This window comes from Rhodobacter calidifons, assembly GCF_011174775.1.
Lineage (GTDB): Bacteria > Pseudomonadota > Alphaproteobacteria > Rhodobacterales > Rhodobacteraceae > Tabrizicola > Tabrizicola calidifons.
On record NZ_JAANHS010000006.1, the window covers coordinates 1 to 56,000 of the forward strand.

The 56,000-nt window shown below is 66.4% G+C and carries 52 protein-coding genes and 1 tRNA gene (1 of these 53 running past the window's edge); 20 read left to right on the forward strand and 33 right to left on the reverse strand.

Translation table 11 applies throughout. The features are described from left to right. Positions 1-2 precede the first annotated feature (2 nt). From G8O29_RS09255 to G8O29_RS09290, 8 genes are all read right to left on the reverse strand, one after another. Positions 3-77 (reverse strand) — tRNA-Glu (locus G8O29_RS09255). 70 nt (positions 78-147) lie between these two features. Next, positions 148-1,887, reverse strand: a complete 1,740-nt coding sequence (gene recJ / locus G8O29_RS09260) for a single-stranded-DNA-specific exonuclease RecJ (protein ID WP_166402961.1) — start codon at positions 1,885-1,887, stop codon at positions 148-150. Positions 1,888-2,094: 207 nt separating this feature from the next. Beyond that, entirely contained in the window at positions 2,095-3,060 is a 966-nt protein-coding gene (glpX, locus tag G8O29_RS09265) for a class II fructose-bisphosphatase (RefSeq protein WP_166402962.1), read from the reverse strand. A 73-nt stretch (positions 3,061-3,133) separates the two neighbouring features. Then, complete coding sequence (locus G8O29_RS09270; protein WP_166402963.1) at positions 3,134-4,423, reverse strand: homoserine dehydrogenase; 1,290 nt, start codon at positions 4,421-4,423, stop codon at positions 3,134-3,136. A 64-nt stretch (positions 4,424-4,487) separates the two neighbouring features. Beyond that, entirely contained in the window at positions 4,488-4,739 is a 252-nt protein-coding gene (locus tag G8O29_RS09275) for a hypothetical protein (RefSeq protein ID WP_166402964.1), read from the reverse strand. Positions 4,740-4,820: 81 nt separating this feature from the next. Beyond that, positions 4,821-5,429 (reverse strand): TadE/TadG family type IV pilus assembly protein, encoded by a 609-nt coding sequence (locus tag G8O29_RS09280; RefSeq protein ID WP_166402965.1) that lies wholly within the window; start codon positions 5,427-5,429, stop codon positions 4,821-4,823. Between the two features lie 9 nt (positions 5,430-5,438). Then, positions 5,439-5,981: a TadE/TadG family type IV pilus assembly protein gene (locus G8O29_RS09285; protein WP_166402966.1), complete on the reverse strand. Its 543-nt coding sequence runs from the start codon at positions 5,979-5,981 to the stop codon at positions 5,439-5,441. Next, positions 5,978-7,993, reverse strand: coding sequence for a TadE/TadG family type IV pilus assembly protein (locus tag G8O29_RS09290; RefSeq protein WP_166402967.1), 2,016 nt, complete (start codon positions 7,991-7,993; stop codon positions 5,978-5,980). The genes G8O29_RS09285 and G8O29_RS09290 overlap by 4 nt, the downstream gene beginning before the upstream one ends. Before the next feature lie 361 nt (positions 7,994-8,354). On the opposite strand from G8O29_RS09290, the gene G8O29_RS09295 reads away from it, so the two are divergent. The 6 genes from G8O29_RS09295 (at position 8,355) to G8O29_RS09320 (ending at position 16,313) form a co-directional block, all read left to right on the forward strand. Next, on the forward strand, positions 8,355-9,788 hold the full coding sequence (locus G8O29_RS09295; protein ID WP_166402968.1) for a Glu/Leu/Phe/Val family dehydrogenase: 1,434 nt from the start codon (positions 8,355-8,357) through the stop codon (positions 9,786-9,788). Positions 9,789-9,901: 113 nt separating this feature from the next. After that, entirely contained in the window at positions 9,902-11,152 is a 1,251-nt protein-coding gene (locus G8O29_RS09300) for a sarcosine oxidase subunit beta family protein (protein ID WP_166402969.1), read from the forward strand. Positions 11,153-11,324: 172 nt separating this feature from the next. Next, a complete protein-coding gene (locus G8O29_RS09305; protein WP_166402970.1) occupies positions 11,325-11,588 on the forward strand; it encodes a sarcosine oxidase subunit delta in 264 nt (87 codons plus the stop codon). Then, complete coding sequence (locus G8O29_RS09310) at positions 11,585-14,494, forward strand: sarcosine oxidase subunit alpha family protein (RefSeq protein ID WP_166402971.1); 2,910 nt, start codon at positions 11,585-11,587, stop codon at positions 14,492-14,494. The genes G8O29_RS09305 and G8O29_RS09310 overlap by 4 nt, the downstream gene beginning before the upstream one ends. Then, positions 14,487-15,032: a sarcosine oxidase subunit gamma gene (locus tag G8O29_RS09315; protein ID WP_166402972.1), complete on the forward strand. Its 546-nt coding sequence runs from the start codon at positions 14,487-14,489 to the stop codon at positions 15,030-15,032. The genes G8O29_RS09310 and G8O29_RS09315 overlap by 8 nt, the downstream gene beginning before the upstream one ends. A gap of 93 nt (positions 15,033-15,125) precedes the next feature. Then, positions 15,126-16,313 carry a DegT/DnrJ/EryC1/StrS family aminotransferase gene (locus tag G8O29_RS09320; RefSeq protein ID WP_166403175.1) on the forward strand — a complete coding sequence of 396 codons (1,188 nt, stop codon included), beginning with the start codon at positions 15,126-15,128 and terminating at the stop codon, positions 16,311-16,313. Between the two features lie 96 nt (positions 16,314-16,409). Here the strand turns inward: G8O29_RS09320 and G8O29_RS09325 are convergent, their stop codons facing one another. The 4 genes from G8O29_RS09325 to G8O29_RS09340 all read right to left on the reverse strand — a co-directional run bounded on the left by G8O29_RS09325 (position 16,410) and on the right by G8O29_RS09340 (position 20,568). Next, a complete protein-coding gene (locus G8O29_RS09325) occupies positions 16,410-17,354 on the reverse strand; it encodes a LysR family transcriptional regulator (protein WP_166402973.1) in 945 nt (314 codons plus the stop codon). Positions 17,355-17,357: 3 nt separating this feature from the next. Beyond that, positions 17,358-17,912: a polyhydroxyalkanoate synthesis repressor PhaR gene (gene phaR, locus G8O29_RS09330; protein ID WP_166402974.1), complete on the reverse strand. Its 555-nt coding sequence runs from the start codon at positions 17,910-17,912 to the stop codon at positions 17,358-17,360. Positions 17,913-18,161: 249 nt separating this feature from the next. Next, positions 18,162-18,611 carry a Phasin gene (locus tag G8O29_RS09335; protein ID WP_166402975.1) on the reverse strand — a complete coding sequence of 150 codons (450 nt, stop codon included), beginning with the start codon at positions 18,609-18,611 and terminating at the stop codon, positions 18,162-18,164. A 157-nt stretch (positions 18,612-18,768) separates the two neighbouring features. Then, positions 18,769-20,568 (reverse strand): PHA/PHB synthase family protein, encoded by a 1,800-nt coding sequence (locus G8O29_RS09340; RefSeq protein ID WP_166402976.1) that lies wholly within the window; start codon positions 20,566-20,568, stop codon positions 18,769-18,771. Positions 20,569-20,664: 96 nt separating this feature from the next. Between G8O29_RS09340 and phaZ the strand changes: the two genes are divergently transcribed. After that, positions 20,665-21,933 (forward strand): polyhydroxyalkanoate depolymerase, encoded by a 1,269-nt coding sequence (gene phaZ / locus G8O29_RS09345; RefSeq protein ID WP_166403176.1) that lies wholly within the window; start codon positions 20,665-20,667, stop codon positions 21,931-21,933. Between the two features lie 87 nt (positions 21,934-22,020). On the opposite strand, the gene G8O29_RS09350 is transcribed toward phaZ, so the two are convergent. After that, positions 22,021-22,770 (reverse strand): alpha/beta fold hydrolase, encoded by a 750-nt coding sequence (locus tag G8O29_RS09350; protein WP_166402977.1) that lies wholly within the window; start codon positions 22,768-22,770, stop codon positions 22,021-22,023. 125 nt (positions 22,771-22,895) lie between these two features. After that, complete coding sequence (locus G8O29_RS09355; RefSeq protein WP_166402978.1) at positions 22,896-23,693, reverse strand: alpha/beta hydrolase; 798 nt, start codon at positions 23,691-23,693, stop codon at positions 22,896-22,898. Positions 23,694-23,856: 163 nt separating this feature from the next. On the opposite strand from G8O29_RS09355, the gene thrS reads away from it, so the two are divergent. The 6 genes from thrS to G8O29_RS09385 all read left to right on the forward strand — a co-directional run bounded on the left by thrS (position 23,857) and on the right by G8O29_RS09385 (position 28,798). Then, the gene (gene thrS / locus G8O29_RS09360) at positions 23,857-25,803 is read left to right on the forward strand and encodes a threonine--tRNA ligase (protein WP_166402979.1); all 1,947 of its coding nucleotides are present in this window, start codon (positions 23,857-23,859) and stop codon (positions 25,801-25,803) included. A gap of 185 nt (positions 25,804-25,988) precedes the next feature. Continuing rightward, a complete protein-coding gene (locus G8O29_RS09365) occupies positions 25,989-26,294 on the forward strand; it encodes a BufA1 family periplasmic bufferin-type metallophore (RefSeq protein ID WP_166402980.1) in 306 nt (101 codons plus the stop codon). Between the two features lie 52 nt (positions 26,295-26,346). Continuing rightward, complete coding sequence (gene bufB / locus G8O29_RS09370) at positions 26,347-27,192, forward strand: MNIO family bufferin maturase (RefSeq protein ID WP_166402981.1); 846 nt, start codon at positions 26,347-26,349, stop codon at positions 27,190-27,192. Next, the gene (locus tag G8O29_RS09375) at positions 27,189-27,920 is read left to right on the forward strand and encodes an HvfC/BufC N-terminal domain-containing protein (protein ID WP_166402982.1); all 732 of its coding nucleotides are present in this window, start codon (positions 27,189-27,191) and stop codon (positions 27,918-27,920) included. The genes bufB and G8O29_RS09375 overlap by 4 nt, the downstream gene beginning before the upstream one ends. After that, positions 27,917-28,456, forward strand: a complete 540-nt coding sequence (locus tag G8O29_RS09380) for a DoxX family protein (protein ID WP_166402983.1) — start codon at positions 27,917-27,919, stop codon at positions 28,454-28,456. Before G8O29_RS09375 ends, G8O29_RS09380 begins: the two co-directional genes overlap by 4 nt. Before the next feature lie 135 nt (positions 28,457-28,591). Beyond that, positions 28,592-28,798: a cold-shock protein gene (locus G8O29_RS09385; RefSeq protein WP_149588158.1), complete on the forward strand. Its 207-nt coding sequence runs from the start codon at positions 28,592-28,594 to the stop codon at positions 28,796-28,798. Here the strand turns inward: G8O29_RS09385 and G8O29_RS09390 are convergent. The 4 genes from G8O29_RS09390 to thyX form a co-directional block, all read right to left on the reverse strand. After that, the gene (locus G8O29_RS09390; protein ID WP_166402984.1) at positions 28,795-29,121 is read right to left on the reverse strand and encodes an arsenate reductase family protein; all 327 of its coding nucleotides are present in this window, start codon (positions 29,119-29,121) and stop codon (positions 28,795-28,797) included. The two genes, G8O29_RS09385 and G8O29_RS09390, sit on opposite strands and share 4 nt — an antisense overlap. 116 nt (positions 29,122-29,237) lie before the next feature. Further along, positions 29,238-29,630, reverse strand: a complete 393-nt coding sequence (locus G8O29_RS09395) for a DUF2177 family protein (protein WP_166402985.1) — start codon at positions 29,628-29,630, stop codon at positions 29,238-29,240. A 119-nt stretch (positions 29,631-29,749) separates the two neighbouring features. Then, positions 29,750-31,528, reverse strand: a complete 1,779-nt coding sequence (locus tag G8O29_RS09400) for a DUF262 domain-containing protein (protein WP_166402986.1) — start codon at positions 31,526-31,528, stop codon at positions 29,750-29,752. 1 nt (position 31,529) lies between these two features. Beyond that, a complete protein-coding gene (thyX, locus tag G8O29_RS09405; RefSeq protein ID WP_166402987.1) occupies positions 31,530-32,435 on the reverse strand; it encodes an FAD-dependent thymidylate synthase in 906 nt (301 codons plus the stop codon). An 87-nt stretch (positions 32,436-32,522) separates the two neighbouring features. Between thyX and G8O29_RS09410 the strand changes: the two genes are divergently transcribed. Further along, a complete protein-coding gene (locus G8O29_RS09410) occupies positions 32,523-32,951 on the forward strand; it encodes a VOC family protein (protein ID WP_166402988.1) in 429 nt (142 codons plus the stop codon). A gap of 42 nt (positions 32,952-32,993) precedes the next feature. Here G8O29_RS09410 and G8O29_RS09415 read toward each other — a convergent pair whose 3' ends face one another. The 15 genes from G8O29_RS09415 to bchF all read right to left on the reverse strand — a co-directional run bounded on the left by G8O29_RS09415 (position 32,994) and on the right by bchF (position 49,126). After that, entirely contained in the window at positions 32,994-33,470 is a 477-nt protein-coding gene (locus G8O29_RS09415; RefSeq protein WP_166402989.1) for a c-type cytochrome, read from the reverse strand. 88 nt (positions 33,471-33,558) lie between these two features. Further along, positions 33,559-34,773 carry a 5-aminolevulinate synthase gene (gene hemA / locus G8O29_RS09420; RefSeq protein WP_166402990.1) on the reverse strand — a complete coding sequence of 405 codons (1,215 nt, stop codon included), beginning with the start codon at positions 34,771-34,773 and terminating at the stop codon, positions 33,559-33,561. A gap of 12 nt (positions 34,774-34,785) precedes the next feature. After that, a complete protein-coding gene (gene puhE, locus G8O29_RS09425; protein ID WP_166402991.1) occupies positions 34,786-35,580 on the reverse strand; it encodes a putative photosynthetic complex assembly protein PuhE in 795 nt (264 codons plus the stop codon). A 94-nt stretch (positions 35,581-35,674) separates the two neighbouring features. Continuing rightward, positions 35,675-36,769, reverse strand: coding sequence for a magnesium-protoporphyrin IX monomethyl ester (oxidative) cyclase (gene acsF, locus G8O29_RS09430; protein ID WP_166402992.1), 1,095 nt, complete (start codon positions 36,767-36,769; stop codon positions 35,675-35,677). Then, positions 36,766-37,062, reverse strand: coding sequence for an O2-dependent cyclase accessory protein (locus G8O29_RS09435; RefSeq protein WP_166402993.1), 297 nt, complete (start codon positions 37,060-37,062; stop codon positions 36,766-36,768). Before G8O29_RS09435 ends, acsF begins: the two co-directional genes overlap by 4 nt. A gap of 12 nt (positions 37,063-37,074) precedes the next feature. After that, entirely contained in the window at positions 37,075-37,539 is a 465-nt protein-coding gene (gene puhC, locus G8O29_RS09440; protein ID WP_166402994.1) for a photosynthetic complex assembly protein PuhC, read from the reverse strand. Positions 37,540-37,543: 4 nt separating this feature from the next. Next, positions 37,544-38,182, reverse strand: coding sequence for a photosynthetic complex putative assembly protein PuhB (gene puhB / locus G8O29_RS09445; RefSeq protein ID WP_166402995.1), 639 nt, complete (start codon positions 38,180-38,182; stop codon positions 37,544-37,546). Between the two features lie 63 nt (positions 38,183-38,245). After that, positions 38,246-39,010 (reverse strand): photosynthetic reaction center subunit H, encoded by a 765-nt coding sequence (gene puhA, locus G8O29_RS09450; RefSeq protein WP_166402996.1) that lies wholly within the window; start codon positions 39,008-39,010, stop codon positions 38,246-38,248. Positions 39,011-39,027: 17 nt separating this feature from the next. Next, positions 39,028-40,461, reverse strand: coding sequence for a PucC family protein (locus G8O29_RS09455; protein WP_166402997.1), 1,434 nt, complete (start codon positions 40,459-40,461; stop codon positions 39,028-39,030). Next, a complete protein-coding gene (gene bchM, locus G8O29_RS09460) occupies positions 40,458-41,141 on the reverse strand; it encodes a magnesium protoporphyrin IX methyltransferase (protein WP_166402998.1) in 684 nt (227 codons plus the stop codon). The genes G8O29_RS09455 and bchM overlap by 4 nt, the downstream gene beginning before the upstream one ends. Further along, positions 41,141-42,043 carry a ferredoxin:protochlorophyllide reductase (ATP-dependent) iron-sulfur ATP-binding protein gene (gene bchL / locus G8O29_RS09465; RefSeq protein ID WP_166402999.1) on the reverse strand — a complete coding sequence of 301 codons (903 nt, stop codon included), beginning with the start codon at positions 42,041-42,043 and terminating at the stop codon, positions 41,141-41,143. Before bchL ends, bchM begins: the two co-directional genes overlap by 1 nt. 193 nt (positions 42,044-42,236) lie before the next feature. After that, positions 42,237-45,821: a magnesium chelatase subunit H gene (locus G8O29_RS09470; RefSeq protein WP_166403000.1), complete on the reverse strand. Its 3,585-nt coding sequence runs from the start codon at positions 45,819-45,821 to the stop codon at positions 42,237-42,239. Next, positions 45,811-47,364 carry a ferredoxin:protochlorophyllide reductase (ATP-dependent) subunit B gene (gene bchB / locus G8O29_RS09475; protein WP_166403001.1) on the reverse strand — a complete coding sequence of 518 codons (1,554 nt, stop codon included), beginning with the start codon at positions 47,362-47,364 and terminating at the stop codon, positions 45,811-45,813. The genes G8O29_RS09470 and bchB overlap by 11 nt, the downstream gene beginning before the upstream one ends. Then, entirely contained in the window at positions 47,361-48,632 is a 1,272-nt protein-coding gene (locus G8O29_RS09480) for a ferredoxin:protochlorophyllide reductase (ATP-dependent) subunit N (protein ID WP_166403002.1), read from the reverse strand. Before G8O29_RS09480 ends, bchB begins: the two co-directional genes overlap by 4 nt. Beyond that, positions 48,629-49,126, reverse strand: a complete 498-nt coding sequence (gene bchF, locus G8O29_RS09485) for a 2-vinyl bacteriochlorophyllide hydratase (protein ID WP_166403003.1) — start codon at positions 49,124-49,126, stop codon at positions 48,629-48,631. Before bchF ends, G8O29_RS09480 begins: the two co-directional genes overlap by 4 nt. Positions 49,127-49,451: 325 nt before the next feature. Here bchF and G8O29_RS09490 point away from each other — a divergent pair, with 325 nt between their 5' ends. From G8O29_RS09490 to G8O29_RS09515, 6 genes are all read left to right on the forward strand, one after another. Beyond that, positions 49,452-50,294 (forward strand): cobalamin B12-binding domain-containing protein, encoded by an 843-nt coding sequence (locus G8O29_RS09490; protein WP_166403004.1) that lies wholly within the window; start codon positions 49,452-49,454, stop codon positions 50,292-50,294. Continuing rightward, positions 50,278-51,684 carry a transcriptional regulator PpsR gene (gene ppsR, locus G8O29_RS09495; RefSeq protein ID WP_242679032.1) on the forward strand — a complete coding sequence of 469 codons (1,407 nt, stop codon included), beginning with the start codon at positions 50,278-50,280 and terminating at the stop codon, positions 51,682-51,684. The genes G8O29_RS09490 and ppsR overlap by 17 nt, the downstream gene beginning before the upstream one ends. An 88-nt stretch (positions 51,685-51,772) precedes the next feature. Further along, complete coding sequence (bchE, locus tag G8O29_RS09500; RefSeq protein WP_166403006.1) at positions 51,773-53,443, forward strand: magnesium-protoporphyrin IX monomethyl ester anaerobic oxidative cyclase; 1,671 nt, start codon at positions 51,773-51,775, stop codon at positions 53,441-53,443. Next, positions 53,443-54,018 carry a bacteriochlorophyll 4-vinyl reductase gene (gene bchJ, locus G8O29_RS09505; protein WP_166403007.1) on the forward strand — a complete coding sequence of 192 codons (576 nt, stop codon included), beginning with the start codon at positions 53,443-53,445 and terminating at the stop codon, positions 54,016-54,018. The genes bchE and bchJ overlap by 1 nt, the downstream gene beginning before the upstream one ends. A gap of 116 nt (positions 54,019-54,134) precedes the next feature. Beyond that, positions 54,135-55,034, forward strand: a complete 900-nt coding sequence (gene chlG / locus G8O29_RS09510) for a chlorophyll synthase ChlG (RefSeq protein WP_166403008.1) — start codon at positions 54,135-54,137, stop codon at positions 55,032-55,034. Next, positions 55,031-56,000: the 5' portion of a BCD family MFS transporter gene (locus G8O29_RS09515; protein ID WP_166403009.1), read on the forward strand. Its footprint extends 314 nt past the window's final position; the window shows 970 of its 1,284 coding nt (coding positions 1-970); the start codon lies at positions 55,031-55,033; its stop codon lies off the right edge, out of view. Before chlG ends, G8O29_RS09515 begins: the two co-directional genes overlap by 4 nt.

The following is a 56,000-nucleotide window of genomic DNA, read 5'->3' on the forward strand; positions in this document are numbered from 1 at the left end:
AGTGGCAGCCCGTAGGGGAGTCGAACCCCTCTTCCCAGGTTGAAAACCTGGTGTCCTAACCGATAGACGAACGGGCCGCGCTGTCGGTGGGCGGTGTCTAATTCGGGCGCGGGGCTTCTGCAAGCGGAATCTTGCGGGGGTTCCGCCTCAGGCCGGCGCCGCGTCGTCGAGCCGCAGCTGGACGCGGGTGCGGCCGTTCCAGTGGTTCAGTTCCAGCTTGCCGGCCAGGTGAAAGCGCCGGTGGCCGGGGTTTTCCAGGGCCGGGCCGAGCGGGCCGTCGAAGGCGCCGAAGGCCATGGCGTCCAGCCCCGCGCCGCTGCCGTCGCTGACCGTCAGCTTCAGATGGCTGTCGCCGATCCGGCGGGCGCTGACCTGCACATCGGCAAAGGCAAAGCGCGGAGCCGGGGCTGCGGCGCCGAAGGGGCCGGCGTTCTCGATCTCTTCCACCAGCGCGACGGTGGCGGCGCCGGTCGTCAACAGACTGTCGATCCGCAGGTCGCGCGGGCCGCCGGCACCGGCGCCCTGCCGGGCCAGAAGGTCGGACAGCCGGGCCATGGCCGGCGCAAGCTGCGCCCGGGTCAGCGACAGGCCCGCGGCCATCTTGTGCCCGCCGCCCTTGACGATCATCCCTTCCGCCGCCAGCCGCTGGATCGCGGCCCCCAGATCGACGCCGGGGACCGAGCGGGCCGAGCCTTTCCCCTCGTCGCCCTCGAAGCCGATCACCACGGCGGGGCGGTTCGCGGCCTCTTTCAGCCGGGCGGCCACGATGCCGACGACACCGGGGTGCCAGCCCTCGGCCGCCGCCCAGACCAGGGGGGCGTCCAGGCCGCGCGCCTCGGCCTGGGCCATGGCCTCGGCGCGGACGGCCTCGGTGATCTCGCGCCGGTCGGTGTTCAGCTGGTCGAGACGGGCGGCAAGGGCGGAGGCCTCCATCTCGTTGTCGGTAGCCAGCAGCCGCGCGCCAAGGTCGGCCTGGCCGATACGCCCGCCCGCGTTGACCCGGGGGCCAAGCAGGAAGCCCAGGGCATAGGGGGTGGGGGGCTGGTCCATCCGCGCGACATCGGCCAGCGCCCGCAGTCCGGGGCGTTCGCGGCGGGCCATGATCTTCAGCCCCTGCCGGACGAAGGCGCGGTTGAGGCCGGTCAGCGGGGCCACGTCGGCGACGGTCGCCAGCGCCACGAGGTCGAGCAGGGCCATCAGATCGGGGGTCGGCCGGTCCTGCCGTTTCAGGCGCCGGTTCGCCTCGACGAGAAGGAGGAACACCACCCCGGCGGCGCAGAGATGAGAAAGCGCGCCGTCCTCGTCCTGGCGGTTGGGGTTCACGATGGCCAGGGCGGCGGGCAGGGTTTCCAGCGCGAGGTGATGGTCGAGGATCACCACATCCGCGCCCTTGGCCGCCGCGACGGGTTCGTGCGAGAGGGTGCCGCAATCGACGCAGAGGATCAGGTCGTGGGCAGCGGCAAGCCGGGCCATGGCGGGGACGTTGGGCCCGTAGCCTTCGTCGATGCGGTCGGGGATGTAGAGGGTGGCTTGTAGCCCGAAATGGCGGAGCCAGGTGAGGAGGAGGGCGGCAGAGGCGCCGCCGTCCACGTCGTAGTCGGCGAAGATGGCGATCCTTTCCCGGCGGGCCACGGCCCGGAGCAGGCGGTCGGCGGCCGTCGCCATGTCCTTCAGGGTCAGGGGGTCGGGCATCAGGTCGCGCAGCGCGGGGGCGAGGAAGGCCGCGGCATCCTCGGGCGCCACGCCGCGGGCGGCAAGGATGCGGCAGAGGGGAAGGGGCAGGCGGGTCTGCTGGGCCATCCCCTCGGCCAGCCGGTCCTGCACCGGGTCGGGGCCGATCCAGCGGCGGCCGGTGAGGGAGGTCTTGACGGAGAGGAAGGCGGTCATGCGGACAGGGGTGCCGCAAAGGGGGCGGGCTGGCAAGGGGGGAGCGGGGTGCCGCGCGCGGCGCGTGTTTCCGGGTGTTTGGAATCAAGGGGTTGGGCGTGGGCCTTCACTTGCCGTTAAGGATCTGGCCGCCCGCCCCCACCCCCATCCCCTTTGCACGGAGGGGGAGGGGAGGCGCAGGGTGAGCGGGTGCCCCGTCTGGCGCGGTCACTTCACCGGCGTCTTGTAGGTCATCCGGCGGATCGAGCCGGATTTGGAGCGCATCAGGATCGTCTCCAGCGTCACCCAGCCGGGATCGCGCTTGATGCCGGCGAGAAGCGAGCCGTTCGTCACCCCGGTCGCGGCAAAGATCACGTCGGCGCGCACCAGGTCGTCGCGGGTGTAGACGCGATCGAAGTTGGTGATCCCGGCCTTCCGCGCGCGGGCGCGTTCATCCTCGTTGCGGAACAGAAGCTTGCCGTAGAACTGGCCGCCCATGCATTTCAGCGCCGCGGCGGCGAGCACGCCTTCCGGTGCGCCGCCCGAGCCCATGTACATGTCGATGCCGGTGATGTCGGGCTCGGCGCAATGCATCACGCCCGCGACATCGCCGTCGGTGATGAGCCGGATCGCGGCGCCGGTGGAGCGGACCTCGGCGATCAGATCCTCGTGCCGGGGGCGGTCGAGGATGCAGACGGTGATGTCCTCGGTGGAACACCCCTTTGCGGCGGCCAGCGCCGAGACGCGCTCGGACGGGCTTTGCGCGAGCGTGACCGTGCCGGGCTTCAGGCCGGGGCCGATGGCGAGCTTGTCCATGTAGACATCGGGGGCGTGCAGGAGCGTGCCGCGCGGGGCCATGGCGATGACGGTCAGCGCGTTCGGCATGTCCTTGGCGGTCAGCGTGGTGCCTTCCAGCGGATCAAGCGCGATGTCCACCTCCGGCCCCTGGCCGGTGCCGACCTCTTCGCCGATATAGAGCATCGGGGCCTCGTCGCGTTCGCCTTCGCCGATGACAACGACGCCCTTGATGTCCAGCAGGTTCAGCTGGTCGCGCATCGCGTTGACGGCGGCCTGGTCGGCGGCCTTTTCGTCGCCGCGGCCGATGAAGCGGGCCGAGGCGAGGGCGGCGGCTTCCGACACGCGGCCGAGGCCGAGCGACAGGAGCCGATCCTGGAACTGCAATTTCTCGGACATCTGGTCCCCCGCGCGGTTTTTTCCCGTGTAGCCGGGGGCTTGCGGCGCGGCAAGCGTGGTGGCGCTAACGGTATCAGACTTCCTCGATGCGGATCGCGACGGGTTCGCCGACGAGGACCCCGGTCGCGGCAAAGCGGGTCATCGCGTGGGCCACATCGTCGGGGGCGGCCTTGTGGGTGACGATCAGGACGGGGGCATTTGCGCCCTGGTGGCCGTACTGGCGCATCTGGTCGATCGAGACGCCGGCATCGCCCAGGCAGGTGGCGATCCTGGCCAGCGCGCCGGGCTTGTCGAGGAGCGTCATGCGCAGGTAATAGGGCGCAGGGGTCGCGGCGCGGGCGGGTTGGGCGGCGGCAAGCTGGCTGGCCGGGATGCCGAAGGTGGGCAGGCGGCAACCCCGGGCGATGTCGATGACGTCGGCCATGACGGCGCTGGCGGTGGGGCCCATGCCCGCACCGGGGCCGCGCAGGACGATCTGGCCGACCGAGTCGCCTTCGAGGACGACCATGTTGGTCCCGCCCTGCAACTGCCCGAGCGGACTGTCGGCCGGAACCAGGCAGGGGGTCATCCGCTGTTCGAGGCCCCGGCCGGTCATCTGCGCGACGCCCAGAAGCTTGATCCGATAGCCCATGTCCTGAGCCAGGCGGATGTCGTCGATCGAGACATTGCCGATGCCTTCCAGTTCCACGGCATCGAAGGCGACGCGGGTGCCGAAGGCGATGGAGGCCAGCAGCGAAAGCTTATGACCCGCGTCGATGCCGCCGACGTCGAGGTTGGGGTCGGCTTCAAGGTAGCCAAGTTGGCGGGCTTCCTCGAACACCGTCTCGTAGGGCAGGTTCTCGGCCTGCATCCGGGTGAGGATGTAGTTGCACGAGCCGTTCATCACGCCCATCACCCGCTTGATGCGGTTGCCGGCAAGACCTTCGGTCAGGGCCTTGATGACGGGGATGCCCCCGGCGACGGCGGCCTCGAAGCGCAGGGCGAGGTTCGCGGCCTCGGCCTGTTCGGCCAGCGCCTGGCCGTGATGGGCAAGCAGCGCCTTGTTGGCGGTGACGACGTGCTTGCCTGCGGCAAGCGCGGCCTCGGTCGCGGACTTCGCGGCGCCTTCATGGCCGCCCATCACCTCGACGAAGACGTCGATGTCAGGGCGGCGGGCAAGCGCCACGGGGTCGGTCTCCCAGGCATAACCGGACAGATCGGCATCGCGGTTCTTCGTGCGGTCGCGGGCCGAGACGGCGGCGATCGTCACCGGCCGACCGGCGCGGGCGGCGATGAGGTCGGCATGGGCCTGGACGATCTTCACCACGCCGATGCCGACGGTTCCAAGACCGGCAAGGCCAAGACGCAGGGGGGCGGCGGACATCGGGAAACCTTCGGCAGTTGGCGCTGTCGTCTGTTAGCCGGAAGCCGGGCGGGGCGCAACGCTGTCAGCTGGCGGGTGGGGCCGCCCGGATCGCCTGGGCGCGGGCCTTGAGCCGCGCGGCACGGGCCGCAAGCGCCGGGCCGGGATCGGCCGCGGGCGGCCCGGCCTGGTCAAGCAGCGCGTCGATCGGCATCAGCTGCGGCGGCGGCTCTGCGCTGGGGGCCAGCGCGTCAAGCTCGGGGAATGGGGCGCAGCCGACGAGGGTGCAGGCCGCGAAGGCGCCAAGCGCGGCAAGGCAAAGGACAGGCGAGCGCATGATGACCCCGGTGAAAGCCCCGGCAAGGTTAGCCGGGGATTCCTTCGGTGGAAAGCCGTAGTTGCGGACCCCGCTCCCGGGTCAGTTGCAGGTCGTGGTGCCCTGGAGACACAGCCGACGGTGGCGCGGCTTGGTCACGATGAACTGGCCGAACTCGGCGTCCTCGACCCCGACGAGGAGGCCGGCGAGCACGGTCTTCATCTGCGACTTGAATTCTACCGAGGTCTCGACAACGAAGACGCTTTCCAGATGGTTCAGGATCGGGATGCGGACGGCCTTCCACTGCTGGATGGCCGGCTCGGTCAGCGCCGGAACCCTGTTGCCGGGCGAGAAGGAGAACAGCAGCCGGTAGGTGCCGGCAGTCGCGGTGCAGCCCTGACCCGAGGGTGAGATGCATTCCAGGCTGGTGATGCGCATCTTGACCGGATGGCCGCCCGGGGTGAGGAAGTTCATCACGTTCTGAAGGCCGTTGGCGAAGGTCAGCGGGATGTCGTTGCGCTGACGCGACAGCAGATCGGCCACGCCATAGGCGGCCTTCTGGGTGACGTTGATGGTGCGGAACACGTCCCAGTAGATGAACATCGCCACCAGCGCCCAGATCATGAGCGGTATCATGATGAGACCTTCGGCGAGGATCAGACCATCCTCGTCGCGCAGAAAGGACCGGAAACGGCGCGTGATCTTGCACATGTCGGTCTCTCACCCGGGCTCGTTCACGAAGACGGAGGTCACGATCATTGCCACCGATCCGTCCGGTTGGGTCGGCATCTTCACGCTGATACCCGAGGTCGGGAACATCGGCCATTCCTTCAGGCAGATCCGGAGCAGCATGATGTCATTGTCGTTGCCATAGGCGAATTCGTTGGCCGGCGGTTCGCCGGTGTTCACCTGGCTGGCCTGATCGACGCAGGTGACCGGCGGTGCCGCCATCACGAAATTGCCGGTGTTGACCGGCTGCATCCAGATCCGCATCCGGTTCATGCAGTCGGCCTTCGAGCCGACCATCAGCCCGCTTTCGCAGATCCGCTGCTTCAGCAGCTGATGCGTCAGGTTGCGCGCATTGCCGAGCCGGACCTGACGGATCACCTCGTCCACGCCCCGCTCGAGCATGATGTAGCGGGCCATGTACATGCTGCTTTCGAACGACGCGGTGAAGATCAGGAACACGACCGGGAACACGAACAGGAACTCGATCGTCGCTGTTCCGGAGTCGTCGTTCAGGAAGCGACGAAAAGCTGTCATTGCGTCAGCCTCAGTTCCGAGATCAGCACCGCGATCTGTTCGAAGGCGGCGTTGAGGTCGGCAGGGTTCAGCACATGATAGAAGTAGCCCGTGCCCGGCGAAGAGCAGTTCTGGATCGGCCCGAGCGAGACATCATCGCCGAACACGATGCCGAACACCTCGATCCCGGCATTCTTTGCCGCGGTGCAGTTGATGTTCAGCAGGTTGTCCATGTTGGCCGCATTGACCAGGTAGTTGGCGACGAAGGTATTGTACACGGTGGTGTAGCTGGTCGCGCTGGAGACGTTCGAGCGCATGTAGAGCTGCTCGATCACCCAGTCCACGGTGGCATAGCGCCAGACTTCCGACCAGTCGAGGCGGCGCACGACGCCGCTGCCGGGCCATACCGGAACCCCGTTGGTCGGGGCGATCCAGGCGCGCGGATCGCAGCCGCCCGTCACCAGCGTGCCGGTGCCGTTGCCTTCGGTCTCGGATGCGTTGACCCGGCGACGCACCGAGGCGGCCTTCAGATGCGGCACGAAGAAGTTGCGCTTGACGACCTTGCCGTTCACGACAGTGTTTGCCAGCGACCAGCCCGAGCAGGAATTGGCCGGGGTCGCCGTGGGGGCGATGCCGGGACGGGTGCCGCCGTTGATGCCGACGCCGCTGTCGTTGAACTCGATCGCCATGTTCCCGTCAGTCCCGCGCCAGATCGGCGAGGCGCCTGTCTTGTAGTCGTCCTTGATGTGACGGCTGGCGACGTGGTTGCCGTCGGTCATCAGCACGATGATCTTGCGGGTGTCGTTGTCGTTGTTGTTTGCCGGCCGACCTGCCATCGCCGGCTCGTTGCCGCGCAGTGCGCTGTAGATCGGCCGCGCCGATTCGTCGATCAGGGCCGTCGCCCAGCGCATGCCCACCGCGATCGAGGTGTTGCCCTTCGGGTTCAGGGCGCTGATCTGCGCCTTGAGCGGGGCGGTGTTCGTCGTCGGCAGCACCACCAGGTTCGACAGCGCTTCGTTCGCTGGCGTTTTGGGGTTGTCGCCGTTGTTGCACATAAGCCCGCTGGAACTGTAGTTGATCGGCGTCGGGGCGGTCGGGTTGGTCGGACCGAGGTTGACCACGCCGCCATTGGCGCCGTTGGTGTTGTTGGCCCCCGGAAGGGTGATTGTGCCGACGCTGGGTGCGCTGGCCGCGGTGATGGCGACGGCGGCCATCGGGATCGGCGTTGTCCGCGACAGCGCGGTCTGGTTGTAGGTGGCGGGATTGATCTCGAAGCAGTTGTGATTGGGCACGCCCTGGTTGGCGACCCCGTCCCACGAGGACAGGTGCGACACCGTGAACTGGTTGCGCAGGTCCACGGGGATGTTCACGTTCGAGGCATAGGGCACCATCCCGATCGAGATCAGGTTGTTCGGATCCTTCGGGATCGTGTAGTTGCCTTGCGCGTCGCGGCTGAACTTCATGATGTCGACGAAGTTGGCTGCGGCCGTGCGCAGCGCCGCGATCTTCGTCGTGTTCCCCGAGGATTCCGCCATCGAGCCGGTGATGTCGAGCGCCAGGATGACCTCGATCTTCGACACGCCCTGCTGCGCGGCCGACCGGACCGGCATGTTGAAATAGGGGATGTCCAGCATGTGCATGAAATGGTTGTAGGACCGGACCGTCCCGGTGGCGCGCGCCTCGCGCGAACTGGCTGTCGCCACGCCGGTGAAGGTCGGCGTCCCGTAATCGACGGTGAACTCGTCGCCGAGGCCGGCGACATTGTACCAGCTCTGGCCGACGCTGACCGGGCTCTGGCCCGGCGGCAGCGAGATGTTCGCCGCCGCAAGCACGGCGCGGTCGAAGGTCTGCTGGTAGGTCACACGCCGCATCTCGGCGCGCATCACATCGACCGCGATGCCGCCGACCAGCAGCATCATCACGAAGATCATCAGCACGAAGATGGCGATCGCGCCGCGTTCGTCGGACCGGAACTCCGATGCCTTGCGACGGAAGTGTGTGAAAATCGGAAGCTTGGCAGCTGTGTCAAACATGTCGCGATCCATACCAACATCTGCCCGCCGGAACAGACGGGACCCCAGGCGTCGAGTTAGGCACAACTTCGGGCAGAAGTAAGGCAAATCCGGAGAGTCCGGGGTTTGTTCGCCAGATTCCGGAAACAATCCCGGCGCCTGGCCGCAGTTGGCGCGGCAGCGTGGAAATTTTGCCGGCCGTTTACCCTTTCGTAAGCGTTTGCAGACTGCCCGATTCGCGGGCAGCTCGGCCGGAACCCGCCGGGACCGGCCAGGGGCCGGCCATGGGCGGATCCTTGCCCAAGGGGTTTCCACCTCTGCCGTCAGGGCGTAGGTTCGCCGGGCCTGCGCCGTGCGCGCGGCCTGTCTGGGGAGGGGCAGAATGCAGCAGACAAAAGAGCCGAGTTTCCGCGAATCCGTGGATCTGATGTTCAACCGGGCGGCAAGGCTGATGGACCTGAGCCCGGGGCTGGAGCAGAAGATCCGGGTCTGCAACTCGACCTACACCGTCCGCTTCGGGGTGCGCCTGCGCGGCAAGATCGAGACCTTCACCGGCTATCGGTCCGTCCATTCCGAACACATGGAGCCGGTGAAGGGCGGCATCCGCTATGCGCTGTCGGTGCATCAGGACGAGGTCGAGGCGCTGGCCGCGCTGATGACCTACAAATGCGCGCTGGTGGAAACCCCGTTCGGCGGGTCCAAGGGCGGATTGTGCATCGATCCGCGCCAATGGGACGAACACGAACTGGAGCAGATCACCCGCCGCTTTGCCTATGAGCTGATCAAGCGCGACCTGATCCATCCCGCGCAGAACGTGCCCGCCCCCGACATGGGCACGGGCGAACGCGAGATGGCATGGATCGCGGACCAGTATGCGCGGATGAACACCACGGACATCAACGCCAAGGCCTGCGTGACGGGGAAACCTCCGCATGCCGGGGGGATACAGGGCCGGGTCGAGGCGACGGGGCGGGGGGTTCAGTATGCCCTGCGCGAGTTCTTCCGGCACAAGGAGGATATCGCCAAGGCCGGGCTGACCGGCGGCATCGAGGGCAAGCGGGTGATCGTGCAGGGCCTTGGCAACGTGGGCTATCATGCGGCCAAGTTCCTGTCCGAGGAGGACGGCGCCAGGGTCATCGCGGTGATCGAGCGCGACGGGGCGCTTCTGGACGACAAGGGCCTGAACATCGAGGACATCCGCCAGTGGATGAACCGCAATGGCGGGCTGCTGGCGGGCTATCCCAACGCGACCCATGTGCCCGACGGCGCCGCGGTGCTGGAGGAGCCTTGCGACATCCTGATCCCGGCGGCGATGGAGGGGGTCATCAACCTGTCGAACGCCGAACGGATCAAGGCGCCCCTCATCATCGAGGCGGCGAACGGCCCGATCACCTTTGGCGCGGACGAGATCCTGCGCCGCAAGGGCTGCGTCATCATCCCGGACATGTATGCCAATGCCGGGGGGGTGACGGTTTCCTACTTCGAATGGGTCAAGAACCTGTCCCATATCCGCTTCGGCCGGATGCAGCGCCGGGCCGAGGAGGCGCGGAGCCGTCTTCTGGTCGAGGAGCTGGAGCGGCTGAGCGCCGACAAGGGTCTGGGCTGGACGCTGGCGGCGGATTTCAAGGAGAAGTTCCTCACCGGATCGGACGAGCTGGCGCTGGTGCGGTCGGGGTTGGACGACACGATGCGCACGGCCTACCAGGCGATGCGCGAGGTCTGGCACAGCCGTCAGGATGTCGAGGACCTGCGGGTGGCGGCCTATATCGTGTCCATCGGACGGGTGGCGGCGACCTATCGGTCGAAGGGGTTGTGACCGGCCTGCGCCGCTTGCGACACCCATTGTCGCAGGCAGAGCAGGAATTGCGCGCCGTCTCTTGAATAACCTGACCTGTCCCGGTTTGATGCGCGGGACAGGAGGCTTAACCCATGCGCTATTCCGGCCTGAAGGTCATCACCGAGGGGCTGTTCGGCAACAGGGGCTGGACCCCCGCCTGGCGCGATCCGGCGCCGAAGGCGGAGTATGATGTCGTCATCATCGGGGGCGGCGGGCATGGGCTGGCGACGGCCTATTACCTGGCGAAGAACCACGGGATCACCAATGTCGCGGTGCTGGAGAAGGGCTATCTCGGGTCCGGCAACATCGGGCGGAACACGACCATCGTGCGGGCCAACTACTTCCTGCCGGGGAACTCCGAGTTCTACTCGCACAGTCTGAAGCTGTGGGAGGGGCTGGAGGCGGAGCTGAACTACAACGTGATGCATTCGCAGCGCGGGCTTATCAACCTGTTCCATTCGGACGGGCAGCGCGATGCCTTCGTGCGGCGCGGGAATGCGATGATCAATCAGGGGGATGACGCGATCCTGCTGGACCGGGAAGGCGTGCGTGAGCATCTGCCCTATCTCGACTTCGACAACACGCGGTTCCCGATCTATGGCGGGCTTCTGCATCCGCGCGGCGGGACGGCGCGGCATGACGCGGTGGCCTGGGGCTATGCGCGGGGGGCGGACCGGCGCGGAGTGGACCTGATCCAGAACTGCGAGGTGACGGGGATCGACATCGAGGGCGGGGTGGTCCGGGGCGTCCAGACGACTCGCGGCGCGATCCGGGCTCGACGCGTCGGGATCGTGGTGGCGGGGCGGTCGAGCCAGGTCGCGGCGATGGCGGGGATGCGCTTGCCGATCGAAAGCCATGTGTTGCAGGCATTCGTGACCGAGGGGCTGAAGCCGGTCATCAACCATGTGGTCAGTTTCGGCATGGGGCATTTCTACATCAGCCAGTCGGACAAGGGGGGGCTCGTGTTCGGGGGGGACCTGGATTTCTATGCCAGCTACGCCGCGCGGGGGAACCTGCCGATGGTGGAGCATGTGATGGAAGCGGGCATGACCCTGATGCCGATGATCGGGCGGGCGAAGGTGCTGCGGTCCTGGGGCGGGATCATGGACATGACGCCGGACGGGTCGCCCATCATCGACAGGACGCATGTCGAGGGGCTCTTCATTGACTGCGGGTGGAACTACGGCGGGTTCAAGGCGGTGCCGGCCTCGGGCTGGTGCATGGCGCATCTGATGGCGACCGGAGAGCCGCACGAGGTGGCACGGAAGTTCCGGCTGGACCGCTTTGCGACGGGGCATCTTCTGGACGAAGAAGGCACCGGGTCGCAGCACAATCTGCATTGAGGGGCGCGATGGGTGATCTGACGACAGCCCCCCACCCCCATCCCCTCCCCACGCGGGGGAGGGGAGGCGCCTGGCATCTGCGGCGTGCGCCAGTTGTGGCGCTGCGCCCGGGCGCGCTGTCGGATGCCTCCGGCGGGGATATTTTCGGACAGATGAAAGCGGGGGCCGGATCATGCGGCTGACATGTCCCTTGTGCGGTGAGCGGGACCGGCGGGAGTTCTACTATTACGGTGCGGAGGATTATCTGCACCGGCCCTCGGAGGGTGCTCCCTTGTCCGAGTGGGACAGCTATCTGCACCTGCGGGACAATGTGGCGGGGGTGGTGCGGGACCTCTGGTATCACGAGGCGGGCTGTGCGCAGTGGCTGGTGGTCACGCGGAACACGGTGACGCATGAGATTTCCGGCGTCGAGCTGGTGGCGGAGAGGGCGAAATGAGGGTTGACGGCAAGGGGCTGATCGACCGGACGAAGCCGGTCCGCTTCTGCTTCGATGGCAGGGATTATGCGGGCTACAAGGGGGACACGCTGGCCTCGGCCCTGCTGGCGAACGATGTGCGGCTGGTGGGGCGGTCGTTCAAGTATCACCGGCCTCGGGGCGTGCTGACGGCGGGGTCGGAGGAGCCGAATGCGCTGGTCGAGGTCGTGGGGCCGTCGAATCAGACGCCGAACGTGCGCGCGACGGTGCAGGAGGTGTTCGAAGGGCTGGTGGCACAGTCGCAGAACCGGCTGGGGTCGTTGCGCTTCGACCTTCTGGCGGTGAACGATTACCTTTCGCCTTTCCTGTCGGCCGGGTTCTATTACAAGACCTTCATGTGGCCGCGCGCCTTCTGGGAGGGGCTTTACGAGCCGCTGATCCGCCGGGCGGCGGGGCTGGGGAGCCTGTCGGGCCGCCATGACGAGGGGGTTTATGAGAAGGCCTTTGCCTTCTGCGACGTGCTGGTGATCGGCTCGGGGCCTGCGGGCCTGATGGCCGCGCTGACGGCGGGGCGGGCGGGCGCGGATGTGATCCTGTGCGAGGAGAGCCATGCCCTGGGCGGGCGGCTTCTGTCGGACGGCGGGACCATCGGCGGGCTGCCTGCGGGGGACTGGGTGGCGCAGGTGGTGGCGGAGCTGGAGGCGCTGCCGAACGTGCGGATCATGGTGCGGACGACGGTGACGGGCGCCTATGACCATGGCACCTATGGCGCGCTGGAGCGGGTGGGGCTGCACAAGCCCGCCCGCCCGAACCTGCCAAGGGAATGTTTCTGGCGGATCGTGGCGAAACATGCGGTGCTGGCCAGTGGCGCGCTGGAGCGGCCGGTGGCGTTTGAAAACAACGACCGGCCGGGGATCATGATGGCCTCGGCGGTGCGGACCTACCTCAACCGCTATGGCGTGGTGCCGGGCAGGCGCGTGACCCTGTTCGCCAACACCGATCAGGCGCGGGGCGTGGCGCGCGACCTGATGGCGGCGGGGGTGACGGTGGCGGCGATCGTCGATCCGCGGCCCGATGCCTCGTCGGTCGAGGATTGCCCGGTGCATGTGGGGGCAGAGGTTGTGGGCAGTCGGGGTCGGCTGGGGCTGTCTGGGATACAGGTGCGGAAGGGGTCGGAGATCATCGAGATCGAGACCGACTGTCTGGCGATGTCGGGCGGCTGGAACCCGACGCTGCATCTGACCTGCCACATGAACGGGCGGCCCCGGTGGAGCGAGGAGCTGGCGGCCTTCGTCCCGATGGAGGGCGCGGTGCCGGGTCTGGTTGCGGTGGGGGCGGCGAACGGGTCGTTCTCGACGCACGGCGCTTTGGTCACCGGCCATGCGGCGGCGTTGAAGGCGGTCGAGGCGCTGGGGCGGAAGGTTTCCGTCGCGGTGCCGGAGGCGGAGGACATGCCTTACCGGATCAAGGCCCTATGGGCGGTCGAGGGGACGGGGCGCGCCTGGCTGGATTTCGCCAATGACGTGACGACGAAGGACGTGAAGCTGGCCGCGCAGGAGGGCTTCCGGTCGGTCGAGCACATGAAGCGCTACACCACGCAAGGCATGGCGCCGGATCAGGGGAAGAACTCCAACGTCGCGGCGCTGGCGGTCTTGGCGGATGCGACGGGGCGCGGTATCCCGGAAACAGGGACCACGACCTTCCGGCCGCCTTATGTGCCTGTGTCGATTGCCGCGATGGGGGCGGGGGGCCGGGCCGAAGGGTTCGCGCCGCAAAGGTTCCTCACCAGCGATCAGGCCAGCCGCGACCGGGGCGCGCCGATGATCGAGGCGGGGCTGTGGTATCGGCCCAGCTACTTCCCGAAGCCCGGCGAGACGACCTGGCGCGAGGCTTGCGACCGGGAGGTCAGGATGGTGCGCGAGACGGTCGGGATCGCCGATGTCTCGACCCTGGGGAAGATCGACATTCAGGGCAGGGATGCGGGGCGGTTCCTGGACTTCGTCTATACCAACACCTTCAGCACTCTGCCGGTGGGGCGCGTGCGCTATGGGCTGATGCTGCGCGAGGATGGGCATGTGCTGGATGACGGCACCTCGGCGCGGCTGGGGGAAAACCATTACCTGATGACCACCACCACCGCCGCGGCGGGGCTGGTGATGCGGCATCTGGACTTCGTGCATCAGGCCTTCTGCGCCGACTGGCAGGTGCGGTTCATCAGCGTCACCGAAGCTTGGGCGCAGTTCGCGGTGGCGGGGCCGAAGGCGCGGGAACTGGTGCTGTCCTTTCTGGAAACCCCGGTCGAGCTGCCCTTCATGGGGGTGGCCCCTGTGCGGATCGGCGGCGTGGACGGGCGGCTGTTCCGCATCTCGTTCAGCGGCGAGGAGGGCTATGAGATCGCGGTGCCCACCCGCTATGGCGAGGCGCTGTTCCGCGATCTGGTCGCACGGGCCGAAACGATGGGCGGCGGGCCCTACGGCATGGAGGCGCTGAACGTCCTGCGGATCGAGAAGGGCTTCATCACCCATGCCGAGATTCATGGCCGGGTCACGGCGCATGACATCGGGATGGAGAAGATGGTCAGCGCGAAGAAGGACTGCATCGGCAAGGCGGCGGCGACGCGGCCGGGGATGTGGGGGCCGGAACGCGAACAGCTGGTGGGCCTGAAGACCCATGCGCCGATCAGCGCGGGGGCGCATCTGTTCGTGCCGGGGACCGAGGTGCACCGCGAGACGGACCAGGGCTATGTGACAAGCGTCTGCTGGTCGCCCACGGTCGGGGCCTGGCTGGGGCTGGCCTTCCTGAAGGACGGGCGCGCACGGCATGGCGAGAAGATCCGGCTGGTTGATCATCTGCGCGGGCTCGACGTGATCTGCGAGGTCTGCGATCCCGTGTTCCACGACCCGGAGGGAGAGAAGCTGCGTGCCTGACCTGATCGCCAAATCCGCCCTGGAGGGGCGCAGCCTTGCCCTTGGCGGCGTGACGCTTGCCGAGGTCGATCCCGGCCCGATCACCAGCATCGCGCTGTATCCCGGCGGAACGAAAACCGCGGCGAAGGGCTTGCGGACGCTGGGGCTGGCCATGCCCGGCCCGAACAGCTTTATCGAGAAGAAGGGGGCGCGGATCGTCTGGACCGGGCGAGAGCAGGCCTTCCTGATCGGTGTGGCACCGCCCGCGATCGAGGGGGCGGCGCTGACCGACCAGTCTGACGGCTGGGCGGTGCTGGCCCTGTCGGGTGTCGCGGCGGTCGAGGTGCTGGCGCGGCTGGTGCCGGTGGACCTGCGGCTGGCGGCCTGTCCGGTGGGCACGGCGCTGCGAACGCAGGTGAACCACATGAATGCCGTGATCCTGCGGACGGGCGACTACGGCTTTGAAATCCTGGTCTTCCGATCCATGGCCCGCACCGCCTGGCACGAGATCGAGAACGCTATGCATATGGTCCAGGCCCGCGCCGGAACGAAAATCTAGGCGGAAAGGCGCGAGGCGGGAATTTTGTCACTGGCGTGTCACGGGACGGGAGTTTACACCTTTCCTTAAGGCTAGATTAAGAAAAGGTGCATGATGGCCCCCGATGGTCAGACCCTGGCTCCGAACGTCTATGACGCCGAACCGATACCGGAGGCCGCGCGGGCCGAGATCGACCGGCTGCTGATTTCGGGCGATCTGTTCCGCTACACGGCGCCCTCGGATGCGCCGGTCGCGCTGCTGGAGGCCGAGTTCGCAGGCCTTCTGGGCGCGCGCTATGCGCTGGCGGTGTCCTCCTGCTCGGCGGCGCTGTTCCTGTCGCTGAAGGCGCTGGACCTGCCGAGGGGCGCCAGGGTGCTGATCCCGGCCTTCACCTTTGCCGCCGTGCCGTCCAGCGTGGTGCATGCGGACTGCGTGCCGGTGCTGGTCGAGGTGGGCGAGAACTACCGGGTGGACATGGCGGATTTCGCCGCCAAGCTGCCTCAGGCGCAGGCGGTGATGATTTCGCACATGCGGGGGCATACCAGCGACATGGATGCGATCATGGCGCTGTGCGACGCGGCAGGGGTGCCGGTGATCGAGGACGCGGCGCATTCTCTGGGCACGGTCTGGGGCGGGCGCAACATCGGGACGATCGGCAAGGTCGGCTGTTTCAGCTTTCAGTCCTACAAGCTGGTGAATGCGGGCGAAGGCGGGATCATGATCACCGACGATCCCGAGATTGCCGCACGTGCGATCATCATGTCGGGCGCCTACGAGACCAACTGGAAGAAGCATCCGGGCCTGACCAATTCCTGCGCGCACTGGCAGAACAAGCTGCCGCTTTACAATCTGCGCATGCAGAACCTGTCGGCCGCCGTGATCCGGCCGCAACTGCCGCTGGTGGCCGAGCGGGTGGCGAAGGGTCGGGCCGGGCACGACCGGGTGGCCGGTCAGCTGAACCTGTCGCCGCATCTGGCGGTGCCCGATGCCCTGGGCCCCGAAGAGCGGGCGCCGGATTCGATCCAGTTCAACCTGGTAGGCGGCTGGTCCGACCGTGAGGCGCAGGATTTCCAGACGGCGGCGAAGGCGCGGGGGGTCTCGGTCCAGGTCTTCGGGCTGAGCGAGGGCAATGCGCGGGCCTTCTGGAACTGGCAGTTTCTGGGCGAGGTGCCGGAGCTGCCGCAGACGCGCGCCATGCTGATGCGGGCCTGCGACGTGCGGCTGCCGGTGCGGCTGACGGAGGCCGAGCTTGACTTCATCGCGCGGGCGCTCGTCGAGGCCGCGGCAGAGATCAGGGGCTGATCGGCCGAGGGTGAGGGGCGTCCGGACACCGCGCGGCGCTCGTCGCTGTGGACAGGTCCGGCGATGAACGAAACGAAGTGCGTGAAGAGCGGTGCCTCAGAGCACGCGCAGCGCCGGCGCAAGCCAGGGGTTGGCGGCCAGCGCGGGGGCGACAACCTCCTCGGCGATGAGCTGTTTCAGGCGCTGGGCGATCTGGCCGGGAACCTCGTGCAGGATGCCGGCACGGGCCGAGAGCGACAGGGTGCGGGACAGCGCCGGCAGGCGCAGCGGGCGGACCTCGACCTGGGCACGGAAGGCGCGTGCCTGGTGAAGCGCGAGGGGCGTCAGGATGGTCCAGCCTTCGCCGCCGGCAACCATGGCCAGGATCGCGGCATAGCTGTCCAGTTCGAAGCGGTGCGCCGGTTTCACCCCGTGACGGGCCAGATGGGCGGCGATCTGGCGGCCCATCAGGTGCCGCGCGGTGTAGAGGATCAGCGGCAGGTCCTCGATCGATGCGCCGGGCGGGGCGACGGCCACGAAGGGTTCGGAAAGGATGCTGTGCACCTCGCGCCAGTCCTCGGGGGCCTGGTCGGCGCTGTCGGCGGCGATGACGATATCCAGCGCCCGGGCCTCCAGCTGGTCCACCAGCCGGTGACTGGCGCCGGTTTCCAGCAGGAACCGGCAGCCCTTCAGGTCGCGCGCCAGCGTGGACAGGAGCCGGGGCGTGACGTCGCTGTCGAAGTCCTCGATCACGCCCAGGCGCAGGGTGGTCATGCCGGACAGATCGGCCATCGCCAGTTCGGCGCGCGCCTCGGAGGCGGCGTTCAGGATCACATGCGCGTGGCGGCGGAACATCGCGCCGGCCGGCGTCACCTGCACGGGTCGGCTGGCACGGTCGAGCAGCGAAGCCCCAAGCGAGGTCTCAAGCGCGGTCAGTTGCTGGCTGACCGCAGAGGGCGAGACGCCAAGGCGCCGCGCGGCGGCCGAGATCGAGCCTTCCTCGGCCGCGGCCACAAAGACCTCGATCCCCCAGAGACTGACGCGGCCTTCCGTCTCGGCCATGGGTCAGAGCTTGGACAGTTTCTTCTGCAACTCGGCCAGTTGCCGCTTGATCTCGGTGATGTCGTCCGAGGCGTCCGGGGCCTCTTCCTCCCTGGCGGGACCGGAGCCGCCCCAGCCGGGCATCCCGCCCATCATGGTCTTCAGGAAGGCTTCCTGCTGCTTGCGCAGCGCGTCGTAGCCCGGCATCGCGGCCATCGGGTTCGGGAAGGCCGACAGGTTTTCCATCATCTTGGCCTGGCTGTCGCGCAGCATCTCGAAGGAGGAGGCCAGGAACTGCGGCATCACCGCCTGCATGCCGGTGGCGTAGCTGCGGACGAGGTCGGTCAGAACATTCACGGGCAGGACGCTTTCGCCCTTGGATTCATGTTCGGCAACGATCTGAAGCAGGTATTGCCGGGTCAGATCGTCACCGGTCTTCAGGTCGATGATCTGCACTTCGCGCCCCTGGCGGATGAAGCCCGCGATGTCTTCCAGCGTGACGTAGTCCGAGGTTTCGGTGTTGTAGAGCCGGCGGCTGGCATAACGCTTGATCAGGAGCGGCTTGTCGGTATCGGCCATGGTTCCCTCCCCCGGGGATTTTGCGCTTGCAGAGAAGCTTAAGGCCGGGTGCAGCGAAAAGCAAAGCTTTCACGGCGATCCCGTCCGGTCATGCTGCAACTGCGCGGTCGGGGCGGCCGCGTCGGGCAGCCACGTCGGGCGGGCGGCCGTGCAGGAAGGGAACGGGAGGAATGAGAACGGCCCGGAGTTGCCTCCGGGCCTTTGCCGCGTCCTGGGGACCGCAGAACTCGTTACCTGGACCCTGGCGAATTACTTCGCGGCCGCGGCGGCCTTCTTGGCGACCGAGGTCACTTCCGCGGTGGCCTTCTTGACGGCGGCGGTTGCGTCTTCCGACATGTCCTTGCCCGCAGCCAGCATCAGCTCGACGGTTTCCATCTGCATCTTCTTCGCGACTTCGGCGAAGGCGGCCATGCTCTCGGCAGCCATTTCGGCAGCGGCCGAAGCGAAGTCGGTGATCGACTTGGTGTAGTCGGCCGGTTCAGCCTTGGCCTTGGCGATCTCGCCAACCTTGGCCAGCGCGTCCTTGGCCCACTTGGCCGAGATCTCGGTCGACTTTTCGGCGGCTTCGATCGCCACTTTCGAGAACTTCTCGGCGAAGGCGGCCTGGGTCTTGAACGCGTTCTGGAACGCCGAGGCGTCAACCGGGAACGCAGCCATCATGTCCTGCATGACTTTGGTGAAATCCGGGGTCTTGGTCATTGTCATATCTCCGATCTGAGGGGCGGTTCTCTCGGGGATGCTACCCCGTCTTCATGACAGAGATATAGATGCTGCGGCGCAGCATTTCAAGTCTTTTTCTGCAATGCAGCAAAACCGGAGGGCGAGTCGGGTAACCCTGCGGAAAGCGGGTGAAATGTCAGAGCTCCGGTTGGGCCACCACATATGTCCCCGGTGCGGGAGCCAGCGAATCAGCCGGTTTCCGCGCGGGAATCATCGGGCCGGACTGCCGGGCCAGCCAATCGGCCCAGCGGGGCCACCAGCTGCCCTTGTGGAAGGTCGCGGATTTCAGCCATGCCTCGGGGTCGCCCGCGACGGGGGCGTCGTTGGTGTAATGGCCGTATTTGTCCTTGGCGGGCGGGTTGATGATCCCGGCGATGTGGCCGGATTCGGACAGGATGAAGGTCTTGTCCTTCGACCCCATCTGCCTGATGCCGTTGAACGAGGCTTTCCACGGCGCGATGTGGTCGGTCTCGCAGGCGATGGCGCAGAGGGGGAGTTGCACGTCGGCCAGGCTGACGGGGCGACCGAAGACCTGGAACTCTCCCCTGGCGAAACCGTCGTTCTGGCAGAGGCCGCGCAGGTATTCGATGGCCATCTTCGCGGGCAGGTTGGTCCCGTCGCCGTTCCAGTAGAGCAGGTCGAAGGCGGGCGGCGCCTCGCCCAGCATGTAGGACTTGATGGCGGGGGTGTAGATCAGGTCGTTCGAGCGCAGGAAGCTGAAGGTGCGCGACATGAAGAATTTGGACAGGATGCCGTCGCGCGCGGTCTGGCGTTCGATGCCATCGACGAAATCGTCGTTGAGGAAGACGCCGACCTCACCCGGGTCGGAGAAATCGGTCAGGGTGGTGAAGAAGGTGGCGGTTCTGACCGATGTGTCCCCGGCCTTTTGCAGATGCGCAAGGGTCAGGCCAAGCGTGGTGCCGGCGATGCAGTAGCCGACGGCGTTGATCTGTTTCTCGCCGGTGATGCGGCGGACCTCGGCCATGGCGCGCAGGAAGCCGTCGCGGATGTAGTCGTCCATGCCGGTCCCGGCGTAAGAGGCATCAGGGTTGACCCAGGAGACGACGAAGAGGGTGAAGCCCTGGTCCACGATCCACTTGATGAGCGAATTCGCGGGTTTGAGGTCCATGACGTAGAACTTGTTGATCCAGGGCGGGAAGATCAGGAGGGGCGTCTTGTGGACCGTCTCGGTCGTGGGCGCATACTGGATCAGCTCCAGCAACCGGTTGCGGTAGACCACCTCGCCCGGCGTGGTGGCGAGGTTCTGGCCGACATGGAAGGCCTCGCGGTCGGCCAGCGTGACCAGAAGATCGCCCTGGTTCGATTCGATGTCACGAACGAGGTTCTCCAGCCCCTGCACCAGCGATTCGCCGTCCGTCTCGACCGCCTTTTCCAGCGCCTCGGGGTTGGTGCCCAGGAAGTTCGTCGGGCTGAACATGTCAACGATCTGTTTCGTGAAATACTCCACCCGCTTGCGGTCGGCGGGGTCCAGCGTCTCCATGTCGCCGACGGCCGTGCTGATCGCCTCGGCGTTCAGCTGGTACTGCTGCTTGAGGTAGTTGAAGAAGGGATGCGTCTCCCAAAGGGGGTTGCTGAACCGGCGATCCCTGGGGTTCGGATCGGGGGGGGCCTTGAATTCGCCGCGGGCCAGGGTCTGTTGCGCCTCGACATAATGTTTTAGCGTCTTGCCCCAGTAGTTCACCTGATGCTCGACCACCTTGGCGGGGTTCGAGACCATCTCGGCGAACCAGGCGGCCGCGGCCTTCATGTAGACGTCGGGCGCGGGGCCGTGCAGCGCGGGATCGACCATGCGGCGGTGCGTCAACGCGGCGGTGAGGCGCTTTGACAACTCCTCAACCTTTGCGAGGTTAGCCTGCAACCGTTCGGCCTTTTCCAATGCGGCTTTGGTCTCGGGGGTGTTGTCTTCTGTTGTCATGTGAACCATTCCCCCCTATCGTCGCCGCTGTGCAGCATACCGGTGCGTCCCGCGCCCCGCCATGCAATATCCGCCCGTCGGGGGCAAGGAGACATGATGAAGTATATGTACACCTACGACCTGATGGAAAGCGCCCGCAACACGAATGAGTGGCTGGGCGCCTCTGCCCGGGCCTTTGCCAGTTACCCGGTCTTCGCCCTGTCGCTGAACCCGGTGCTGCCGCTGATGGCGGCCTGGGGCGAGGTGACGGAACGGACCTTCAGCCGCATGGTCGCCAAGCCCGACTGGGGCATCCGGTCGATCGTGGGGCCGGATGGGCAGGACCATCTGGTGGACGTGGTGAAGGTGGTGGAAAAGCCCTTCGGCGATCTGGTCCATTTCCACGTCCGCCGCCGCTCGCCCATGGCGCGCAAGGTCCTGCTGGTCGCGCCGATGTCGGGGCATTATGCGACCCTGCTGCGATCCACCGTATCCAGTCTTCTGCCCGATGCCGACGTTTATGTGACGGACTGGCACAATGCGCGCGACATTCCGGTCAGCGCGGGCAAGTTCGATGTCGAGGATTACACGCTGTACCTGGCCGAGTTCATGAAGGTGCTGGGCCCCGACACCCATGTCATCGCCGTCTGCCAGCCCGCGCCGCTGACGTTGGCCGCCACGGCCTATCTGGCGGCCGAGGACCCCGCTGCACAGCCGAAGTCGCTGGTGCTGATCGGCGGGCCGGTCGATCCCGATGCCGCCGCGACGGAAGTGACGGATTTCGGCCGCCGGGTGACGATGGGGCAGCTGGAACACATCGCGATCCAGCGCGTGGGCTTCAAATACAAGGGCGCGGGGCGGCTGGTCTATCCTGGGCTGTTGCAACTGCAAAGCTTCATGGCGATGAATGCCGAACGCCATGGCAAGGCCTTTGCCGAGCAGATCTTCCGCGTCGCACGGGGCGAGGCCTCGGACCACGATGCGCATAACCGGTTCTATGACGAATATCTGGCGGTGATGGACATGACGGCCGAGTTCTACCTGTCCACGGTGGAACGCATCTTCAAGAACCGCGAGATTGCGCGGAACGAATTCGTGGTGGCAGGTCGCAAGGTGGATCTGGGCGCGATCACCAGGGTCTCGGTGATGACGGTCGAGGGGGCCAATGACGACATCTCGGCTCCCGGCCAATGCGTGGCCGCGCTGAAGCTGCTGACCGGACTGTCCGAGGATCGGAAGGGCCATCATCTGGAACCGGGCGCGGGGCACTACGGCATCTTCGCCGGGAAGAGCTGGCGGTTGAACATCCGGCCCCTGGTGCTGAACTTCATCGACCGCGCGGCGGGCAAGCCCAAGGCGAAGATCGCGCTGGCCTCGGCGCAATAGCGCGCAGGGCGCGCGGCGCGTCGCGCCCTGCGTGCAGGCCTCGCCGGGGCGATCCGGCCGACCTGCGCGTGACATGCCGAAGCGGGATCACTTCAGCATCAGCGTTGGCAAGCGGCCAGACAGGAAGGTGTGAAGCAGCTTCGTCACCGCCTCGGGCTGTTCCAGCTGGGGCAGGTGGCCGGCCTCGGCGACGATTTCCAGACAGCCCTGCGGCATCATCGCCGCGAGAAACTCGGCCCGGCGGCGGGGGACCAGCGTGTCGCTTTCCCCGGCAATGATCATGGTCGGCACATGGACCTTGCGCAGCGTCTTCTGCTGGTCGGGGCGGCGTTGCAGCACGCGCAGGTGGCGCTGGAACTGGATCAGCCCAAGGCTGTCGGCCATGTCCGCGACCAGGGCCATGATCTCATCCCGCCAGGGAGCGTCGTGCAGGGCGGTTGCGGGCAGCATCCGGGCCATGCAGGCCTGAAGGTGCCCGGTCTTGGCGGCGACCAGCAGCGCCTCGCGTTCAGCCGCGACCTGTGGCGTGTCGGGCAGCGGGTCGGTCGAGATCAGCGCCACCCGGGTCACGGCCGCGGGACGTTTGCGCAGGATCTCGATGGCGATGTTGCCGCCCAGGCCATGGGCGACCAGCGCAAAGCTGGGCGGCAGCTGCGGCACGATCCGGGCGGCGATCTTCTCGACGGTGTCGCCTATGCCGGGCGACAGGATGACCACCGGACGATCCGCCCCCAGCCGCACGAGCTGCGGCATGAAGCTGCGCGCATCCGCCATGAACCCCGGGATCAGGACCAGCGGTTCGGGCGGCGTCGGATCTCGAAGGACAAGCGAGCTCACGCCACGGGCCTTCCGGGCAGGATTTCTGCAAGCAGCAGTTCTGACCTTGTCGCACGGTATCCGACAAGTGCATGGAATCAAGGCAGTAATTCGTCAGCCTGAATCGGATCGGCGGAAAACCCGCATCAGCGGATGTTCGAAACCTGCAAGCCGGGGCTGTCCTCGTACGACAGCGCCTCGCGGGCGCGGGTCACGTCCTCGATCGCTTCGGTGATCATCGCAAGGCAGGGAGGTGTGGAAAAGCGATGATCGGCATCCTTCACCAGCGTCAGCCGCAGATCGGGGCTGATGATCTGGTGGAAGAGCGAGATCGCCACGGTCGGTGGCACGTCGGTATCTGCGCTGCCTTGCAGAAGGCGGACCGGGAAAGGAAGGTGCAAGGGGCCGTTCATCACCAGATTCTGCCGCCCGTCCTCGATCAGGCGCAGCGTGATCGGGTAGGGGTCGTCGGAATAGGCGGAGGGGCGCAGGAACAGACCCTCTTCCAGAAGCGCGGTGCGTTCGGCGAGGGAGAATTCGGCCTCCCACATCCGCTCGGTGAAGTCGGGAGCGGCGGCGATGCCGACGAAGCCCGCGACCCGGTTCGGCATGTCGCGCGCCAGAAGCAGCGCAATCCAGCCGCCCATCGACGAGCCGACCAGGATCTGCGGGCCTTCGGTCAGCACCTCGATCACGGCGGCGGCGTCTTCGCGCCAGTCGCTGATCGCGCCATCGACGAAGGCCCCGTGCGATGCCCCGTGGCCGGAGTAGTCGAAGCGCAGGAAGGCGCGGCCGGCCGCCTCGGCCCAGGATTGCAGGGCCTGGGCCTTGGACCCGGTCATGTCCGACCGGAAGCCGCCCAGAAAGACCACGCCCGGACCTTTGCCGGGGGTCTGGTGATAGGCGATGTGGCGGCCTTGCGGGGTGGTGAGGAAGGTTGTCATGCCGTGAAGATAGCAATCGTCCGGCCGTTTCGTCAGGGTCGTCGCAACCCGCGGGCGAAGAACCGCGCATGGCTTGACTTCGGGTCCTGCCGGGCGCATCAAGCGCGCCGACAAAACCCGCAACCGGGCGTTTCGTAGGCGCCAAACCGACGAGGAGACGGCCATGAGCCAGATTTCCCTGACATTTCCCGATGGCAACCGGCGTGTCTATGATGCGGGGGTTACGCCTGCGCAAGTCGCCGCGTCGATCGCGCCGTCGCTGGCCAAGGCCGCGATCTCCGCGCAGGTCAACGGCAAGCACTGGGATCTGGCCTGGCCGATCCATGAGGACGCGACGATCAGCCTGAACACGATGAAGGACGAGGCCCCGGCGCTGGAGCTGATCCGGCACGACCTGGCCCATATCATGGCCCGCGCGGTGCAGGAGCTCTGGCCCGAGGTGAAGGTGACGATCGGCCCGGTGAGGGATCAGGGCTGGTTCTACGACTTCGACCGGGAAGAGCCCTTCACGCCCGAGGATCTGGGCGCCATCGAGGCGCGGATGAAGCAGATCATCAATGCGCGCGATCCGGTGCGGACCGAGGTCTGGGACCGCGCCCGCGCGGTGGAATACTACCGGGGCCGCGGCGAGCCCTTCAAGCTGGAGCTTCTGGACCGCATCCCGGAAGGCGAGGACATCCGCATGTACTGGCACGGGGACTGGCAGGACCTCTGCCGGGGCCCGCATCTGCAACACACGGGGCAGGTTCCGGCGGATGCCTTCAAGCTGACGCATGTGGCGGGGGCCTACTGGCTGGGCGATGCCTCGCGGCCCATGTTGCAGCGCATCTATGGCGTGGCGTTCAGGAACCGCGACGACCTCAAGGCGCATCTCACGATGCTGGAAGAGGCCGCCAAGCGCGACCACCGCAAGCTGGGCCGCGAGATGGGTCTGTTCCATCTGCAAGAGGAAGCGCCGGGCATGGTCTTCTGGCATCCGAACGGCTGGACGGTCTACCGCCAGCTTGAGGATTACATGCGCGGCCGTCTGCGCCAGGCGGGCTATCAGGAGATCCGCACGCCGCAGGTGGTGGGCCGCATCCTGTGGGAGAAGTCCGGCCATTGGGAGGCCTACCGCGAGAACATGTTCATCGTCGAGGTGGACGAGGAAGGCGCGAAGGAAAAGCGCATCAACGCGCTGAAGCCGATGAACTGCCCCTGCCATGTGCAGGTGTTCAACCAGGGCCTGAAGTCCTACCGCGACCTGCCCTTGCGGCTGGCCGAGTTCGGGTCCTGCCATCGGTACGAGTCGAGCGGCTCGATGCACGGGCTGATGCGGGTGCGCGGCTTCACGCAGGACGACGCGCATATCTTCTGCACGGAAGACCAGATCGAACAGGAATGCGCGGGGTTCATCTCGCTCTTGTCCAGCGTCTATCGCGACCTCGGGTTCGAGAAGTTCGACATCAAGCTGTCCACGCGCCCCGAGGTGCGGGTCGGCAGCGACGAGATCTGGGACAAGGCCGAAAGCGCCTTGCAGAAGGCCATCGAGGGGCTGGGCCTGCCTTACGAGATCAACCCCGGCGACGGGGCCTTCTACGGGCCGAAGCTGGATTTCAAGCTGACCGATGCCATCGGGCGCGAATGGCAGTGCGGCACCTTCCAGGCCGACTTCAACCTGCCGGTGCGGCTGGATGCGGAATATGTCGGCGAAGACGGGATGAAGCACCGCCCGGTCATGCTGCACCGCGCCGTGCTGGGGTCGTTCGAGCGCTTCATCGGCATCCTGCTGGAGAACTACGCCGGGAAACTGCCGTTCTGGCTGGCGCCGCGGCAGGTCGTGGTGGCCTCGATCGTCTCGGACGCCGACCCCTTCGTGCATGAGGTCGTGGCCGCGCTGCGCAAGGCCGGGGTCCGGGCCGAGGCGGATGTGCGCAACGAGAAGATCAACTACAAGGTCCGCGAACATTCGGTCGGCAAGGTTCCCGTGATCCTGGCCGTGGGCATGCAGGAGGTCGAGGCCAGAACTGTTTCAGTCCGGCGCCTGGGTGAGACGCGGACTGAAACGATGTCGCTGGACGAGGCGGTGAAAACCTTCGGGTTCGAGGCCCTGCCGCCTGCGGGCGTCTGACACCAAACCCTCGTACCGAAAGGAAAAGCCCCGCGCGGTTGCCGGGGCTTTTGCCTTTTCTGCACCTGCGACAACCTGTCACGAGTCCGTGGCTCACGGCTCCGTAGGTCGCCTGTGATCGCAGGGTTCCCTTAGACCTCAGGGCAGCCGCGATGGTCGCGGCGAGGTAACGAAGGGAACTGCTCATGACCACTCACTCGAAATCGCTGGTGATTGCCGGCGCGCTGGCCACCGCCCTGTCGGGCCTTGCCGGAATGGCTTCGGCCCAGGAAAACGAGAAGTGCTTCGGTGTCGCTCTGGCCGGGCAGAACGACTGCGCGGCGGGCGAAGGCACCACCTGCGCCGGCACCTCGAAGGTCGATTACCAGGGCAATGCGTGGAAGCTGGTTCCGGCCGGCACCTGCGAGACGATGGAACTGCCTGCGGGTGGTGACGGGATGGCCCGCAAGGGCTCGCTGACGCCGCTGGAGCGCGATCTGCCCGCGGCCTGACGGCCATGGCCCCGGCCCTTCCGGCCGGGGCGCCTTTCCGATGGGGGACACGATGCTTGACCAGACCTTCGGCCTGCCTGCCCGTCCGGGTGTGGGCTACAAGCCGCAGCATTTCAACGCGATCCTCGCCGATGCAGGTCCGGTCGGCTGGCTGGAGATCCATGCCGAGAATTACATGGGCGAAGGCGGCCGTCCGCTGGCCCAGCTGCGGCATCTGGCGGAACGCTTTCCGATTTCGGTGCATGGCGTGGGTCTGTCGATCGGCGGCGAGGGGCCGCTGGACGCGGATCATCTGGCGCGGCTGAAGCACCTTTGCAATTGGCTGAACCCGGCCAGCTTTTCCGAACACCTGGCCTGGTCCACGCATGACGGGGCCTATCTCAACGATCTTCTGCCCTTGCCCTACACGGCGGCGACGCTGGCGCGCGTGGCAGATCACATCAATGAGGTGCAAGAGGTGCTGGGGCGCCGGATGCTTCTGGAAAACCCCTCGACCTACATTGCCTTTGCCGAGACGACGATGGGCGAGGTCGAGTTCCTGACCGAGATCGCGCGCCGCACCGGCTGCGGCCTCCTGCTGGACGTGAACAACGTCTATGTCTCGGGCATCAATCAGAACTACGACCCTTTGGGGTACCTGGACGCCTTTCCGCTGCATCTTGTGGGCGAGGTCCATCTTGGCGGCCATGACGAGGACCGCGACGACCACGGGCGCAGGCTTCTGATCGACAGCCACGGGGCCGAGGTGGTGGATCCGGTCTGGGCGCTGTACTCCCGGGTGATCGGCCGCGCGGGGCCGCTGCCGACGCTGATCGAATGGGACAACGATGTGCCGGACTGGCCGGTGCTGGCGGCCGAGGCCGCGCGGGCCTCGGCGGTGCTGGAGCCGGTGGCATGACCCAGTCCCGGTTCGCGGCGGCCCTCCTTGACCCCGAGGCGCCGGTCCCGGCGGGTATCGTGGGCCCGGATGGGCAGGCCGCGCCCAGACGGTTTGCCGTCTATCGCAACAACGTGGCCCTGTCGCTGACCCGCGCGCTGGAGGCGGCCTTTCCGACCCTGCGCAAACTGGTGGGCGAGGCCTTCTTTGCCGCCTTGGCCGGGGATTTCCTGCGCGCCCATCCGCCACGCTCGCGGATGCTGATGCTCTACGGGGCCGAGATGCCGGAGTTTCTGGCGCAGTTCCAGCCGGTGGCGCATCTGGGATACCTGCCCGACGTGGCGCGGCTGGATCAGGCGATGCGCGAAAGCTATCACGCGGCCGACAGCCGGGCGCTGCCCGAGGCCGAATTCCAGCGGCTGGTCGGCGCGGATATCGCGGGGCTGCGCCTGCTCCTTGCGCCCTCGCTGCGGCTGGTGCGGTCCGCCTGGCCGGTGGTGTCGATCTGGGAGGCGAACCACGAGGGCGGGGCCAGCCCCCGCGCCGTGGCCGAGGATGCGCTGGTGCTGCGGCCGGAGTTTGACCCGCGGCCCTGGCGGCTGCCGGCCGGGGGCGGGGCCTTCGTGGCCGGGCTGATGCAGGGCCTGACTTTGGGCGACTGCGTGGACCTTGCAGGGCCGGACCTGGACCTGGTGGCGGTGCTGGGCGTGATGATCGCGGGCAAGGCGATCACGGGGGTAGTGGAATGAACGCTGTCATCGGGATCTATCGCGCGCTGGCCGGGCTGGCGGCGCGGCAGGGCGACTGGCTGCTGCCGACGCTGGCGCGGCTGGTCTTTGCCGGGGTGCTGTTCGGGTATTTCTGGGCCTCGGCGATGACCAAGCTGGAGGGGCTGTTCACGCCCTCGACCGGGGCCTATGCGCAGATCTTCCCCCGGGCATTCGAGGCGGTGGGCTACGACGTCGGGCAGTTGGGGCTCTGGCACTGGCTGGTGGTGCTCGCCGGCAGCTGGGCGGAACTGGCGCTGCCGGTGCTGATCGTGCTGGGTCTTCTGACACGGCTGGCCGCCCTGGGGATGATCGGCTTCGTCCTGGTCCAGAGCCTGACCGACATCTGGGGCCACGGCGCAGCGGCAGGAACCTGGTTCGACCGCGCCTCGGATGCGCTGATCCTTGACCAGCGGGCGCTCTGGTTGCTGCTCTTTGCCGTTCTGTTGTGCAAGGGGGGCGGGGCGATCTCGGCGGATCGTGTCCTTGGGGTTGAGCCAACTCGCCTTGCGGCTTGATTTTCGGCGAATCCTTGGCATCATCGCCACAGTGACGACAGAATTCCTGACCGGCTCTCTGAACGAAGCCCTGGAAGACCTGGTGGCACGGCTTGCGGCAATCTCGCCGCAGGGGGTTCTGAGAGGAGAAGCGGCATGCCGACGGGCACCGTGAAATGGTTCAATTCGACCAAGGGTTACGGATTCATCGCCCCCGACGACGGCGGCAAGGATGTGTTCGTCCACATTTCGGCGGTGGAGCGGGCCGGGCTGAAGGGTCTGTCCGACAACCAGAAGATCGGCTACGAGCTTCAGTCGGGTCGCGACGGCAAAATGTCGGCGGGCGACCTGCGTCTGCTTTAACCGGTCAGCGCGGCTTCGGTCGCGCTGTCCCAGCCCAGGAACCAGCGATCCCCGTCCTGGATGACCGGCCGTTTCATCACGGTCGGTTGCGCCATCATCTGCGCTTCGGGGTCGGAGGCCTTCAGGAAATCGTTGAAGCTGCGGTAGGTGGTGGACTGCCGGTTCACCGCGCGGTCGCCGAATTCCTGCACGATCCGGTCGACCTCTCCTTGCGTCAGCGGGGTGGCCCGGATGTCGCGGAAGGTGACGTCTTTTCCGGCGGCTTGCAGGGCCTTCAGGGCCTTCTTGCAGCTGTCGCAGGTGGGGATTCCATACAGGATCATGAGGGCGGGTCCTTGCTGCGCCGCGCGCGGCGCGTTTTTCGGGGTGAATGAATTCAAAGGGTTGGCTGTGGGCGTTTACCCTTTGTTAGCATGTCCGCGCGGGGGCCGCAAAGGATTCAGCCGTGGATCATCCGGGTGATGGTGACCCCGGCCCAGGCGGAGATGGCGGTGAGCGTCCCGCCCCAGAGCGTGTCGGTCACCACCATCGTCCAGTGCCAGTCCTTCATGATGCTGTACGAGGTGAACTCGTAGGTGCCATAGGCCATGAGGCCGATGAGGAAGGCCGGGATCAGGATGGGGGCGCCGCTGCGGATCGCGGGGAGGGAGACGAGGTAGACAAGGCCCGCGACATAGGCGAGGTAGAAGAGCGCGGCGGGGGCGAGGCGGATGGGTTCCGCCATCAGCGGGCCGATGTGGCGGGTGAAGAGGGGCTTCATCACCAGCGTCAGCATGATCGCGTCGAGGATCAGGAAGACGGCGGCGGTGGCGGCGTAGAGGGTGAGGGGCATGGGGGTCTCCTTTGAGGGGAGGTAGGGCGACGCGGCGCGAGGGGTAGGGTGTGTGATCTCACGCACCGCTTGAACGGTGGGTGGTGCGTGCGATCACGCACATTACGACTGGCTGCTACCTATGAGAAACGCTTAGCAATCGACAGGGTTTCAGCAAGACTGTTGGCCTTAACAGTCTGGTCGCCCTTCCGGAGAAACACTGCTTCGCCAACCGAAGACACACCACTTTGAGCAGGAACTGTTAGAACAAGAACGCCCAAGCCAAAGTAGTCGTGGTAGTCCATGTTTGCCAATAGTGTGCTCTTCAGGTCCTGTGAAAGCCCCGAATTTTCAATATAGTTGCGCACCTTATGGACGTACGCTTCAACGGTGAGTCCCATGCGTGTTGCCTCCCGATTGATTCCAACAACAAAACGCGAACCAACTCGTCTCGCCTTCACTCCATTGACTTCTTGAATCGTCTCCGCGTCCTTTGCCTTGTCGCAAACACCAATTACTATCTTTCCGATCCGCTCAGGTCCGTTATTTGCAATCGCACAAGCGGTCTGAACGATTTTCTCAAGCATTGGCTGCATGTCTTGGCCCGCGCCAACAATTGGAAGAAGGCCCTGCTTCAGCTCGAAAAAGGGTAACTCGATTTGAGACCTCTTAATAGCATCTTCAATATCTACGACCGTATGATTATTGTAGATAGACGCTGGTATGTCCTTGTCAACAACAAAATAATCTGCGATTGCGCCTTTGAGAATATTTATGTTGTCGCGCCTGCTGTCCTCTGTAGCACCCTTCTTTCCTGCATCAAGCTTGTCGCCCTTTTCTTCAATGCCTTGAGCAACCGCCGCATAGTCAGCAATTCTAGACCCCTTCTTGATTGACAACTCGTGAAGCGCTAGAAATAGCGTCGCAAATATTGTTGGGAAAGGATTCCCCTGAGTCTTCTTGAAAAGTCGCTGCTTAAGCGGTCTGTATCCGCCCACTTCACAAATCTTCTCAATTTCACCAATGATGTACTTGAACTCATCTCTGCATTTTTCAACACCGTATGTCACTAGTCCTGCTGCGTTCTTCCCGGCGAGCTCAGTGGCCTGGTCGTATAAATCATCAAGTGAACGCCTTGATCGGTTCACTGGTTCGCCTAACACCATGCTTGCGACTAAGTCGGCAATACATTCCTCATCCTGACTCTCCCGCAAGCCTGCCGCATTGATTATTCCGTGCTTCACCCAGAAGACTTGGTCTGCCTTCACATCATAGCCATGACGGTTAGATGGCATATCGATGCTAATGCTAGGCATTGCAAATAATGGCAGGACTTCTTCGGATACGTCCCCACGGAGACTAGCAGCAAGGTGTCGAACTGTGTCGGTAAAGTCGTTGCTTAAGCCTGCTTGCCGTCTTTCCTGATTGCTGAGTCTGTGCCCGTAGGTGTTAATTCTGCCAAAGACATCGTTTATCTCTTCATCACTCGCATTCCGCATGACAGCTATGGACATGTTATAGTCAAGCATCTTTGCGGAGTTCGCTGTGCTCTGAGTGGGTGCGTCTGGCTCAAGTTTCGGAAAGGCGCCTGTCTTCTGCAATTCAAGCGCCGAAGGAAAGCTATCAATGTTGAAGTAGAGACCGTCAGCTGACTGGAAAGCTCCCTCGATGAAGGTCAGGATTGCATTGAGCCGCTGCAAACCATCAATAATCTCATACACTGGTTGTTCGCCAGGGAGTTCCGCCAATATTATTGCAGGGATCGGGTAATTGTTATTTACGGATTCGATCAGCTTTCTTTTCTCCTCAAGTGTCCATACTAGCTTTCTCTGATAGCGGCGATTGACAATTAATTGCGCATTCCTGTACCAGCCATATACGGTCTGAATTGATCTCGGAACTGAACTAAGCTCGGCCATTTTACCCCCAAACCTCCACAAACTCCCGCCATTCCCCCTTGCTCATGCCGGAGGCCTCTTGCGTCACTGTCTCACCCGCAAGCCGCCGTTTCAAGACCGCAATCGCCTTGGCCGACAGCGTGACCCCGCCCATCCGGTAGTCCTCGAAGGCCGCATAGGCCAGGGGGACCCAGTCCTTCACACAGGCCGCAATGGCCTCGGCATAGACGCGGATTTCGTATTGGGCGTGGGGGTCGGCGCGCAGGCGCAGGAAGTGGAAGAGGTTGTGCAGGTCCACCTTCCAGTACCATTGCGTGTAGATGTTGGCGGGCAGGTTCATGCGGGCAAGCTCTCTCGCCAGGCCCTGCTGGCCGTCTTGGCTTAGCATCGCCTCGTAATGGTCATAGGCGCGGTTGGCGTCGGATTTCAGGATGTCGAGGACGCGGGCGGCTTCCTCTCCCTGCAGGACCTCGCCCCGGCCCTGGTTGTTCACGGTGCTCTGCGCGGCGAGGTGTTCGGGGGCGGGGATGTAGAACTCACGATCCAGGATCGAGTAGCGGGCGGAGTATTCGTTGACGTTGGCGGTGCGGTGGCGGATCCACTGGCGGGCGACGAAGACCGGCAGTTTGACGTGGAGCTTGATCTCGCACATCTCGAAGGGCGTGGAGTGCCAGTGGCGCATGAGGTATCGGATCAGGCCTTCGTCGTTCTGGACGTGTTTCGTGCCCGCCCCGTATGAGACGCGGGCGGCCTGGACGATGGCGGCATCGTCGCCCATGTAGTCGATGACGCGGATGAAGCCGTGGTCGAGGACGGGATGGGCGCGGTAGAGGTGGGCCTCCATGCCCTCGCTGACGGCGCGGAGGGTGGCGCGCGGGGTGGCGCGCTGGGCCTCGATTTCGGCGAGCTGGTCGGGGGTCAGGGGCATGGCGGGCTCCGGCAGGACGAGTCGGAGCTGACTATAGCTTGCGGTTGATCGGTGTGATACCGCTAGATGAATGGATGGAGGTGAGGCATGACGATCAGGTATCTGCACACGATGGTCCGCGTTAAGGATCTGGAGAAGTCGATGGCGTTCTACAGGCTTCTGGGCCTGAAGGAGACGCGGCGGCATGAGAGCGAGCAGGGGCGGTTCACGCTGGTGTTCATGGCGCCTCCGGGGCAGGAGGACTGCCCGATCGAGCTGACCTACAACTGGGACGGGGATCCGGGGCTGCCGTCGGACAGCCGCCACTTCGGGCATCTGGCCTATGAGGTGGACGACATCTATGCGATGTGCGAGCACCTGCAAAAGCATGGGGTACTGATCAACCGGCCGCCGCGCGACGGGCGGATGGCCTTTGTCCGCAGCCCGGACAACATCTCGATCGAATTGTTGCAGCGGGGGGCGGTGAAGGCGCCGGCGGAGCCCTGGGTCAGCATGGCCTCGACGGGCCACTGGTGAGGCTGCGGCCCGCCGCCCCGTTGAGGGCGGCGGGGAGGGCGATCAGTTGGAGGCCGGGGCGGCTTCGGCTTCGCCTTCGGCGGCTTCCGGGGCGGGCGAGAGCGAGGCGATGAAGGCCCAGACGTCGCGCGCCTCGTCCTCTTTCGGCAGCTTGTAGCTCATCTTCGATTTGGCCTTGGAATCGCCGGTCTTGTCCTTGAGGAACTTGACCGGATCGGCGAGATAGACCACGAAATCCTCTTCGTTCCAGGCAAAGCCAGCGGCGCCGACGGCGACGATCGACTCGCCGTATTTGAAGTCGGGGTAGGTGCCGGCGATGCGGCCGGGCAGGCCGTAGAGGTTCGGGCCGGTCTTGGAGCCCTTGCCGGCGAGGACTTCGCCCGCCTCGTTGGCGATGACGTGGCAGGTCTGGCACTTGTTGAAGACCTTTTCGCCGGCAGCGGCATCGCCGGTCGGCGCGTCCTGGGCAAGGGCAGGGGCTGCGACGAGGGCAAGGGCTGCGGCAAGATGATATTTCATGGCTTCCTCCGGGCTGGTGGCGGCAAAATCAAATGATCCGCCGGTAACGAAAGGCAAGGGGGGCGAGAACACTTCGGCGCGATTTCACCTAAGCGACCGCGTGGGCGATGGCGCAACGGCTGAACAGCGCGGAGAGCGCCTCGATCAGATGGGCGATGTCCTCGGCCGAATGCAACGGGCCGGGGGTGATGCGCAGGCGTTCGGTGCCCTTCGGGACGGTGGGATAGTTGATCGGCTGGACGTAGATGCCCCAGTCGGCCATCAGCATGTCCGAGATCATCCGGCATTTCACCGGATCGCCGATCATCACCGGGATGATGTGGCTGTCGTTCTTCATGTGCGGGATGCCGCGCGCGTCGAGCATGGCGCGGACCCGGGCCACGTTGGCCTTCTGGCGGGCGCGTTCTGCGCCGGAGGTCTTGAGGTGGCGGATCGAGGCCGTTGCGGCGGCCGCGCAGGCGGGGGGCAGCGCGGTGGTGAAGATGAAGCCCGAGGCGAAGCTGCGCACGAAGTCGATCAGTTCGGCGCGGGCGGTGATGTAGCCGCCGACGACGCCGAAGGCCTTGCCCAGCGTGCCCTCGATCACGTCGATCCGGTGCGCGAGGCCGCGTTCTTCCGACACGCCACCGCCGCGGGGGCCATACATGCCGACGGCGTGGACTTCGTCGATGTAGGACAGCGCACCGTGGGCTTCGCAGACCTCGACGATTTCGCGGATGGGGGCGATGTCGCCGTCCATCGAGTAGACGGACTCGAAGGCCACGATCTTCGGGCGGTCGCCCACGGCGTGCAGCTTGCGGTCAAGGTCGCGCCAGTCGTTGTGTTTCCACAGCACCTTGTCGGCGCGGGAGTGGCGGATGCCTTCGATCATGCTGGCGTGGTTCTTTTCGTCCGACAGGATCACCGCGTTCGGGATCTGCGCGCCGAGGGTCGAAAGCGCGGCCCAGTTCGAGACGTAGCCCGAGGTGAAGAGAAGCGCGCCTTCCTTGCCGTGCAGGTCGGCAAGTTCGCGTTCCAGCAGGACATGGTGGTGGTTGGTGCCCGAGATGTTGCGCGTGCCGCCCGCGCCGGTGCCGCAGGTCCGCACGGCGTCCACCATCGCGGCCACCACGTCCGGGTGCTGGCCCATGCCGAGGTAGTCGTTCGAGCACCAGATCGTCACCTCTTCCGTGGTCCCGTCCGGGCGGTGGCGTTCGGCCTTTGGGAAGCTGCCGCAGCGTTTTTCCAGGTCGGCGAAGACGCGGTAGTTGCCCTCGGACTTGAGGGCGGCGAGGCGGTCCTGGAAATAGGTGGCGAAGTCCATGTCTGCTTCCTGTCAGGTGTCTTGTTTCGTCGGGACGGTGGGGGCTTCGGGAAGCATCCAGCGCCAGAGTTTCTGGTCGGGGATCGGGACCACCATGAACAGGTGTTCGATCAGGGCAAGGGCGGTGAGGACGGAAAGGAGGAGGTAGCCGATGAAGGGGGCGTCCGAGGTCGCGTTGGCGGCCTGGGCGGCCCACCAGCCGGTTGCAAGGGCGAGGGCTGCGATGGAGAGGGGCAGGAGGGCAGTCATCGGCGCCTTGCGGAAGTGGCTGGCGATATGCGCGAGGGGCTTCGGGAGAAACTCGGTATTGATGCGCGGAGCGCCGAGGAAGAGGTTCAGCTTGGCCGAGACGCGGGCGAAGAACAGCGTGGCGAAGGTGAGCGCCGAGAAGGGGTTCGGGGCGTCGAGCGTGAGGTGCGTCAGCGCCAGAAGGCCCGCGATCAGCGCGAATTCGTGCCAGAGGATCGAGCCCACCGCGCGCCAGATGCGTTCGGGGAACGGCGCATTCGGCGGGCAGGGCTTGCGGTCGGGGCCGGTGACGATGCCGGACAGGAAAGCCAGTTCGATCCAGCCCCAGAAGGCCAGCGCCGAGAGAAAGCCGGAGTAGACCGAGCCGACCGTCAGCTGGCCCGCCGAGGCATGGGCCCCGGCGACGCCACCGACAAGGAGAGGCAGGCCAAGGATGACGGACCAGAGATGGTCATCCGGCCCGCCAAGGTCGGCCTTCCGCACGCGCCAGAGGATCAGCCCGGTCGAGGCCCACCAGAGGAAGATGGCAGACAAGGCGATGATCCAGGGATTTGTCATGTGCGGCACCCCCGAAGGGATGCCGCACAGGATGCCGGGACGCGCCCATCCCGCATCCTACCTGCCGCCGAAGCGGCGGTATGATCATGTGCGGTCAATACGACGGCTCCAGCCGCACCGAGACGGGCGGGGTGCTGCGTTTGACCGGGATCAGGTAGAGCCGCGCGAAGGCCGTCAGCGCGCGGGCCGAGGCCGTGGCGTGCTTCAGGCGGCCCATCAGGCCCCCCTGGCGCTTGGCCTTTTCCATGTCGATCATCGCGTCGTTCATGGCGCGCAGCGCCGGAATCCAGGCTGGGTGGTCGATGTCGATCTCCATCGGGAAGACCTGTTTCGCGATGGTCGAGGTCTTGCGGAACACCTCCTGGTCGTACCAGTCGATGTCCACCCCCAGCGCCTTGTGGAAATCCTTCCGGGCATGGTCGCGGACCCACATGGTGGAATAGACGGCGACGAGGAAGAACTTGATCCAGAGCCTGTTGTTCCAGCTTTGGGTCAGTTTCGGGTCGGTGCGCATCAGAAGCGCGAAGGCCTCGCCATGGGAGAACTCGTCGTTGCACCATTCCTTGAACCACTTGAAGATCGGGTGGAAGCGGTGTTCGGGGTGGGCTTCGAGGTGCCGGTAGATGGTGATGTAGCGGGCGTAGCCGATCTTTTCCGACAGGTAGGTGGCGTAGTAGATGAACTTCGGCCGGAAGTAGGTGTATTTCTTGGCCTTGGTCAGGAAGCCGAGGTTCACCGCCACCCCCGCCTCGCGGAGCGCGTCGTTGATGAAGCCGGCGTGCCGCGCCTCGTCCCGGCTCATGTAGCTGAACAGCTCGCAGATGTCGGGGTTGGTGCCGCGGCGCTTCATCTCCTTGTAGAGGACGCAGCCGGAGAACTCGGCGGTGCAGGAGGAGACGAGGAAGTCGATGAATTCCGCGCGCAGGGCGGGGTCCATGCCGTCCCAGTCCACATGATCCCAGTCGGCGGTCTTCTTGAAATGGCCCTTGTTCGGGTCGGACCGCATCTGCGCCAGAAGCGCGTCCCATTCCTTGCGGACGGGGGTGACGTCGATGCGGTCCATCTCGTCGAAGTCGGTGGTGTAGAAGCGCGGGTTGAGGAGCGTGGTTTCCGTGGCCATCGCGGTGGTGTCGAAGGCCTCGGCCAGTTCGGAGTGGAGTTCCCCGTGGGTTGTGGTGGAGTCTTTCATTGCAGAAGCTCCTCGGAAAACGAGAATTCGCAGAGTTCCATGAAGCCGAAATCGCCGGTCAGCCGGGTCCAGAGCCGTTCGAGGGGCGTGGCGCGGGTGATGGTGGCGGTGCGGTCCTCGACGATGACCTCGCCATAGGCGGCAAGGACGGGGGCGCCGTGGACCAGCACCTCGTCGCCCGGATAGACCACGGCGCCGTTGTTGAAGCGGACGTGGGCGTGCAGGCTTTCGAAGCGGTGGCTGACTTCGACCGTGCAGGGCACGGTTTCCTTCGATCTGGTGAAGATACCCATGATTTCGTTCCCTTATGGTTGGTCGAGAAGCCGCTCTACGGCGGCCTTGTTGTCGTTCCCGAAGGCGTAAAGCTCGATCGACGCCCCCGAGGCGGGGTCTTCGGCCACGAGGCGGCCGTTGTCATACCTGACGATGCGGATCGGCGGGTTGCCCTGGACGCGCGCGACGGTGCGGGCGCGCTGGATGGCGTTCTGGATCACGGTGACAAAGCCGCCGTGCGGCATGTCGGCGATCAGGGTGCCGTCGGCCGCATAGACGGTGACGGCCTGGGCGGACTTGCCTTGCAGGATCAGCTCGCGCTGGGCCACCACCTTGCCGGGGGCCGGGCTGCCCACATGGGGACGGTCGGTCAGGACGGCGAAGGTGGTGATGGCCAGCGCCGAGACGGCAAGCGCGAGCATGGCCCAGAGGAGCGTGCGCGGGATCATCTCGCGTTCGCGGCTGGGACGGTCGGCGAGGGCTTTCATGTAGGACATGGGTTCACTCCGCCGCGACGGCCGCCGGGGCCGTGAAGGTTACGACGGGCTCGTTCACGCGGGTCTGGGCGGCGTCCGACAGGATCCGGGCGGCTTGCGCGGCATCGGGGATGCAGCGGAAGGCGGGCTGGACCCCGTGGCCGAGGCCGGGGCGCAGGTGCGGCCAGAGCGCGAGGAACGAGATGTGCTGGCCGGGGACCAGTTCCAGCGCGATGGTGCCGGTGCCGGTGATCGGGCGGGTCGCAAGCGAGGCGGCGGCGATCTTTGTGAAGGGAATGGTCCAGGTGACCTGAAGCGCCGCCCCGATGCGCAGGATCACCCGGTGGGTGGTGATCGAGTAGATCGCGGCCTTGGCCACGGCCCGCGCCATGAGACGGATCACCGCGTAAGCGGCCAGCGCCAGCACGAGATAGGGCAGGAACACCGCGACCGAGTGGCCGAAGCCGCCCTGAGCGAAGGCCATGCCGGCGCGCCAGACGGCGAGGATCAGCAGATAGCCGAAGACCCAGTTCGCCTTGAACGCCTCACGCGCAAGGGCGGCGGGATCGGGGGAGCCTTGCCAGAGGAGGTCTTCCCCGGGCGGCAGGGGTTTGGGAAGGCCGGGTTGGCTTTCGAAGTCGAAGTCGTGGTCATGGTCTGACATGGCAGACACTTTCGTGTGCGGGGTAAGACGAAGCGGCGCGGGCGCGCGCCGCTTCCCTTGGGTTCAGAGGCCGCGCTTGCGGCCCTTGGCATACATCCAGCCCGAGGCGACGTAGGCCGAGATCTTCTCTTCCTCGAGCTTGGTGACGCTGGTCAGGTTCTTCGTGGCGGGGATCGCCTCGAAGAGGTCGGAGGTGAGCGCATTGATGCGCACCCGGTCGGCCCAGATCTTGCACATGGTCATCGGGACAAGCCGCGAGGACCCGGAGTTCAGGTCGATTTCAAGGTAACGGACCAGCTGTTCGGGCACGTCCACCCAAAGCTCCTTGACGCGGCCGACGACTTCGAGGTCCCCGGCCTGCACGGGCAGCCCGCGCGGATCGCGTCCGGCGCTGACGGCCATGCCCGCAACCTGCGACATGGGCTGGATCTTGGCGTGGCCGTGGGCGTCAAGCTCTGGCTCGTCCTTGCGCGGCACCCAGGAGGCGGGGCCCACGCCGTCCAGCATCGGGTTGCCGGTGGGGATCAGGGGGAAGCCCTCGGACCCCGAGGGGATCAGGGCGAGGTCGGTGCGGCGATGCGCGGCCTCGTTTTCCGCGGACGGGACGGTGACGGTGCCACGGCCCATCGGCAGCAGGAAGGTCTTGGGTTTCGGCAGCGGGTAGATCGACTGGTTCGAGGCGGGGGTGCCGTCCTCGTTCTCGAAGGGGAAGCCTTCGCGCATGTTCTCGGTCTGGAGATAGTAGATCAGAAGCGCGAAGAAGCCCCAGAAGAGCCAGATCGACAGCGACGCAAGGTCGAAGTTTCCGAAGAAAGTGACACCAACCATCAGGGGGTCCTCCGTTGTCAGGTTGGGAATTCGGTCAGCCGCAAGCCGGGCTGGCCTTGGTCCGGTTTCGGGGTGGGGATGCCGATGCGGACCAGGGGGCCCAGAGCGGCGAGCGTGACGAAGAGCAGGGCGATTTCAGAGTGATAGACCACGGTATAGCCGAGGCTGATGTCGTGCAGCGGGCCCAAGAGCCCGGCATCGACAAGATGGACGACGAGGTCGCGGAGTGTGCCGCCGGTCAGAATGGCAAGCCCGGCGGCCGTGGCCTGGGCCGAGCCCCAGGCGCCGAGGATCAGGCCCGCACCAAGGGCTCCTTGGGTGCGGGCCATGGCGGCGTTGAGGGTGGAGAGGCCGAAGACGCCGTTGCCGAGACCGATGGCGAAGGCCCCGGCGTAGAACAGGGGCCAGCTGTCGAGCGGGCTGGCGAAGATGACGGCCGAGAAGGCGGCGATGCCGGTCAGCAGGCCGGTGGCGGCCTGGCGGAACGGGTCGGCGCCGTGGCTCAGGCGGCGGGTGGCCCAGAGGAAGCCGGTCAGCGCGCCAAGCGCCCAGAGCGCGGTCAGCACCGTGGTCGCCCCGACCGACAGGCCGAGGACCTGCCCGCCGTAGGGTTCCAAGAGCACGTCCTGCATGTTGAAGGCCAGCGTGCCGAGGAACACCACGACCAGCAGGCGGCGCGCGCCGTCCTGTTGCATGAGGTCCTTCCAGGCGGCGGCGAAGGACGGACGGGGCGCCTCGCGTTCGGCCCTGGACATCGGGCGGACGCGCTCCTGCTTCCAGAAGGCGATGATGTTCAGGATCAGGGTGGCTGCGCCGCAGCCCTGGACGACCTGCACCAGCCAGATCGGGTCGTAATGGCGCAGAAGAAAGCCGACGAGCAGGGCCGACAGCCCCATGCCGCAGAGGTAGAGGATATAGAGCATGGCCACGACGCGGGGGCGGGTTTCCTCGGTCGCGCGGTCGGCGGCAAGGGCAAGGCCTGCGGTCTGGACCATGTGCATCCCAAGGCCGGCCATGAGGAAGGCGACGGCGGCAAGGGCTTCGCCGGCCCAGGCGGGGCCCTTGAACTGGTCGCCCGACAGGACGATCAGCGCGAAGGGCATGACGGCAAGGCCGCCCATCTGCCAGAGCGAGCCGAACCAGAGATAGGGGATGCGCTTCCAGCCCAGCGCGCTGCGGTAGGTGTCCGACCGGTGGCCGAGAAGCGCGCGGAAGGGCGCGACGAGGACGGGGATCGAGATCATCAGGGCCACGACCATCGCGGGGACGGAAAGCTCGACGATCATCACGCGGTTCAACGTGCCCAGAAGCAGGACCTGCGCCATGCCGACCGAGACCTGGAAGAGGGCGAGCCGCCAGAGCTGGCGCAGCGGCAGGTCTTCCGAGGCGGCGTCGGCGAAGGGCATCCAGCGCGCCCCGAGTTTCGCGATGTCCTTGCGGCGCAGGATCATGGGCGATGCTCCAATGCTTCGGAGATGTAGAAGCCCGAGGTGATGCGGCCGATCCTGGTGAGCTGGCCCGGGCAATGGCGGGCAAGCCGCGCGGCGTCGTGCGGGATCATGGTGGGCGAGCGGTCTGAGCGCGGGAACAGCTTGCCCGCGTGCCACATCGCCATCAGCAGGGGCGTGCGCGGGGCGACGGTGAAGACGATGGATTGCGCAGTGCGATCGGACAGGTTGCCGATGACGCGGCCGATGTCGGCGTCGCGGTAGTAGATCAGGCTGTCCATCGCCAGGGCGAAGTCGAAGCGGCCGAGGGCAGGGTCGGACATGTCTCCGGTCTGGAAGTCCACCTGGTCGTGCAGGGCCGGGTGCAGGCGGCGGCGGGCGATGTCGATGAGTTGGGGCGAGATGTCCACCGCGGTGACCCTGGCGCCGCGCTGGGCGAGCTCAGTGGCCATCGCGCCGGTGCCGCAACCCGCATCCAGCACCCGCGCGCCGCGCAGGTCCTGCGGCAGGCGCGACAGCATCAGGGCGCGCATCCGGTCGCGGCCCTTGCGGACGGTTTCGCGGATGCGGCTCACCTTCTCATGGCTGGTCAGCCGCTCCCACGTCTGGGTCGCGGTGCGGTCGAAATAGGTTTCGACCCGGTCGCGGGTGAGGCTGTAGGCTGATTCAGTTGCGGGGGGCATCAGTCAAATCCCAGCAGTTCGAAGATTTCCCGGTCGGGCAGCGGTTCGGGCGAGGAGCCTGCGCCGTCCACCGAGCGCCAGAGCGTTTCGGCCAGCCGCAGATATTCGGCGCGGGCGGTGACGATGTCCTGTTCGTCGTCCATCTCGAAGAGGGTCTTCTTCTTCAGGCGCGAGCGGCGGATGGCGTCGATGTCGGGCATGTGGGCCAGGCGGTTGAAGCCGACGCGTTCGCAGTAGCGGTCAACCTCGTTGGTCTCGCGCGAGCGGTTGGCGACGCAACCGGCAAGGCGGACCTTGTAGTTGCCGGACTTGGCCTGGACGGCGGCGATGATGCGGTTCATCGCGTAGATGGAATCGAAGTCGTTGGCGGTCACGATCACCGCGCGGTCGGCGTGTTGCAGGGGGGCCGCGAAGCCGCCACACACGACGTCGCCGAGGACGTCGAAGATCACCACGTCGGTGTCTTCCAGCAGGTGGTGCTGTTTCAGGAGTTTCACGGTCTGGCCCACGACATATCCGCCGCAGCCGGTGCCGGCCGGTGGCCCGCCCGCCTCGACGCATTTCACGCCGTTCCAGCCTTCGGCGATGTAGTCCTCGGGGCGAAGCTCTTCGGCGTGGAAATCCACTTCCTTCAGGATGTCGATGACGGTGGGCTGCAACCGGCCGGTCAATGTGAACGTCGAGTCATGTTTCGGATCACAGCCGATTTGCAGCACCCGCTTGCCCATGACCGAGAAGGCGGCGGAGAGGTTCGACGAGGTGGTGGACTTGCCGATCCCGCCCTTGCCGTAGACGGAGAACACTTTCGCGCCTTCGATCTTCACGGCGGGGTCGAGGGCGACCTGGACGGAGCCTTCGCCATCAAGGCCGCGGAGGTTCGGGATTTCGTCGCGCGGGCTCATGCGGTGGCCCCTTTCCTGTGTGAGACCCCGCCCCGGACCTGATCCGGGGCCTCGGGGTGATGCGGGAGGCCCCGGATCAAGTCCGGGGCGGGCACCCGGATCAGGTCCGGGGCGGGCACCCGGATCAAGTCCGGGGCGGGCACCCGGATCAGGTCCGGGGCGGGGTTGGCTTCGGGGAATGCGCGCGGCTGTGTCATTCGGCTGCGATCCCTTCGAGACGATCCTCAAGCTCGTCTGCCGCCTGTTGCAGGGCGGCGAGCGTGGCGGGATCGGGGGTCCAGTAGGCGCGGTCCGAAGCCTCAAGCAGGCGCTGGGCCATGCGGGAGGAGGCTTCGGGGTTGAGGGCGGCGAGGCGGCGGCGCATGGCTTCGTCGGTGACGAAGGTCTCGGTCAGGCGCTGGTAGACCCAGGGTTCGACGGTGCCGGTGGTGGCGGACCAGCCGAAGGTGTTGGAGATCTGCGCCTCGATCTGGCGGACGCCTTCGGCCCCGTGCCGCAGGAGGCCCTCGAAGAACTTGGGGTTCAGCGAGCGGGCGCGGGTTTCCAGCGCGATCTGGTCCGACAGGGTGCGGACCACGCCGCCGCCGCGCGTCTGGTCTCCGATGTAGACGGGCGTGTCCTGACCGCCGCGCGCGCGTTTCACGGCGCGGGCGATGCCGCCGAGCGTGTCGAAATAGTGATCGACCGAGGTGACGCCGAGTTCGACGGATTCGAGGTTCTGGTAGGCGAGGTCCACGTCCCGAAGCGCCTTTTGCAGCAGTGCGGGGTTGCCCCTGGCCTTGCCGGTGACGCCGTAGGCGAAGCTCTTGCGGTTCTGGTAGGCGTCGGCGAGGTCGTCCTCGTCGCCGAAGGCGGAGGAGCCGACAAGGACGTTGACGTTGGAGCCATAGGCGCCTTCGGCGTTGGAAAAGACGCGGAGGGCGGCGGTTTCCATGTCGCAGCCCATCTCGGCCGCGTAACGCAGGGCATGGGCGCGAATGAAGTTGAGGTGTTCGGGCTCATCGGCGGTGGCGGCCTTGAAGGCGGCTTCGGCGAGCATCCGGGTTTGCAGGGGCAGAAGGTCGCGGAAGATGCCGGAGAGGGTCATCACCACGTCGATCCTCGGGCGGCCGAGGTCTTCGAGCGGGATGAGGTCGGCCCCGGCAAGGCGGCCGTAGCTGTCGAAGCGGGGTTTCGCGCCGATCAGCGCGAGGGCCTGGGCGATGGGACCGCCGTCGGACTTGATGTTGTCCGAGCCCCAGAGGACGAGGGCCACGGTGCGGGGGAGCGTCGGGTGGGCGGCCAGCAGCCGGTCGGCCTGGGCCTTGCCGTCGGCGAGTGCGAAGGCGGTGGGCATGCGGAACGGGTCGAAGGCGTGGATGTTACGGCCCGTGGGCAGGATCTGGGGCGAGCGGATCAGGTCGCCGCCGGGGACGGGGGCGATGTAGCGGCCCGAGAGCGCGCGGAGGAGGGCGGGGATTTCGCTGTCCTGTTGCAGGTGTTCGGCGGCTTTGGCGCGGGCTTCCGGGTCGTCGGGCATCAGGGCCAGGTATTCGGCGCGCTGGGCCTCGGTCATGGGTTTGCCGAGGACGTGGAGGCCGTCGGTGATGAGGGCGCCTTCGGTCTCCAGCAGTTTGAGCCAGAGGGTTTCGAGGTCGGAGGCGTCCATGTCGACCGCGCGGGCCTGTTCGGCGATGAGAAGGGTGAGGTCCCCACGGTCGGGCGCGTCGGGCGCAAGGGCGCGGAAGCGGGTAAGACTGTCCTTGAGGTCCGCAAGGCCCTTGTAGAGGCCGGATTGCGCAAGCGGCGGGGTCAGGTGGGTGACGGTGATCGCATTCGACCGTCGCTTGGCCAGCGTCGCCTCGGAGGGGTTGTTGGCGGCGTAGAGATAGACGTTGGGCAGGTTGCCGATCAGCCGGTCGGGCCAGCATTGGCCGGACAGGCCCGCCTGTTTGCCGGGCATGAATTCCAGCGCGCCGTGCATCCCGAAGTGCAGGAGGACGTCGGCGCCGAAATCCCTTTTCATCCAGTCATAGAAGGCGGTGAAGGCGTGGGTCGGGGCGAAGCCCCTTTCGAACAAGAGCCGCATCGGGTCGCCTTCGTAGCCGAAGACGGGCTGGATGCCGACGAAGACATTGCCGAACTGGTGGCCGAGGATGAAGACGTCGGCGCCGTTCGACTGCGCGCGGCCGGGGGCGGGGCCCCAGACTTTCTCGGTTTCCGACAGCCAGCGGGAGCGGCGGACGAGCTCGGACGCCGGGATGCGGGCGGCCACGTTGGCGGGCTGGCCGAAGGCGGCGGCGTTGCCGTGCAGGACCAGGTCGCGCAGAGCATCCACGCTGTCGGGCGGTGTGACCGCGTAGCCTTCGGCCTGCATGGCGTGCAGCGTGTTGAACAGGCTTTCGAAGACGCCGAGGTAGGCGGCGGTGCCGACCGCGCCCGCGTTCGGCGGGAAGCCGTAAAGGACGATGGCGACCTTGCGCTTGGCGACCTCTGACCGGCGGAGGGTGGCGAGGCGGAAGACCTTTTCGGCCAGCGCCTCGATCCGTTCGGAGCAGGGGGCCATGACGCGGGAGGTCACGTCCACCGGGGCGGGGCAGTTTTTCGTGCAGCCCCGGCAGCCGTTCGCGTCGTGGCGGCCGGCGAAGACGGTGGGGTTGGTCGCGCCGTCGATTTCCGGCAGGGCGATGAGCATGGTGGTTTCCACCGGGCCGAGGCCGCCGTCGGAGGCGGCCCATTGGCCGAGGGTCTGGAACTCCAGCGGGTGGGCGGCGACGTAAGGAACGTCGAGCGCCTGAAGCGTGGCCACGGCGGCGGGGCTGTCGTTGTAGGCGGGACCTCCCACCAGCGAGAAGCCGGTGAGGGAGACGAGGGCGTCGATCCGGCCGTTCGTCATGAAGGCGTCGATGGCGGGGCGGCCGTCGAGGCCCGAGGCGAAGGCGGGGACGCAGGCGATGCCGCGGGCCTCGAAGGCGCGGATCACGGCGTCGTAATGCGCGGTGTCCGAGGCCAGGATGTAGGAGCGCAGCATCAGAAGGCCGACGGTGGCGGTGGTGCCATCGGGTTTTGGCAGGAGCGCGGGGTCGGTGAAGACGCGGGCCGGGACGTCGGGGTGATAGAGGCCGACATCGGGGTAATCGACGGGGGCCGCGGCCTTGACCTTGTTCCAGTCGCGGTTCGGGGCATAGCGGCTGACGAGGAAGCGGACCATGCTTTCGATGTTGTCGTCCGACCCGCCCAGCCAGTACTGCATCGACAGGAACCAGGCGCGCATGTCCTGGGCCTTGCCGGGGATGAAGCGCAGGATCTTCGGCAGGCGGCGGAGCATCGCCATCTGCTTTTCGCCCGAGGAGCCGGAGGGGGACTTGTTGCCCCTCAGTTTCTTCAGGAAGGCCATGGCTCCGGACGCAGGGAGCGACATGTCGAGGTCGCCCATTTTCGTGAGTTTCACGATCTGCGGGTCGGAGATGATGCCGACGCAGGCGTCGAGATGCGGGCGGCGGGCCTGGATCTGGGGGAGGATCTGGTTGAGGTGTTCTTCCAGGAAGATCAGGTTGGCGACGATGATGTTGGCCTTTGCCACGTCGGCGCGGGCGCGGGCGAGGGCGGCGGGGTTTTCCGCCCATTCGGCGGCGGCGTGGACCGAGATGGTCAGGCCGGGGAAGTCTTTCGCCAGACGGCCCGCGACGCGCTGGGCGGGGCCTGCGGCATGGGCGTCGAGGGTGACGATGACAAAGCGGTAGAGGTCCGCCTGGGCGGTGGTTTTCGGCTCCAGCGCTGTGTAGCGGTCATCGCGCATAATGGGCCTTGGCCTCGTAGAGGGTTTCGATGGTGATCTGGGTCACGCCCTTTTCGGCGGCGTATTTCTCGGTGTTGCGACGGGCCTTGGCGCGGACGAAGAAGGGGATTTTCTTCAGTTCTTTTTCCGCGTCCGGCAGCCAGTGGAGGGCGTGGGCCAGGGCCTGGGCGGCCTCGATCATCTGGGTCGCGGCGTCAGGGGTGGGTTCCAGGATCTGGGCAGGCGCGGGAGTGGCCTTGCCGCCGTGGTGGCTGGGGCCGGCGGCGTCGTGGAACTCGAAATCCTCGCGGAACATGGTGAGGAGGTGTTCTTCGAGGCCCATGACGAGGGGGTGGATCCAGGTGTCGAAAAGGACATTGGCACCCTCGAACCCCATCTGCGGGGAATAGCGGGCGGGGAAGTCCTGGACGTGGACGGGGGCGCTGATGACCGCGCAGGCGATGCCGAGGCGCTTGGCGATGTGGCGTTCCATCTGCGTGCCGAGGATCAGTTCCGGGGCGGCGGCGATGATGGCGGCCTCGACCTCGAGGTAGTCGTCGGAGATGAGGGCCTCCAGCCCGTAGTCCTTGGCGGCGGCGCGCATGGGGCGGGCGAATTCGCGGTTGTAGCAGCCGAGGCCGACGACCTCGAAGCCGATCTCGTCGCGGGCGACGCGGGCGGCGGCCATGGCGTGGGTGGCATCGCCGAAGATGAAGACGCGCTTGCCCGTGAGGTAGGTCGAGTCGACAGAGGCCGACCACCAGGGCTGGCGGAGGTTGGTTTCGTCAACCTTGGCGCTGACGCCGGCAAGGGCGGCGACTTCGGCGATGAAATCGCGGGTGGCATGGGCCCCGATGGGGATGGTTTTCGTGAAGGGCTGGCCGTGGGTCTTCTCCAGCCAGCGGGCGGTGGATTCGCCGGTTTCGGGATAGAGCAGCACGTTGAAATGCGCCGCCGGAAGCCGGGCGAGATCCGCCGGGGTCGCGTCGAGGGGGGCCGCGACGTTCACGGCGATGCCCATCTGGCGGAGAAGACTGGTGATCTCGGCCACGTCGTCGCGGTGGCGGAAGCCGAGGGCGGTGGCGCCGAGGATGTTGCAGGAGACTTCCTTGGTGCGCGCGCAGGGCTGGGCCAGCGCGCGGGTCAGGGCGAGGAAGGTCTCGTCCGCGCCGAAGTTTTCCTTGCGGGAGTAGCTGGGCAGGTCGAGCGGCACGACCGGGCAGGGCAGGCCGAGGGTGGAGGCGAGGCCGCCGGGGTCGTCCTGGATGAGTTCGGCGGTGCAGGAGGCGCCGACGATCATCGCCTGCGGCTGGAAGCGGTCGTAGGCGCCTTGCGCGGCGCGCTTGAAGAGGGTGGCGGTGTCGGCGCCGAGATCGGAGGCCTGGAAGGTGGTGAAGGTGACCGGCGGGCGGTGGTTGCGCCGCTCGATCATTGTAAACAGGAGGTCGGCGTAGGTGTCGCCCTGGGGCGCGTGCAGGACGTAGTGGACGCCCTTCATGGCCGTCGCGACGCGCATCGCGCCGACATGCGGGGGGCCTTCGTAGGTCCAGAGGGTGAGTTTCATCGGGCGGCCCCCTGCAAGAGCGCCCGGCGGCGGAGGGGGCGGGAGAAGAGGCCGGCGAGGTCGCCTGCCTGTTCGTAGAAATGAACGGGCGTGAAGACCAGTTCGATCGCCCATTTGGTCGCATGGCCGGCGGCCTCCAGCGGGTTCGCCAGGCCAAGGCCGCAGACGGTGAGGTCGGGCTTCAGGGCGGCGTGGCGGTCAAGCTGGAGGTCGACGTCCTGGCCTTCGGACAGCACGGTCTGCGGCAGGAGCGCGAGTTCGGGTTCCATCAGGCCGCGGTGGAGGTAGGGGGTGCCGACCTCGACCGGGAGCATCCCGCATTCGCGGGCAAGGAAGCGCGCGAGCGGGATTTCCAGCTGGCTGTCGGGAAACATGAACAGCGTCTTGCCGCGCAGGGTTTCCGCATGGGCGGCAACGGCCTTGCGGGCCCGGGCGCGGGGGGCGGCGGTGACGGCGTCGAAGGTTTCCAGCATCACGCCATGCCTCTTGGCGACCGCGCGGAGCCAGTCGGTGGTGCCTTCCTCGCCGAAGGGGAAGGGCGCCACGATCCGCTGTGCGCCGCGGCGTTCCAGGGCGTGGGCGGTGTCGGCCAGGAAGGGCTGGGTCAGGATGAAACGGGTGTTTTCGCCGACCTTCGGGGCGTCACTGGCGCGGCGCGAGGGCAGGAAGCTGACGTTGCGGATGCCCATTTGCGTCAGGAGCGAGAGGCACTGATCCTCGACCACGTCCGGCAGCGCGCCGACGACGAGGAGGGTTTCGTCCTGCGTCTCTGCAAGGCCGGGGACCATGGCCGCAAGGCAGGCGTCCTCGCCTTGCGTGAAGGTCGTCTCGATCCCCGAGCCGGAATAGTTGTAGACCCGGACCGAGGGCCCGTGGCGCGCGTTCAGCCGTTCGGCAGTGCGCGAGAGGTCGAGCTTGATGACCTCGGACGGGCAGGAGCCGACGAGGAAGAGCTGGCGGATGTCGGGGCGGCGCGACAGCAGGCGTTCGACCTCGCGTTCCAGTTCCTGATGCGCATCGGCCAGACCGGCGAGGTCCTTTTCTTCCAGGATCGCGGTGCCGAATCGCGGCTCGGCGAAGATCATCACCCCTGCGGCGGATTGCAGAAGGTGCGCGCAGGTGCGGGAACCGACGACAAGGAAGAAGGCGTCCTGCATCTTGCGGTGCAGCCAGATGATCCCGGTCAGGCCGCAGAACACCTCGCGCTGGCCGCGTTCCCGCAGGACGGGGGTGTGCAGGCAGCCGGTGGGGGGGGTGTCGAGGCTCATGCGGGGTGTCCCCTCGGTTCGGCGCTGTCGAGGCGGGCGCGGCGAAGTTTCAGAAGGAACTGTGTCGCGTTGACGAAATAGGTGGCATAGGCCGCCAGCGTGATGAGCATCAGCTGCAAGGGCGGGATGGAGCCCGTCAGCAGGCCATAGAGATAGAGCGTGTGCAGCGCGATCACGACGAAGCTGACGACATCCTCCCAGAAGAAGGCCGGGGCAAAGAGGTACTGGCCGAAGACCACCTTCTCCCAGATCGCGCCGGTGACCATGATCGTGTAGAGGAGCGCGGTCTTCAGCAGGATCGAGACGGTCGCGGCGCCGTAGCCTTCGCCGGTGGCGAGGTAGCGCAGGACCAGGACCAGCGACACGGCGCAGACCAGGAACTGGACCGGCGCGAGCACGCCCTGGACCACGGTCCAGATGGTCGCATCGCGGCGGGCACGCTGGCCTGGGGTGTACAGCGGGCGGGGTCGCGGAGCAGAGGCAGTCGCGGACATCCTAACGCCTCGAGTTCAGCTGCATTGACACCAAACCTAGTCAGGCTGCATTGTCTGTCAACGTAAATTTACACTTTGTCAGACATAAAACGCGCGACTGATCGGCGCGGCGGCTGTTGGGTCTGCGAAGGAAAAAGCCATAAAAATTTCGCAAAAACATGAGTTTGAGCCGATTGCGGGTCTGTGCGCGCCGAATGGTGTCAATTTTTGTGGACAACGAGCGCGGATTGAGGTGTCATTAGGTACGCGAGTCGCAGGCTTCTCATTGCCGCAAGGCGGTGCTGATGTGGCCGGGCATCTGCGCCACCGCACGGGAGGGTAGCCGATGCGTGACAACGGAATTGCCGATGCCGAGGTCGACTGTGGTCATGATACCTTTGCCGACCTTGCGCGGGAGGCGCTGAATCGCTTGGTCTCTGTGCGCGGTTCCCAGAGCTTTCCGGTCCGGCGCGAGCATCTCGACCGTTTCATGCTTTTGCTTGCGCCGCGCGCCGGCTTCGATGCGGCGCGGGTCCTGGAGGAGATGGCGCGGCTGAAGGTCACTGCGGCCGCCGTCGCCTGTGGCTATGTGCCGGAAGCGGCCCGCCTTCTGGGCGAACAGTGGGAGGCCGACGAAATCAGCTTTGTCGATGTGACGATCCGCGCCGAGCGGCTGCACGAGATCGTCCGGCGCGTGGACGAGGACTTCGACGTCGTGCGCCCGGCGACCGACCTGACGGCGCTTGTCCTGGTGGCCGAGGCCGAGCAGCACACGCTGGGTGCCTTCGTCCTGGCGTTGCAGCTGCGGGCGGCCGGCTTCGGGGTCGTCGTCCGGGTGGCGCCGGTGGCGTCGGAACTGACGCAACTGCTGTCTGCCAGCCGCTTCGACCTTGCGCTGGTCTCGCTCGGCTGCACGGCGGCCATGGAGTCGGGCATGGCGCTGATCCGGACCCTGCGGCTTCTGTCGCGCGAGGACATCTGCATCTTCGTCGGAGGGGCGATCCCGGTTCCGGATGACCGCCTGTTGCAGGACAGCGGCGCCGACCGGGTCGTTCGCGATGTTTCTGCCCTGCTTGCGGAATATGAAGGCTGCAAACAAGATCTGACGCTTGATCTGTCAGGCCGCAAGGTTCTAAAGCTGCGCCGTATGCCTGCCGCGAAAGGGGATGGAGTTGGATTGTCACGGTGACACGGGCCCGGGCACCGCGGTCGGTGCCGGCGAGGTCCAGGAGGTTCTGGACCTGCTGGGAGCCGCCTCGGACCTGACGATCGTCGTGGCGCCGGATCGCACGGTCGAGACCGTGGTTGCCAACCCTCGGTCCGGGCTTGCCGGTCTGGTGGCCGGTTGGGAAGGTCAGCCGCTGCAATCGCTGTTCGCCGAGGAAAGCTGGGCCAAGCTTGCCCCGCGGCTGGAACAGGAAAGCCCCGGTCCGGCGATGGAGCTGAACCATGCCGGGCAGGTGCAGTACGAGTTTCCGGTGCGCTATGTGCTGCGCCCCTGGCAGGGCCGCGTCCTGATGATGGGGCGCGACCTGCGGCCGCTTGCCGAGGTGCAGCAGCAGCTGGTGCTGGCCCATCGCGCCATCGGCCGCGATCACGAGGCGCAGCGCGAGCTGGAGACGCGCTATCGGGTGCTGATGGAGGAGAACTCCTTCCCCCTGCTGATCGTGTCGGAGACCACAGGGCGGATCGTCGATCTGAACAGCTCGGCCGCGCGGCTTCTGGGCGCGGCGCGGAATGATCTGCTGAATTCCCCCGTGGCGCAGGAATTCGACGGCCGGCGGCGGGGCGAGCTGATCGAGTCGCTGTCGCGCAACGCCACCAGCGACCAGACGAGCTATCTGGACCTGACCGTCCGGCGCACGGCGCAGCGGGTGAAGATCAATGCCAAGCTGTTCCGCGCCGCGCGCGATCGGCTGCTGCTGTGCCGGATCGGCCTTTCCGAAAGCGCGCAGTCGCAGGAAGGCGAGCGCAGCCTGATGTTGCAGAACCTGTTCGAGAAGGGCGCGGATGCCATCGTGTTCCTGGACGGCAACGGCCTGATCAAGGCGGCGAACGAGGCCTTCCTGAACCTGACCGACAGTCACAGCCCGTCAGTGGTGATCGACCGGGCCTTTTCGGACTTCCTGTCGCGCGGGGCGGTGGATCTGAAGGTGCTTCTGGACAACGTCAAGCGGCTGGGCCACCTGCGGCACTATCGGACGCGGCTGAACACCGATTACATGGGCGAGGTCTCGGTCGAGCTGTCGGCCAGCCTGTTCGAGGAGCGCGGCCGGCAGATCATCGGCATCGTCGCCCGGGATTCAGCCGTCAGGGACAGCATCGTCTGGCCGACGGCCCCTGGGGCCGAGAACGAGGGCCTGCGCAACGTGATGCGGCTGGTCGGCTATTCGACGCTGAAAGAGATCGTCGACGAGACCACCGAGATCATCGAGAAGATGTGCATCGAGGCGGCGCTGGAGATGTCGGGCAACAACCGGGCGGCGGCGGCGGAACTGCTGAGCCTGTCGCGCCAGTCGCTGTATGTGAAGCTGCGCAAGTTCGGCATCCTGAACAAGGAAACCAGCGATCAGGCTTGATCCAGGTCAAGTCCCTTCCCTTTCCGATCTGTCAACCTGAGTTGACACCGCCGGGTCTGGCGGTTGCCCTCGCAGGGAAGGGTCGGCCATGCGCATCGTCTTCATCCATCCGAACTATCATTCCGGCGGCGCCGAGATCGCGGGCAACTGGCCTCCGGCCTGGGTGGCCTACCTTGCGGGCAGTCTGAAGCGGGCGGGGTTCACCGACATCCATTTCCTGGATGCGATGACCTATCACCTGGGGCCGGAGGTGCTGCGGGCGAAGCTGGCCGAGTTGCGGCCCGACATCGTGGGGGTGACCTCGATCACCCCGTCGATCTACGAGGCCGAGGAGGTGCTGCGCATCGCGCAGGAGGTGGTGCCGGGGGCCCTGCGGGTCCTGGGCGGGGTCCATGCGACCTTCATGTTCCGGCAGGTGTTGAGCGAAGCGCCCTGGGTCGATGTGATCGTGCGCGGCGAGGGCGAGGAGATCATGGTGGCGCTGGCCGAGGCGGTGCGCGATGGCCGCTGGCCTGCGGATCAGCGCAAGATCAGGGGCCTGGCCTTTGCGGTCGATGGAGAGATCGTGGCGACTCCGGCCGCCAGCACGGTCAAGGACCTGGACGGGATTGACCCCGACTGGTCGATCCTGGATTGGGACAGCTATATCTACATCCCCCTTGGCGTGAAGGTCGCGATCCCGAACATGGCGCGGGGCTGTCCGTTTACGTGCAGCTTCTGTTCGCAGTGGAAGTTCTGGCGCGACTATCGGGTGCGGGATCCGAAAAAGGTGGCCGACGAGATCGAGCGGCTGGTGGACGAGCATGGGGTCGGGTTCTTCATCCTCGCCGACGAGGAGCCGACCATCAACAAGAAGAAATTCGTCGAGTTCTGTCAGGAGCTGATCGACCGGGGCCTGAACAAGCGGGTGAAATGGGGGATCAACACTCGGGTCACGGACATTTACAGGGACCGGGATCTGTTGAAGTTCTACCGCGAGGCGGGGCTGGTGCATGTCTCGCTGGGGACGGAAGCCGCGGCGCAGATGCAGCTGGATCTGTTCAACAAGGAGACCACGGTCGCCCAGAACAAGGAGGCGATCCGCCTTTTGCGCGAGGCAGACATCTTCACCGAGGCGCAGTTCATCGTCGGCCTCGACAACGAGACGCCGGAGACCCTGGAAGAGACCTACCGGATGGCCTGGGACTGGCAGCCGGACCTGGCCAACTGGTCGATGTATACTCCGTGGCCCTTCACGCCGCTGTTTCAGGAAATCCGCGATCAGGTCGAGGTGTTCGATTTTTCGAAATACAATTTCGTCACGCCGATCATGAAGCCTGCCGCGATGACCCGGGGGGCCTTGCTGGAGGGGGTGCTGAAGAACTATCGCCGCTTCTACATGAAGAAGGCGCTGTTCCATTACCCCTGGCGGGGGACGGGGTTCCGGCGGCGGTATCTCTTGGGGTGTCTGAAGGCCTTTCTGAAGGCGGGCGTGCAGCGCAGTTTCTATGACCTTGGAAAGCATGGCTATTTCAAGCCGGTGAAGCGGGACAATCTGGAGTTTGGCTTCGATACCTCGCGGACCATTGCCGAGGCGCAGATGGCGGATTGGGAGGCTTCGGCGGACAAGGCCGCGCGGGCGGCAGAACGGCGGGCGGCGGTGAAGGCACAGATGAAGGAGCGGGCTGCGGAGCGGTCCGAGGGCTTCAAGATGCCGAACGGCGCCGAGGTCATGGCCTGCGGCGGAGGGCGCGCGCAGATGCAGGAGCCGGCGGAGTAATGCAAGCAGGCCGGATCGGGCCGAATGCGATCCTGCAACTGGCCGATGTGCTGGAGCGGCGCGGGGAGGGGGAGCTTCTCTCGGCCGTGCTGGCCGAGGCGGGGGTTGAGCGGCCTCCGAGAGATGCGGGGATGCTGCCGGAGGGCGATTGCGCGGCGGTGCATCAGGCCCTGCGGCGGCTGTCGCCCCGCGCCGAGGCTGTGCTGGAGGAGGCGGGGCGGGCGACGGGGGACTATATCCTGACGCACCGGATTCCGCAGCTGGCGCAGGGGGCGTTGCGGGGTCTGCCGGGTTTTCTGGCGGCGCCGGTCCTGACCCGGGCGATTGCGCGGCATTCCTGGACCTTTGCCGGGACGGGGGCGTTCCGGGTCGAGGGTGGGCGGCCTCTGGTTCTGTCGGTGGCGCGCAATCCGCTGGTGGCGGGCTGGCGGGCGGAGGTCCCGCAATGCATCTGGCATGTCGCGGTGTTCCGGCGGCTCTATGGGCGGCTGGTCTGGCCGGAGGTGCGGGTGACGGAGGTCGCCTGCTGCGCCTGCGGCGATGCGGCCTGCCGGTTCGAGATTGCCGCGGCGTAGCCCCCCACCCCCATCCCCTCCCCACGGCGGGGGAGGGGAGGCGCTTGGGGTCGACCTGTGCGTGCTGCGGCAATGTAATCCTTGCCAGACTCGAAAGTGTCAGGCTTAATTGACAGATGAGCGACGCACTCATCCATACCCCGCACAGCTGGCCTGAACCGCGCGCGATGCTGCGGCTGATCAAGCCGATCACCTGGTTCCCGCCGATCTGGGCGTTTCTGTGCGGGGCGGTGTCCTCGGGCGTGCCCTTGGGCGCGAACTGGGGGACGGTGGTTCTGGGGATGGTGCTGGCAGGTCCCATTGTCTGCGGGATGAGCCAGGCAGCGAACGACTGGTGCGACCGGCATGTGGATGCGGTGAACGAGCCGGATCGGCCGATCCCTTCGGGGCGGATACCGGGGCGCTGGGGCCTGTGGATCGCGCTGGCGATGACGGCGCTGTCGCTGGCGGTCGGGTGGCTTTTGGGGCCATGGGGCTTCGGGGCGACGGTGGTCGGAGTCATTGCGGCCTGGGCTTACTCGGCGGAACCGATCCGGCTGAAGCGGTCGGGCTGGTGGGGGCCGGGGCTGGTGGGCCTGTCCTATGAGGGGCTGCCCTGGTTCACCGGGGCCGCAGTATTGCTGGGGACTGCACCGAGGTTCGAGACCGTGGTGATCGCGGGGCTTTATGCTTTCGGGGCGCACGGGATCATGACGCTGAACGATTTCAAGGCCTTGGAGGGCGACCGGCAGCATGGCGTGCGGTCGTTGCCGGTGGTGCTGGGGCCGGAAGTGGCGGCGAAGATCGCCTGCACGGTGATGGGCATGGCGCAGGCGCTGGTGGTGGCGCTGCTGCTGATCTGGTGTGCGCCCTGGCATGCCTTGGCGGTGGCCGCTCTGCTGGCCGCGCAGGTCGCGGCGATGCGGGTGCTGTTCCGCGATCCGAAGGGCAAGGCGCCCTGGTACAACGGGACGGGTGTGGTGCTGTATGTCACCGGCATGATGATTTCCGCTTTTGCGATCAGGGGGTTGGCATGACCTTGAGCTGGCTTCAGATCGTCCGGCTTGGGCTGGTGCAGTTGTGCATCGGGGCGGTGGTGGTGCTGACGACCTCGACCTTGAACCGGCTGATGGTGGTGGAACTGGCGCTGCCTGCGATGCTGTCGGGGGCGCTGGTGGCGCTGCATTCCTTTGTGCAGATCACGCGGCCAAGCTGGGGGTTCCTGTCGGATGCGCAGGGCAACCGGACGCGGTTCATCATCGGGGGCATGGCGGTGCTTGCCCTGGGGGCGGCGCTGGCGTCGTGGCTGGTGGCGCTGGGCGTCGCGGGGCATGGGGTCGGGCTGGCCGGGTCGGTGCTGGCCTATGTGCTGATCGGGATGGGGGCGGGGGCCTCGGGGACTTCGTTGCTCGCGTTGCTGGCCTCGGGCTGTGCGCCTTCGCGGCGGGCGGCGGCGGCGACGATCACCTGGCTGATGATGATTTTCGGGATTGCGGTGACTTCCGGGGTGATCGGGGCGCTGCTTGATCCCTACAGCCCGGCGCGGCTGATGGCGATTGTCGGCGTTGTGACGCTGGGAGCGGTGCTGCTGACGGCGGCGGCGATCTGGGGCATCGAGCGGCGGGTCATTCCGGCTCGGCTGCCGGACGAGACCCCGCTGCGGAAGGGGCTGGCGGAGGTCTGGGCCGAGCAGCGGACGCGGGTCTTCACGCTGTTCATCTTCCTGTCGATGACCGCCTTCTTCCTTCAGGAGCTGATCCTGGAGCCCTATGCGGGGCTGGTCTTCGCCTATTCGCCCGGGGCCTCGACCAGCCTGTCGGGCGCGCAGCATGGGGGGATGTTCGTGGGCATGCTGGCGGTGGGGATCGCCGTCAGCGGGCTGAAGATCGGGTCCCTGCGCGCCTGGGTTACGGGCGGGTGCCTTGGGTCGGCGCTGATGCTGGCGGTGATTGCGGCGCTTGGGCAGATGCAGATCGGGCTTCTGACGCCTGCGGTCGCCCTGT

Coding starts and splice junctions, on each gene's coding strand:
- G8O29_RS09340 (WP_166402976.1), bottom strand. CDS start 20,568: ATGACAACAGAAGACAACACCCCCGAGACCAAAGCCGCATTGGAAAAG.
- G8O29_RS09490 (WP_166403004.1), top strand. CDS start 49,452: ATGCGTGACAACGGAATTGCCGATGCCGAGGTCGACTGTGGTCATGAT.
- bchL (WP_166402999.1), bottom strand. CDS start 42,043: ATGAGCCCGCGCGACGAAATCCCGAACCTCCGCGGCCTTGATGGCGAA.
- G8O29_RS09385 (WP_149588158.1), top strand. CDS start 28,592: ATGCCGACGGGCACCGTGAAATGGTTCAATTCGACCAAGGGTTACGGA.
- G8O29_RS09335 (WP_166402975.1), bottom strand. CDS start 18,611: ATGACCAAGACCCCGGATTTCACCAAAGTCATGCAGGACATGATGGCT.
- G8O29_RS09310 (WP_166402971.1), top strand. CDS start 11,585: ATGAGGGTTGACGGCAAGGGGCTGATCGACCGGACGAAGCCGGTCCGC.
- G8O29_RS09275 (WP_166402964.1), bottom strand. CDS start 4,739: ATGCGCTCGCCTGTCCTTTGCCTTGCCGCGCTTGGCGCCTTCGCGGCC.
- G8O29_RS09285 (WP_166402966.1), bottom strand. CDS start 5,981: ATGACAGCTTTTCGTCGCTTCCTGAACGACGACTCCGGAACAGCGACG.
- G8O29_RS09365 (WP_166402980.1), top strand. CDS start 25,989: ATGACCACTCACTCGAAATCGCTGGTGATTGCCGGCGCGCTGGCCACC.
- bchM (WP_166402998.1), bottom strand. CDS start 41,141: ATGCCCCCCGCAACTGAATCAGCCTACAGCCTCACCCGCGACCGGGTC.
- G8O29_RS09470 (WP_166403000.1), bottom strand. CDS start 45,821: ATGCGCGATGACCGCTACACAGCGCTGGAGCCGAAAACCACCGCCCAG.
- puhA (WP_166402996.1), bottom strand. CDS start 39,010: ATGGTTGGTGTCACTTTCTTCGGAAACTTCGACCTTGCGTCGCTGTCG.
- G8O29_RS09270 (WP_166402963.1), bottom strand. CDS start 4,423: ATGTCCGCCGCCCCCCTGCGTCTTGGCCTTGCCGGTCTTGGAACCGTC.
- G8O29_RS09320 (WP_166403175.1), top strand. CDS start 15,126: ATGGCCCCCGATGGTCAGACCCTGGCTCCGAACGTCTATGACGCCGAA.
- hemA (WP_166402990.1), bottom strand. CDS start 34,773: ATGGACTTCGCCACCTATTTCCAGGACCGCCTCGCCGCCCTCAAGTCC.
- G8O29_RS09305 (WP_166402970.1), top strand. CDS start 11,325: ATGCGGCTGACATGTCCCTTGTGCGGTGAGCGGGACCGGCGGGAGTTC.
- puhB (WP_166402995.1), bottom strand. CDS start 38,182: ATGTCAGACCATGACCACGACTTCGACTTCGAAAGCCAACCCGGCCTT.
- G8O29_RS09295 (WP_166402968.1), top strand. CDS start 8,355: ATGCAGCAGACAAAAGAGCCGAGTTTCCGCGAATCCGTGGATCTGATG.
- G8O29_RS09280 (WP_166402965.1), bottom strand. CDS start 5,429: ATGTGCAAGATCACGCGCCGTTTCCGGTCCTTTCTGCGCGACGAGGAT.
- G8O29_RS09375 (WP_166402982.1), top strand. CDS start 27,189: ATGACCCAGTCCCGGTTCGCGGCGGCCCTCCTTGACCCCGAGGCGCCG.
- G8O29_RS09455 (WP_166402997.1), bottom strand. CDS start 40,461: ATGATCCTGCGCCGCAAGGACATCGCGAAACTCGGGGCGCGCTGGATG.
- bchB (WP_166403001.1), bottom strand. CDS start 47,364: ATGAAACTCACCCTCTGGACCTACGAAGGCCCCCCGCATGTCGGCGCG.
- G8O29_RS09415 (WP_166402989.1), bottom strand. CDS start 33,470: ATGAAATATCATCTTGCCGCAGCCCTTGCCCTCGTCGCAGCCCCTGCC.
- phaZ (WP_166403176.1), top strand. CDS start 20,665: ATGAAGTATATGTACACCTACGACCTGATGGAAAGCGCCCGCAACACG.
- thrS (WP_166402979.1), top strand. CDS start 23,857: ATGAGCCAGATTTCCCTGACATTTCCCGATGGCAACCGGCGTGTCTAT.
- G8O29_RS09300 (WP_166402969.1), top strand. CDS start 9,902: ATGCGCTATTCCGGCCTGAAGGTCATCACCGAGGGGCTGTTCGGCAAC.
- bchE (WP_166403006.1), top strand. CDS start 51,773: ATGCGCATCGTCTTCATCCATCCGAACTATCATTCCGGCGGCGCCGAG.
- G8O29_RS09410 (WP_166402988.1), top strand. CDS start 32,523: ATGACGATCAGGTATCTGCACACGATGGTCCGCGTTAAGGATCTGGAG.
- G8O29_RS09325 (WP_166402973.1), bottom strand. CDS start 17,354: ATGGCCGAGACGGAAGGCCGCGTCAGTCTCTGGGGGATCGAGGTCTTT.
- puhE (WP_166402991.1), bottom strand. CDS start 35,580: ATGACAAATCCCTGGATCATCGCCTTGTCTGCCATCTTCCTCTGGTGG.
- thyX (WP_166402987.1), bottom strand. CDS start 32,435: ATGCCCCTGACCCCCGACCAGCTCGCCGAAATCGAGGCCCAGCGCGCC.
- G8O29_RS09400 (WP_166402986.1), bottom strand. CDS start 31,528: ATGGCCGAGCTTAGTTCAGTTCCGAGATCAATTCAGACCGTATATGGC.
- G8O29_RS09355 (WP_166402978.1), bottom strand. CDS start 23,693: ATGACAACCTTCCTCACCACCCCGCAAGGCCGCCACATCGCCTATCAC.
- acsF (WP_166402992.1), bottom strand. CDS start 36,769: ATGAAAGACTCCACCACAACCCACGGGGAACTCCACTCCGAACTGGCC.
- puhC (WP_166402994.1), bottom strand. CDS start 37,539: ATGTCCTACATGAAAGCCCTCGCCGACCGTCCCAGCCGCGAACGCGAG.
- phaR (WP_166402974.1), bottom strand. CDS start 17,912: ATGGCCGATACCGACAAGCCGCTCCTGATCAAGCGTTATGCCAGCCGC.
- glpX (WP_166402962.1), bottom strand. CDS start 3,060: ATGTCCGAGAAATTGCAGTTCCAGGATCGGCTCCTGTCGCTCGGCCTC.
- G8O29_RS09380 (WP_166402983.1), top strand. CDS start 27,917: ATGAACGCTGTCATCGGGATCTATCGCGCGCTGGCCGGGCTGGCGGCG.
- bchF (WP_166403003.1), bottom strand. CDS start 49,126: ATGTCCGCGACTGCCTCTGCTCCGCGACCCCGCCCGCTGTACACCCCA.
- G8O29_RS09480 (WP_166403002.1), bottom strand. CDS start 48,632: ATGAGCCTCGACACCCCCCCCACCGGCTGCCTGCACACCCCCGTCCTG.
- G8O29_RS09435 (WP_166402993.1), bottom strand. CDS start 37,062: ATGGGTATCTTCACCAGATCGAAGGAAACCGTGCCCTGCACGGTCGAA.
- G8O29_RS09290 (WP_166402967.1), bottom strand. CDS start 7,993: ATGTTTGACACAGCTGCCAAGCTTCCGATTTTCACACACTTCCGTCGC.
- recJ (WP_166402961.1), bottom strand. CDS start 1,887: ATGACCGCCTTCCTCTCCGTCAAGACCTCCCTCACCGGCCGCCGCTGG.
- chlG (WP_166403008.1), top strand. CDS start 54,135: ATGAGCGACGCACTCATCCATACCCCGCACAGCTGGCCTGAACCGCGC.
- G8O29_RS09390 (WP_166402984.1), bottom strand. CDS start 29,121: ATGATCCTGTATGGAATCCCCACCTGCGACAGCTGCAAGAAGGCCCTG.
- bchJ (WP_166403007.1), top strand. CDS start 53,443: ATGCAAGCAGGCCGGATCGGGCCGAATGCGATCCTGCAACTGGCCGAT.
- bufB (WP_166402981.1), top strand. CDS start 26,347: ATGCTTGACCAGACCTTCGGCCTGCCTGCCCGTCCGGGTGTGGGCTAC.
- G8O29_RS09395 (WP_166402985.1), bottom strand. CDS start 29,630: ATGCCCCTCACCCTCTACGCCGCCACCGCCGCCGTCTTCCTGATCCTC.